This is a genomic window from Zobellella iuensis (assembly GCF_016746085.1).
Classification (GTDB): domain Bacteria; phylum Pseudomonadota; class Gammaproteobacteria; order Enterobacterales; family Aeromonadaceae; genus Oceanimonas; species Oceanimonas iuensis.
In genome coordinates, this window is record NZ_JAERTZ010000026.1 from 57153 (window position 1) to 113208 (window position 56056).

52 protein-coding genes, 2 tRNA genes and 1 pseudogene (2 of these 55 only partly in view) are annotated in these 56056 nt (G+C 63.9%); 20 read left to right on the top strand and 35 right to left on the bottom strand.

Annotated elements, in window-relative coordinates; all coding sequences use genetic code 11:
* A protein-coding gene (locus JKV55_RS14245; protein WP_202087077.1) for a hypothetical protein crosses the window boundary here: on the bottom strand, positions 1-204 show its 5' portion. The gene continues 111 nt to the left of window position 1, outside the view; 204 of the gene's 315 nt are visible here — the first part of the coding sequence; its start codon is at positions 202-204; the stop codon falls past the left edge of the window.
* Positions 201-1832, bottom strand: coding sequence for a Na/Pi cotransporter family protein (locus tag JKV55_RS14250; protein WP_202087079.1), 1632 nt, complete (start codon positions 1830-1832; stop codon positions 201-203). Before JKV55_RS14250 ends, JKV55_RS14245 begins: the two co-directional genes overlap by 4 nt.
* Positions 1833-1980: 148 nt before the next feature.
* On the opposite strand from JKV55_RS14250, the gene JKV55_RS14255 reads away from it, so the two are divergent.
* The gene (locus JKV55_RS14255) at positions 1981-2622 is read left to right on the top strand and encodes a phosphoribosyltransferase (RefSeq protein ID WP_202087081.1); all 642 of its coding nucleotides are present in this window, start codon (positions 1981-1983) and stop codon (positions 2620-2622) included.
* Between the two features lie 8 nt (positions 2623-2630).
* Here the strand turns inward: JKV55_RS14255 and JKV55_RS14260 are convergent, their stop codons facing one another.
* Positions 2631-3314, bottom strand: coding sequence for a type 1 glutamine amidotransferase domain-containing protein (locus JKV55_RS14260; RefSeq protein WP_202087083.1), 684 nt, complete (start codon positions 3312-3314; stop codon positions 2631-2633).
* Positions 3315-3514: 200 nt separating this feature from the next.
* Here JKV55_RS14260 and JKV55_RS14265 point away from each other — a divergent pair, with 200 nt between their 5' ends.
* A complete protein-coding gene (locus tag JKV55_RS14265; protein ID WP_202087085.1) occupies positions 3515-4777 on the top strand; it encodes a lytic murein transglycosylase in 1263 nt (420 codons plus the stop codon).
* Between the two features lie 33 nt (positions 4778-4810).
* Here the strand turns inward: JKV55_RS14265 and JKV55_RS14270 are convergent, their stop codons facing one another.
* Both JKV55_RS14270 and JKV55_RS14275 read right to left on the bottom strand, forming a co-directional pair.
* Positions 4811-6601, bottom strand: a complete 1791-nt coding sequence (locus JKV55_RS14270; RefSeq protein WP_202087087.1) for a methyl-accepting chemotaxis protein — start codon at positions 6599-6601, stop codon at positions 4811-4813.
* 225 nt (positions 6602-6826) lie between these two features.
* A complete protein-coding gene (locus JKV55_RS14275; RefSeq protein WP_202087089.1) occupies positions 6827-7438 on the bottom strand; it encodes a LysE family translocator in 612 nt (203 codons plus the stop codon).
* A gap of 108 nt (positions 7439-7546) precedes the next feature.
* Here JKV55_RS14275 and JKV55_RS14280 point away from each other — a divergent pair, with 108 nt between their 5' ends.
* Positions 7547-8560: a GlxA family transcriptional regulator gene (locus JKV55_RS14280; RefSeq protein WP_202087092.1), complete on the top strand. Its 1014-nt coding sequence runs from the start codon at positions 7547-7549 to the stop codon at positions 8558-8560.
* On the opposite strand, the gene JKV55_RS14285 is transcribed toward JKV55_RS14280, so the two are convergent.
* Positions 8469-8828 carry a cupin domain-containing protein gene (locus tag JKV55_RS14285; protein ID WP_202087094.1) on the bottom strand — a complete coding sequence of 120 codons (360 nt, stop codon included), beginning with the start codon at positions 8826-8828 and terminating at the stop codon, positions 8469-8471. The genes JKV55_RS14280 and JKV55_RS14285 overlap by 92 nt on opposite strands.
* Positions 8829-8927: 99 nt before the next feature.
* On the opposite strand from JKV55_RS14285, the gene JKV55_RS14290 reads away from it, so the two are divergent.
* Positions 8928-9131 carry a hypothetical protein gene (locus JKV55_RS14290; RefSeq protein WP_202087096.1) on the top strand — a complete coding sequence of 68 codons (204 nt, stop codon included), beginning with the start codon at positions 8928-8930 and terminating at the stop codon, positions 9129-9131.
* 410 nt (positions 9132-9541) lie between these two features.
* Here the strand turns inward: JKV55_RS14290 and JKV55_RS14295 are convergent, their stop codons facing one another.
* Complete coding sequence (locus JKV55_RS14295; protein ID WP_202087098.1) at positions 9542-10447, bottom strand: LysR substrate-binding domain-containing protein; 906 nt, start codon at positions 10445-10447, stop codon at positions 9542-9544.
* A 244-nt stretch (positions 10448-10691) separates the two neighbouring features.
* Between JKV55_RS14295 and trhO the strand changes: the two genes are divergently transcribed.
* Together trhO and JKV55_RS14305 are read left to right on the top strand one after the other, a co-directional pair.
* Positions 10692-11675: an oxygen-dependent tRNA uridine(34) hydroxylase TrhO gene (trhO, locus tag JKV55_RS14300; protein WP_202087100.1), complete on the top strand. Its 984-nt coding sequence runs from the start codon at positions 10692-10694 to the stop codon at positions 11673-11675.
* A gap of 333 nt (positions 11676-12008) precedes the next feature.
* Positions 12009-12893, top strand: coding sequence for an EamA family transporter (locus tag JKV55_RS14305; RefSeq protein WP_202087102.1), 885 nt, complete (start codon positions 12009-12011; stop codon positions 12891-12893).
* Positions 12894-13451: 558 nt separating this feature from the next.
* On the opposite strand, the gene JKV55_RS14310 is transcribed toward JKV55_RS14305, so the two are convergent.
* From JKV55_RS14310 to JKV55_RS14320, 3 genes are read right to left on the bottom strand one after another with little or no spacing between them, the layout of a single operon-like run.
* On the bottom strand, positions 13452-14318 hold the full coding sequence (locus tag JKV55_RS14310) for an oxygenase MpaB family protein (RefSeq protein ID WP_202087103.1): 867 nt from the start codon (positions 14316-14318) through the stop codon (positions 13452-13454).
* Between the two features lie 7 nt (positions 14319-14325).
* Complete coding sequence (gene rarD / locus JKV55_RS14315; RefSeq protein WP_202087105.1) at positions 14326-15216, bottom strand: EamA family transporter RarD; 891 nt, start codon at positions 15214-15216, stop codon at positions 14326-14328.
* Complete coding sequence (locus tag JKV55_RS14320; RefSeq protein ID WP_202087107.1) at positions 15213-15362, bottom strand: hypothetical protein; 150 nt, start codon at positions 15360-15362, stop codon at positions 15213-15215. The genes rarD and JKV55_RS14320 overlap by 4 nt, the downstream gene beginning before the upstream one ends.
* A 140-nt stretch (positions 15363-15502) precedes the next feature.
* On the opposite strand from JKV55_RS14320, the gene JKV55_RS14325 reads away from it, so the two are divergent.
* Positions 15503-16354: a hypothetical protein gene (locus JKV55_RS14325; RefSeq protein WP_202087108.1), complete on the top strand. Its 852-nt coding sequence runs from the start codon at positions 15503-15505 to the stop codon at positions 16352-16354.
* Between the two features lie 7 nt (positions 16355-16361).
* On the opposite strand, the gene JKV55_RS14330 is transcribed toward JKV55_RS14325, so the two are convergent.
* The 5 genes from JKV55_RS14330 to JKV55_RS14350 form a co-directional block, all read right to left on the bottom strand.
* The gene (locus JKV55_RS14330) at positions 16362-17072 is read right to left on the bottom strand and encodes a GNAT family N-acetyltransferase (RefSeq protein ID WP_202087109.1); all 711 of its coding nucleotides are present in this window, start codon (positions 17070-17072) and stop codon (positions 16362-16364) included.
* 3 nt (positions 17073-17075) lie between these two features.
* The gene (locus tag JKV55_RS14335) at positions 17076-17516 is read right to left on the bottom strand and encodes a DMT family transporter (RefSeq protein ID WP_202087110.1); all 441 of its coding nucleotides are present in this window, start codon (positions 17514-17516) and stop codon (positions 17076-17078) included.
* 2 nt (positions 17517-17518) lie between these two features.
* Positions 17519-18145, bottom strand: coding sequence for an NAD(P)H-dependent oxidoreductase (locus JKV55_RS14340; RefSeq protein WP_202087111.1), 627 nt, complete (start codon positions 18143-18145; stop codon positions 17519-17521).
* Positions 18146-18226: 81 nt separating this feature from the next.
* Entirely contained in the window at positions 18227-18838 is a 612-nt protein-coding gene (locus JKV55_RS14345; RefSeq protein ID WP_202087112.1) for a Crp/Fnr family transcriptional regulator, read from the bottom strand.
* 142 nt (positions 18839-18980) lie between these two features.
* Entirely contained in the window at positions 18981-19736 is a 756-nt protein-coding gene (locus JKV55_RS14350; protein ID WP_202087114.1) for a UTRA domain-containing protein, read from the bottom strand.
* A gap of 184 nt (positions 19737-19920) precedes the next feature.
* On the opposite strand from JKV55_RS14350, the gene JKV55_RS14355 reads away from it, so the two are divergent.
* The 7 genes from JKV55_RS14355 (at position 19921) to JKV55_RS14385 (ending at position 27478) form a co-directional block, all read left to right on the top strand.
* Entirely contained in the window at positions 19921-20967 is a 1047-nt protein-coding gene (locus JKV55_RS14355; RefSeq protein ID WP_202087118.1) for an ABC transporter substrate-binding protein, read from the top strand.
* Between the two features lie 2 nt (positions 20968-20969).
* A complete protein-coding gene (locus JKV55_RS14360; protein ID WP_202087120.1) occupies positions 20970-21773 on the top strand; it encodes an alkaline phosphatase family protein in 804 nt (267 codons plus the stop codon).
* A gap of 173 nt (positions 21774-21946) precedes the next feature.
* Positions 21947-22756, top strand: coding sequence for an ABC transporter permease (locus JKV55_RS14365; protein WP_202087896.1), 810 nt, complete (start codon positions 21947-21949; stop codon positions 22754-22756).
* Entirely contained in the window at positions 22749-23531 is a 783-nt protein-coding gene (locus tag JKV55_RS14370) for an ABC transporter permease (RefSeq protein WP_202087122.1), read from the top strand. The genes JKV55_RS14365 and JKV55_RS14370 overlap by 8 nt, the downstream gene beginning before the upstream one ends.
* Positions 23531-24547 (top strand): ABC transporter ATP-binding protein, encoded by a 1017-nt coding sequence (locus tag JKV55_RS14375; protein ID WP_202087124.1) that lies wholly within the window; start codon positions 23531-23533, stop codon positions 24545-24547. The genes JKV55_RS14370 and JKV55_RS14375 overlap by 1 nt, the downstream gene beginning before the upstream one ends.
* On the top strand, positions 24547-25200 hold the full coding sequence (locus JKV55_RS14380) for an HAD family hydrolase (RefSeq protein ID WP_202087126.1): 654 nt from the start codon (positions 24547-24549) through the stop codon (positions 25198-25200). The genes JKV55_RS14375 and JKV55_RS14380 overlap by 1 nt, the downstream gene beginning before the upstream one ends.
* Before the next feature lie 502 nt (positions 25201-25702).
* Positions 25703-27478, top strand: coding sequence for a bifunctional diguanylate cyclase/phosphodiesterase (locus JKV55_RS14385; protein ID WP_202087134.1), 1776 nt, complete (start codon positions 25703-25705; stop codon positions 27476-27478).
* 25 nt (positions 27479-27503) lie between these two features.
* Here JKV55_RS14385 and yiaY read toward each other — a convergent pair whose 3' ends face one another.
* Both yiaY and exaC read right to left on the bottom strand, forming a co-directional pair.
* Entirely contained in the window at positions 27504-28655 is a 1152-nt protein-coding gene (gene yiaY, locus JKV55_RS14390; RefSeq protein WP_202087137.1) for an L-threonine dehydrogenase, read from the bottom strand.
* A 122-nt stretch (positions 28656-28777) separates the two neighbouring features.
* Positions 28778-30295: an acetaldehyde dehydrogenase ExaC gene (gene exaC, locus JKV55_RS14395; RefSeq protein ID WP_202087138.1), complete on the bottom strand. Its 1518-nt coding sequence runs from the start codon at positions 30293-30295 to the stop codon at positions 28778-28780.
* 239 nt (positions 30296-30534) lie between these two features.
* Between exaC and JKV55_RS14400 the strand changes: the two genes are divergently transcribed.
* Positions 30535-32259 (top strand): sigma-54-dependent Fis family transcriptional regulator, encoded by a 1725-nt coding sequence (locus tag JKV55_RS14400; RefSeq protein ID WP_202087139.1) that lies wholly within the window; start codon positions 30535-30537, stop codon positions 32257-32259.
* Here the strand turns inward: JKV55_RS14400 and JKV55_RS20290 are convergent.
* The 3 genes and pseudogenes from JKV55_RS20290 to JKV55_RS14410 all read right to left on the bottom strand — a co-directional run bounded on the left by JKV55_RS20290 (position 32256) and on the right by JKV55_RS14410 (position 34174).
* Positions 32256-32630 (bottom strand): CZB domain-containing protein, encoded by a 375-nt coding sequence (locus JKV55_RS20290; RefSeq protein ID WP_439654914.1) that lies wholly within the window; start codon positions 32628-32630, stop codon positions 32256-32258. The genes JKV55_RS14400 and JKV55_RS20290 overlap by 4 nt on opposite strands.
* A gap of 33 nt (positions 32631-32663) precedes the next feature.
* Positions 32664-32969: pseudogene (locus JKV55_RS20295) on the bottom strand (methyl-accepting chemotaxis protein); the annotation flags it as partial.
* A 554-nt stretch (positions 32970-33523) separates the two neighbouring features.
* A complete protein-coding gene (locus tag JKV55_RS14410; RefSeq protein ID WP_369409656.1) occupies positions 33524-34174 on the bottom strand; it encodes a L,D-transpeptidase family protein in 651 nt (216 codons plus the stop codon).
* Between the two features lie 253 nt (positions 34175-34427).
* Between JKV55_RS14410 and JKV55_RS14415 the strand changes: the two genes are divergently transcribed.
* Positions 34428-34994, top strand: coding sequence for a hypothetical protein (locus JKV55_RS14415; protein WP_202087146.1), 567 nt, complete (start codon positions 34428-34430; stop codon positions 34992-34994).
* Between the two features lie 31 nt (positions 34995-35025).
* On the opposite strand, the gene JKV55_RS14420 is transcribed toward JKV55_RS14415, so the two are convergent.
* From JKV55_RS14420 to JKV55_RS14485, 14 genes are all read right to left on the bottom strand, one after another.
* Positions 35026-35112 (bottom strand) — tRNA-Leu (locus JKV55_RS14420).
* Between the two features lie 20 nt (positions 35113-35132).
* Positions 35133-35206 (bottom strand) — tRNA-Cys (locus JKV55_RS14425).
* 161 nt (positions 35207-35367) lie between these two features.
* A complete protein-coding gene (pgsA, locus tag JKV55_RS14430; protein WP_202087147.1) occupies positions 35368-35916 on the bottom strand; it encodes a CDP-diacylglycerol--glycerol-3-phosphate 3-phosphatidyltransferase in 549 nt (182 codons plus the stop codon).
* A gap of 49 nt (positions 35917-35965) precedes the next feature.
* Positions 35966-37795, bottom strand: a complete 1830-nt coding sequence (gene uvrC / locus JKV55_RS14435; protein WP_202087148.1) for an excinuclease ABC subunit UvrC — start codon at positions 37793-37795, stop codon at positions 35966-35968.
* A gap of 6 nt (positions 37796-37801) precedes the next feature.
* The gene (gene uvrY / locus JKV55_RS14440) at positions 37802-38443 is read right to left on the bottom strand and encodes a UvrY/SirA/GacA family response regulator transcription factor (RefSeq protein WP_202087149.1); all 642 of its coding nucleotides are present in this window, start codon (positions 38441-38443) and stop codon (positions 37802-37804) included.
* Positions 38444-38651: 208 nt separating this feature from the next.
* Entirely contained in the window at positions 38652-40547 is a 1896-nt protein-coding gene (locus tag JKV55_RS14445) for a SurA N-terminal domain-containing protein (protein ID WP_202087150.1), read from the bottom strand.
* Between the two features lie 116 nt (positions 40548-40663).
* The gene (hupB, locus tag JKV55_RS14450; protein ID WP_202087152.1) at positions 40664-40936 is read right to left on the bottom strand and encodes a nucleoid-associated protein HU-beta; all 273 of its coding nucleotides are present in this window, start codon (positions 40934-40936) and stop codon (positions 40664-40666) included.
* A 215-nt stretch (positions 40937-41151) separates the two neighbouring features.
* Entirely contained in the window at positions 41152-43503 is a 2352-nt protein-coding gene (gene lon / locus JKV55_RS14455) for an endopeptidase La (protein WP_202087158.1), read from the bottom strand.
* 137 nt (positions 43504-43640) lie between these two features.
* The gene (gene clpX / locus JKV55_RS14460) at positions 43641-44921 is read right to left on the bottom strand and encodes an ATP-dependent protease ATP-binding subunit ClpX (protein ID WP_202087161.1); all 1281 of its coding nucleotides are present in this window, start codon (positions 44919-44921) and stop codon (positions 43641-43643) included.
* Positions 44922-45001: 80 nt separating this feature from the next.
* Complete coding sequence (gene clpP, locus JKV55_RS14465; RefSeq protein WP_202087162.1) at positions 45002-45625, bottom strand: ATP-dependent Clp endopeptidase proteolytic subunit ClpP; 624 nt, start codon at positions 45623-45625, stop codon at positions 45002-45004.
* A gap of 87 nt (positions 45626-45712) precedes the next feature.
* Entirely contained in the window at positions 45713-47023 is a 1311-nt protein-coding gene (gene tig / locus JKV55_RS14470; protein ID WP_202087163.1) for a trigger factor, read from the bottom strand.
* A 352-nt stretch (positions 47024-47375) separates the two neighbouring features.
* Complete coding sequence (adhE, locus tag JKV55_RS14475; RefSeq protein ID WP_202087165.1) at positions 47376-50042, bottom strand: bifunctional acetaldehyde-CoA/alcohol dehydrogenase; 2667 nt, start codon at positions 50040-50042, stop codon at positions 47376-47378.
* 252 nt (positions 50043-50294) lie between these two features.
* Positions 50295-51992 carry an NAD-dependent malic enzyme gene (locus JKV55_RS14480; RefSeq protein ID WP_202087167.1) on the bottom strand — a complete coding sequence of 566 codons (1698 nt, stop codon included), beginning with the start codon at positions 51990-51992 and terminating at the stop codon, positions 50295-50297.
* 112 nt (positions 51993-52104) lie between these two features.
* The gene (locus JKV55_RS14485) at positions 52105-53190 is read right to left on the bottom strand and encodes a GGDEF domain-containing protein (RefSeq protein WP_202087168.1); all 1086 of its coding nucleotides are present in this window, start codon (positions 53188-53190) and stop codon (positions 52105-52107) included.
* A gap of 261 nt (positions 53191-53451) precedes the next feature.
* Between JKV55_RS14485 and JKV55_RS14490 the strand changes: the two genes are divergently transcribed.
* The 4 genes from JKV55_RS14490 to JKV55_RS14505 are packed head-to-tail and all read left to right on the top strand — an operon-like array spanning position 53452 to position 55838.
* A complete protein-coding gene (locus JKV55_RS14490; RefSeq protein WP_202087170.1) occupies positions 53452-53802 on the top strand; it encodes an ArsC family reductase in 351 nt (116 codons plus the stop codon).
* Between the two features lie 12 nt (positions 53803-53814).
* Positions 53815-54948, top strand: coding sequence for a succinyl-diaminopimelate desuccinylase (gene dapE, locus JKV55_RS14495; protein ID WP_202087178.1), 1134 nt, complete (start codon positions 53815-53817; stop codon positions 54946-54948).
* Complete coding sequence (locus JKV55_RS14500) at positions 54945-55619, top strand: M15 family metallopeptidase (RefSeq protein WP_202087180.1); 675 nt, start codon at positions 54945-54947, stop codon at positions 55617-55619. The genes dapE and JKV55_RS14500 overlap by 4 nt, the downstream gene beginning before the upstream one ends.
* A gap of 3 nt (positions 55620-55622) precedes the next feature.
* Positions 55623-55838, top strand: a complete 216-nt coding sequence (locus JKV55_RS14505) for a hypothetical protein (protein ID WP_202087182.1) — start codon at positions 55623-55625, stop codon at positions 55836-55838.
* 18 nt (positions 55839-55856) lie between these two features.
* Here JKV55_RS14505 and JKV55_RS14510 read toward each other — a convergent pair whose 3' ends face one another.
* A protein-coding gene (locus JKV55_RS14510) for a DNA polymerase II (RefSeq protein WP_202087184.1) crosses the window boundary here: on the bottom strand, positions 55857-56056 show its end. It continues 2149 nt past the right edge of the window; only the last 200 of its 2349 coding nucleotides appear in the window; the start codon falls outside the window, past its right edge; the stop codon is at positions 55857-55859.

Here is a 56056-nt window from a genome sequence, read left to right on the forward strand (position 1 = left end):
CCAGGACGCCTGCGGCCCCCACAGCATGACACCGGAACCGGATAAGAGCAAAACGAATCCCATCAGCTTGGCGCGGGTGGCGCGGCCGTTCACCGCCAGGCGGGCACCGCAATGGGGACAACGGAAATGCACATTGAGCCCCCGGTTTTCCCGCTCGGTGACCTGGGCGGGGCGGATCAGTTTTTCACAACAGGGACACTTCACGCATTTTCCTCATCTGGTAATAATTCCGGCCCGGCCTCGACCAGGCTGCCGGGAGCAATTTTGTCCGTACCGGCCAGGCCCTGCAAGTAAAACAGGCAGCGCTCCCCATGATAACTCAAGCGCTCGCAGCTGCGCGCCAGGGTCAGGCCGTCGAGGGTGGCTTCCATCGCCAGCTTGCGGGTGGCCGAAGACTGCAAAATGGACAACCGGATATCCTGGTTGTGCTCGCGCAGGGCCTGCAACGCCAGTTCGATATCGTCTTCGGGTTGCTGATCGGTCAGCGCCTGGGCGGCATTGAGCAACAAGCCGGCCAGTTCCCGGGCATGCTGGCTCAGCGGGATGATCGCCTGCACCTGGGGCTCCCAGCGGATCTTGAGCGCCTCGTGGGCGCACTGGCGCACATGGTCGAGCAGATGCAGGCTGGCGTTGAGCCGGTTGAGCACCTCCCCTTCCGCCTCCGGCAACCGGGCCAGGTAGCGGGCCACCACCTCGGTGGCGTCCCGGGCCTCGTCCAGATTGGCCACCACGAAACCGGCCTCCTCGTTGCGCAGCCGGGCTGCGGTGTTCTGCAACACCACCTGGGCGCACTGGCGCAGGGTAAGATGGGCCGCCTCCACCGCCAGGGAGGGCACCACCTGCATACTGGCGTCGAGGTGGCGGGTCAGGGCGGGGCGCGGCTCCGGCAGCAGCCGCTCGGCCAGGGCCGCCAACTGGGCGGTAAAGGGCAGGAACAGCGCCGCCCCCAGCAGGTTGAACAGGGTATGGAAGGCGGCCAGGGTCAGGGCCTGGTCGTCGCCCAGGCCATCGCCGGTGAGCCAGTCGGCCAGGTAAATCAGCAGCGGCAGGATAAAGAAGGCCAGGGTGCCGGCCCCGATATTGAACAGGATATGGATAAGGGCGGTACGCTTGGCGGCGATGGTGGCACCGATGGCCGCCAGGGCGGCGGTAAAGGTGGAGCCCAGGTTCTGGCCGATGACCATGGCCCCGGCCTGCTCCAGGGACAGGGTACCCGAGGCCAGGGCCGTCAGGGTGATGGCCAGGGCGGCGCTGGAAGACTGCATCAGCAGCGTCATCACCAGCCCCACCAGCAGCAGCATAAAACGCGCGCCCAGGGTGGCGGCGCCGAACCGGCTGAGGTCGATACGCTCCGCCAGCCCGCCCATACCGCTTTGCAACAGGTCCAGCCCCACGAACAGCACCCCGAAACCGGCCAGGGCGATGCCGGCCGAAGCCAGACGTCCCTTGCCCAGCAGCCGCAGCAGCACACCGACGCCGACCAGCGGCAACAGCAGGCTGCCGATGGACAGCTTGAGCCCGAGCAGGGACACCAGCCAGCCGGTGCTGGTGGTGCCCAGGTTGGCGCCGATCACCACGCCGATGGCCTGGCTCAGGGACAGCAGACCGGCCGACACGAAGCCGATGGTGGCCAGGGTGGTGGCGTGGGAAGACTGCACCAGGGCGGTGATGGCCGCCCCGCTCAGTACCGCCTTGACCCTGGAGCCGGTCAGCCGGCCCAGGGTGGTGCGCAGCCGGTCTCCGGCCAGGGCGGTCAGTCCCTCGGTCAGCAGTATCATGCCCAGCAGGAAGAGGCCGATGCCGCCGAGCAGGGTGCCGATGGTGGTGAACATGGGTCAACAATATCCCTGTGCTGATGATGCCTTGCGGCCCGACAAAACAGCGATGATAACAAAGCCTGGCCGGGCCATCTGCCGGGGCGGGCGGATTTTGCCGGATTTTTGCTAGGGTTAAGACAGGAGTCACCACAGGAGCACCGCCATGTCCCCCTTCCTCCACCGCCGCGCCGCCGGCCAGGCCCTGGCCAGGGCCTTGCAGCACTACCAGGGCCACCCGGGTTTACTGGTGCTGGGCTTGCCCCGGGGCGGGGTGCCGGTGGCCTATGAAGTCGCGAAGGCACTGGGCGCCCCGCTCGACGTACTGCTGGTGCGCAAGCTCGGCCACCCCCATCATGAAGAGCTGGCCATGGGCGCCATCGCCTCGGGCGATATCCTGGTGTGGAATCCGAAAATCCTCGGTGCCGGGGGCATCGACCAGGCCCAGATAGAGCGGGTGATCCGCCGGGAGCGGGCAGAGCTCGAGCGCCGGGAACAGGCCTACCGGGGCGCTACCCCGCCGCTGGCGCTGACCGGTGCCACCGTGCTGCTGGTGGACGACGGCCTGGCCACCGGGGCCACCATGGAGGCGGCGGTGCGGGCAGTCAAAAGCCAGCGGCCGGCACGGCTGGTGGTGGCGGTGCCGGTGAGCTCGCTCGAAGCCAGGGCCCGGATCCGGGCCCTGGCGGACGAGTTCGTCGCCCTGCTGGCCAGTGCGGAATTCGGCTCGGTCGGCCAGTATTATCTCGATTTCGGCCAGACCGAAGACCAGGAAGTGCGAGAACTGCTGGCCGCCGCGGCCGGATAACGCCGGATTTACCCTTCCAGCTCCAGCAGGACCAGCTCGGCGACCGGCCCGCCGGAGGCCGGGTTCTGCCCGGTGACCAGCCGCTGGTCGCTCACCGCCAGTGGCAACCAGGGTGCTTCCGCCTTCTGGTAGAGGGCGCCGCGTTTGACCAGCTCATCTTCGGTGAGAAAAGGCACGAACTGGTCCAGCTCGGCCAGCTTCTCTTCCTCGTTGGAAAAACCGGTCACCTCCTTGCCCTTGATCAGCAGGGAGCCATCGGCCAGCCGGATATTGAACAGGCCGGCGGCCCCGTGGCAGACGGACGCCACTATGCCGCCCCCTTCGTAGATACGCTGGCCGATCAGCTGCAGCGCCTCGTTGTCGGGAAAATCCCAGATAACGCCGTGGCCACCGGCATAATAAACCACCCCATAGTCATCCGGATCGACCTCGGCGGGGCTGAGGGTCGAGCCCAGCCGGTTCATAAAGGCCTTATTCTGGTACCATTGCCAGTCCAGCTCGTCGGCCATGGCCAGGCTGTGGGGATCTATGGGGGTGTAGCCGCCCCTGGGGCTGACATAGTCGACCCGGTAGCCGGCCTCTTCCATCTTGCTGACAAAATGCACCGCTTCGCCCAGCCACAGGCCGGTGGCCCGGTTCAGGTTGGGATACTTTTCCACGCTGGTCACCACCACCAGAATTTTCTGTTTCATCGCTCCTTCTCCCTGCCGTCGGCAATCTGTTACCAGTGCAAGCTTAGTCCCGGTGCCGCCAAATTGGTCATCCCTTGTTCACCCTTCCCCCTGCCGGGCCCGGAGCCGGACTCCTTGCTCCATGGATACCGCAAAGCCCTTTAATTTTTCCCAACTTGGGATATGCTGCGGGCAGTCAAGCCAACAGACGGGATAAGAATTTGAAGCAAGCTTACCTCAGTGCCCTGGTGATCGGCGCCGTGCTCAGCGGCTGTGCCGGCCAGGCCGAAACCTCCCAGCCGGCCCCGGCCCCCGCCGCCACCCAGCAACCGGCGGCCGCCACCCCCTTGCCCAGCGCGGCCGAGCAACAGAGCTTTGCCGCCTGGCGGCAGGATTTCCGCGGTCGCGCCCTGGCCGCCGGCATCCGCCCGGCGGTGTTCGACGCCGCCTTCAGGGACGTCAGGCTGAACCAGGAAGTGATGCGCCTGGACGGGCGCCAGGCCGAATTCACCAAGCAGATTTGGGAATACCTGGACACCGCCACCTCCGCCACCCGCGTCAGCAACGGTCGCCAGAAATGGCAGGAACTGGCCCCCACCCTCAGGGCCATCGAGGAGCGCTACGGGGTGGATGCCAAGGTCGTCATGGCCATCTGGGGCATGGAAACCAACTACGGCTCTTTCCGGGGTAATACCGGCATCATCGAAGGTCTCGCCACCCTGGCCTACGAGGGCCGTCGCCGCAGCTTTGCCGAAGAACAGCTGATCGCCGCGCTCAAGATACTGCAGTCGGGCGATACCAGCCCGGAGCGGATGCGCGGCTCCTGGGCCGGGGCCATGGGCCACACCCAGTTCATGCCCACCAGCTACCTGCAGTACGCCCAGGACTTTACCGGCGACGGCAAGCGGGACATCTGGGGCGAGGATCCCACCGATGCCCTGGCCTCCGCCGCCAACTACCTGGCCCGCTTCGGTTGGCAGCACGGCGCCCCCTGGGGGCTGGAAGTGAAGCTGCCGGCCGGCTTCGACTACGGTATCGCGGATCAGGACAACCGCCGGCCCGTGGCCTACTGGCGCGACCGGGGCGTGACCACCCTCGACGGCCGCCCCCTGCCGGATCACGGCGAGGCCGCCATACTGGTGCCCGCCGGCGCCCGCGGCCCGGCCTTCGTCGTCTTCAACAACTTCCGGGTGATCCGCCGCTACAACAACGCCACCTCCTATGCCATGGCGGTGGGCCACCTGGGCGACAAACTGGCCGGCGGCGGCGAGTTCCGCACCCCCTGGCCCCGGGGCGAGCGCGCCCTGAGCCGGGCCGAAAAGGAAGAATTGCAGCGCCGCCTGAGCGCCCGGGGGTTCGACACCAAGGGTACCGACGGCGTCATCGGGCCCAACACCATCAGCGCCATCCGTGCCTTCCAGCAGTCCATCGGCCAGGTGGCCGACGGCTATGCCAGCGAATCGCTGCTGAAGCGGCTGCGTTGAGGTTAAGGACAGGGCCGAAGGGCCCTGTTTTTTTCAGGCCGCCTTGTCCGCCAGCTGGCTGGCGTCGAAGCCCATGATCAGGGAGCCCCAGTGTTTACCCTTGATATACAAGGGAATGGAAAGATCATTGATGACTTCACCGGTGTTGCGGATATAGCTCTGCAACAGGAAAGGCTTTTCATGGTTGCAGCGCCGACGCTCCTGGCGGCTGTGGTTATAGAGCCGGCGGTGGCGGCAGTGGATATTGTCCCTGTCCTTGTCACCGGTCAGTGGCTGGGAGTTTTTACCGTGATGCACCGGGATATACCCTTTGGTGTCCACCCCCACCACATAAATAAACTCCGGATGTTCCTGGATAAAGCGGTCATAAAGCGCCTGCAGCTCGCCTTCCATCGCCGTGACATAGCCCGTCATAAACTGGGCCGGCTCCTGCCCCGGATTGACCGGCCGGTAGTTCTGGTCAAAAAGGTTGACGCCCTTGTCCTGGAGCCGCTCCAGCACGGTACTCACTTCGTCCGCCCACCTGGTCCCGAGTTGGGTCATGCGTTCGAAGCCCCCCTGCCCCACGATAAACTGCGACAGCAGCTCCAGGGTGGCTTCGGTGGAATGTTCCAGGGACGAGGAAAAATCCTGCGACTGGGTCATATTGTCTTTCATGGCAGAAGACAGTTCGGCGATGGACTCCACATGCTGGTGCGATTCCTTATTGGTATAAGAAAGTTCATCCAGGGCGGCGGAAATGGTGGTGAGCTGCTGGCTCATCTGTTCAAAGTCCTGCACCATGCCGCCGAACTGATCCCGGTTTCGGCTCATGAACGCATCCGTTTCCTGAACGTGCAGCCTGATGGTGTCGGCCCCTTCACGCGTGCTCTGTACCAGGCTGGTCATTTCACCGATGTTGCGGTGTATCTCCTGGGTGGCATCGCCCACCTTGCGGGCCAGGTTGCGCACTTCGTCCGCCACCACGGCAAAACCTCTCCCGGCCTCGCCGGCACGGGCCGCCTCTATGCTGGCATTCAAGGCCAGCAGGTTGGTTTGCTCTGAGAAATCCTGTACCAATCCCAGGATATTCTGAATGTTCCTGGAATTCTGGCTCAGTGTGTTGACGGTTTGGCTGAATTGCTGGGTCAGACTCTCCACCGCCTTGATCTTGTCCACGGCCAGGTGCAGCTCCTCGCTCGACTGGCGGACATCCGTCAGGTTGCGGGTGGTTTGCTGGCTGATATTGACCGTGTTGGCGGCGATTTCCTCTACGGCCAGGGTCGCCTGCCGGCTGGACTCGAAAATCTGCTGGGCAATACTTTCCTGCCCGGCAGAGGAATGGCCGGCATGAGCAATCATTTGCTGCAGGCGGGTGGCATTGATGGCCACGCTGATCGAATTCGACCGGGCTTCGCTGATCATGGCTTTCAGCTTGTCGGAAAAATCGTTATAGCTTCTGGCCATCAGGGAAATTTCATCGAAGGTATAGTCGGGCAGGGTTGCCGATATATCGCCGTTTTTATCCTTTACCGCCTGCAATGCCCGGGTAATATCCCTGATGGGCCTGACAAAGATTTCACGCATGAAAAACACGATAAAAACCCCGACCGCAAGGGTCAGCACCGTGCCCGCCACCATCAGCCACCAGAACTGCTGCAGGATTTGCTCCGCTCCGGCAGTATTCCCCTCCAGTCCGCGGACTTCATTGGTCAATTGATTTACATAGAACAGGGAAATGACTATCAGCAACAGCGGGGGCAGTAACAGCGCAATCACATTCCCCACGATTTTACGGGTAAGGGTATACCAAAACGTCTTTTCTATGGTTCGGTAGAGGCTCATCCTGATACTCTCATCATTGTTATTATTCCGTTAAACAGCTTAATGCCCATGCCGCACCATACGAATCGGAGCGTCGGCATGGGATCAAGCCACCCCCATGAGCGGCCATTGGGAATGGGTGGGTGAAAGACAGCAGGAAGTGTCATTTCAGCCGCAACATTCTAGGCAATATTTATGATCACGCCACCACTTCATGCGGAAACTTTGAGCCCCATCGCGTCCTCGCTAGCGGCTGAGCGGCAGCCAGCCCCCAATCAGCATAAAGAGGCCACCGCAGACTCTGTTGAACCCCTTTCCGCTGCGCTGCAGCCAGCCGGAAACCCGACCGGCAAAACCGGCGATAGACAGTTCGGTCAGGCATTCCACCAGGGCAAAAGTGGCCGCCATGATGACGAACTGCCACCAGAGGCTGGCCGCGGGGTCGATAAACTGGGGCAGGAAGGCGGCGAAAAACAGCATGACCTTGGGATTGGCCAGGGCCGAGAAAAAGCCCTGGCGGGCCATGGCCCAGCCATTCACCTCGCCCCCTGGCTGCCCCATGCCGCCACCCGGTGCCGGCGAACGCCACACCTGCACCCCCAGCCACACCAGATAGAGGCCGCCGACAAGCTTCATCACCAGCAGCAGCTCCCCGGCCAGGCTCAGCACCGAGGCGATGCCGAACATCGACAGCCCGATCACCCCCACGAACCCCAGGGCGCCGCCCCCTATGGTGGCCAGGGTTTTGCCCGACCCGTAGAGGGCGCCGTGGGTCAGCGCCAGCAGGCCGTTGGGGCCGGGGGTGAGGGAAAGGCCGATGCTGGCGGCCAGGTAGATAAGCCAGGTATCCAATGCCATGGTAGGACTCCGTTATGGGTTGCTAGGCACGATTATGCGGCTTTCCCCCCTTTCATTCTTCGTAAAAATAAGACATAAAAAGGGAATATTTGGACATATGGAGCCTCCATGCCGAGCCCCGACGTCGGTTTCTTGCTGCTGCCCCTGCCCGGCTTCGCCCTGCTGCCCTTCGGCGGCTTTCTCGACAAGCTGCGTTTTTCCGCCGACGACGAGGATCACAGCCGCCAGCGCTATTGCCGCTGGCGGATACTGGGACTGGAGCCGGAGGAAAGGGTGACCGCCAGCTGCGGGGTGGACATCACGACCCAGGTCACGGCCCGGGAGCTGAACTGGGCCCACTACCGCTACCTGGTGATCTTCGGCGGCCGCGAAGCGGGCCAGAGCCGGCGCCTGGCCCCGCGCTACCGGGCGCTGCTGCGCCTGGCCCGGGCCCACGGCCTTTACCTTGCCAGCATCGACAACGCCTGTTTCCTGCTGGCCGAAGCGGGCCTGCTGGCGGGGCACCGGGTGGCGGTGCACTGGCGCCACGCCCGGGAATTCGCCACCGCCTTTCCGCACATTTCCATGACCACGGAGCAGCTGTACCTGCTGGACGGCAAACGCATCAGCTGCGCCGGCGGCAGCGCCGCCATCGAACTGGCCACCGAGCTGCTCGCCCGCCACTGCGGCCGGGAACGGGCCCTGAAGGGGTTGGCGGACATGCTGGTGGACGAAACCCGCAGCCCGGGCCATCCGCTCAAATCCCGGGCAGCGGATCCCGGCACCGGTCGTCACCTGAGCCGCGCCCTGGCCCTGATGCGCCAGTACCTGGGCGCGGCCATGAGGGTGGAGGAGCTGGCCGAGCGGGTGGGTGTGGGCCGGCGCCAGCTGGACCGGCTGTTCATGGCCCGCTTCGGCCACCCGGCCCGGGCCCACTGGCAGGAGCTGCGCCTGCAGCACCTGGCCTGGCGGCTGCTGCACAGCCACCACGACCTGGCCCTGCTCGCCGAGGAAGTCGGCCTCCGGGATAGGGGCTATCTGGGCAAGGTGTTCAAGCGCCGCTTCGGCCTGACGCCGGTGCAGTATCGTCGGCAAAAAATACCGTCAGCCAGAGGGTATCCTGCTCCGGATGGGTCCAGTTGACCCTGTGCCGGCGGTGGGCGGCGATGGTCAGGTAGTCGCCGGGGCCCAGCTGCCGCCGCTCGTGGGGTTCCTCCAGCTCCAGCTCCGCCGCCCCCGCCACCAGCAGCACGAATTCGTGCTCGGGCTGATCGTACCAGAAGCCCGCGGGGGAGCTGTGGCCACGGGAGACGATGCGCTCGATGCGCACCCGGCCGTTGCCGGCCAGGGTCTGGATCAGCTCTTCGGGCAGCAGGGCGGGAATGGCGTCCTTCAGGTTGCTCTGGCTCATGGCCTATCCTTTCAAAGATCACAAAAATGGAACGAATATTCGACAACCAGGCCCGGCCATGGTTAACTGCCCCTGATTGTGAACCGGGGAACCACCGCCATGAAAGAAAAGGATCTGCTGTTTTTCCAACCGTTGTGGCGGCGTATCGCCGTCACCCTGTTCTGCGCCCTCTGGGCCGGCTGGGAATGGCTCAGCGGCCAGCACCTGTGGGGCATCATCATCACCGGCGTTACCCTCTACTGCTACTGGACCCTGTTCCATACCTTCGAGCCCGCCAAACCGGACGCGGAAAAGCGGGACTAGAGCACCATATAGTTTAAAACTTAGGCAACGCTTTTCCCCCTTTGTCGGAGGCTCCGATGGCTTCTGACGAGGTGTAGTCTGTCGGCCAAAGGGCACAGCTCCTCCGGCACGCCGTGGACCCATCCATGGGGGCTCCGCCGCGCCCTCCCTGGCGCGGAGGGCCGGCGGAGCAGTCCCCCTTGTCCTCCCTATCGCACCGCAGCTGCCTGCTGGCACTCCCCTCAGACGGCGCCGGAGCTTGAAAGAGGCAACAGGGATGGCCTCCGCCGACCGTCACCTGCCAGGGATGGCAGGTGCGAGCCTACAGGGACGTACTTGCGGCGTGTCGGCGGAGGTGGCCCTGTTGACTCTCTCCACGTTGCAACAGACAACAAATAGCTGATTGGTCGATTTTTAAACTGAGCGGTGCTCTAGCCATTTTCCAGCAGCCAGCAGCGGAAGGTCTCCGCCGCCGTCGACAACGGCTTGTGCCTGTTGTGCACCAGGTAGTCGGCCCGGCCGGTGGCGTAACAGAAAGGGCCGACCCGGCGGAGCAGGCCTGCCTCCAGCTGTTCCCGCGCCATGAAATCCCAGCCCAGCCCTACCCCCATGCCCTGCAGCACGCCGTTGAACGCCAGGGTCACCTGGTTGAAGCTCGGAACATTGGCCGGTGGCCGGTAGTCCACCCCGAAATGGCGGAACCAGTCCGCCCAGTCGATGCAGTTCCAGGCCGAGGAGTCGAGCTGGATCAACGGCAGCTCCCGCAGTCCGGCGACGTCGGCCGGCTCGTCCAGCACCAGCTCCCGGCTGCAGATGGGGTAAACCCGTTCCTCGAACAAGGGCTCCGCCCGCAGCGAGGGCCAGTTGCCGTCGCCGTAGAGAATGCCCAGATCGCACTCGTCCAGGCTGTATTCATTGATGTCGTTGGTGGAGTTGACGTGCACCGCCAGCCCGGGACACGCCTTGTTGAATTCCACCAGCCGCGGAAACAGCCAGTAGTGGGCCACCGCATGGGTGCACACCAGGGTCAGGCTGCTGGTGTTGTGTGCGGCCCGCAGCCGCTCGACGCTGCGCTGCAGCTGCTGCAACAGCGGCGTGAGTTCACCGAACAGCGCCATCCCGGCCCGGGTCAGGGTGATGCCCCTGGGCTGGCGTTCGAACAGGGCCAGCCCCAGGCTGCTTTCCAGTACCTTGATCTGCTTGCTCACCGCACTCTGGGTCAGGCACAGCTCGGCGGCGGCCCGGGTAAAGCTGCCGTGGCGGGCCACCGCCTCGAAAAACAGCAGGCTGTCGAGGGGCGGCAGGGTTTTAAAGGGACGGTACATCTTGGCCTCCATGGCACGGGCTCCTGCGCCCACCTTAGCACTGGGGCATTCCGCCAGGGAATGCACCCATGCATATTTCTCCTTAAATTCAATAGGCAGTTACGCTCGCCATGGCCGACCACAAGGCATAAGGGAGCCAGCGGCCGACGGCATACGGGTGCAGAGCACCGGATAAATTTGCTATGATCCCCGCCCTGTTGCGCCCCGGGCGCGAAATCACCGTTCAAGCAGCGCACGGCCGGCGCTGGAGGAAAGCATGTCTCAGTTTGTTGTGTGTGCCCTGTATAAATTCGTTACCCTGGAACGCCACGAGGCGTTGCGCGAGCCGCTGCTTGCCCTGCTGGAAGCCGAACAGATCCGCGGCACCCTGCTGCTGGCGGCCGAGGGCATCAACGGCACCGTGGCCGGCTCCCGCGCCGCCATCGACCGGCTCAAGGGCTGGTTCGACACCGATCCGCGCTTTGCCGGCATCGACTACAAGGAATCCCTGAGCGAAGAACAGCCCTTCTACCGCACCAAGGTCAAGCTGAAGAAGGAAATCGTGACCCTGGGTGTCGAGGGCATAGATCCCAAGCGGGTGGTGGGCACCTATGTGGAGCCCAAGGACTGGAACGCGCTGATTTCCGACCCGGAGGTGCTGTTGATCGACACCCGCAACGACTACGAGGTGGAGATCGGCACCTTCAGGGGCGCCGTCAATCCCCATACCGAGAGCTTTCGCGAGTTTCCCGACTACGTGAAAAACAACCTGGACCCGGCCCGGCACAAGAAGGTGGCCATGTTCTGCACCGGCGGCATCCGCTGCGAGAAGAGCACCGCCTACCTCAAGGAGCAGGGCTTCGACGAGGTCTATCACCTGCACGGCGGCATCCTCAAGTACCTGGAGGAAGTGCCGGAGCAAGACTCCCTGTGGCAGGGCGAGTGCTTCGTGTTCGACAACAGGGTGACGGTGGATCACCAGTTGCAGCCGGGCCATTACCAGCTGTGCTCCGCCTGCCGGGCACCGCTGGCCCCCGAAGACCTGCAAAGCCCCCACTATGAGCACGGCGTCAGTTGCCCCCATTGCCACGACCGGCAGACCCCGGAGCAGCGCCGCCGTTACGCCGAGCGCGAGCACCAGCTGCAACTGGCAAACGCACGGGGCGAGGCCCATATCGGCAGCGACGCGGTCAAGGCCGCCGAACGGCACCGGGCGGAAAAACTGGCCCGCAAGCAAGAGCAGCAGACCCGCAAGGGCTGAGTGCTGCGGTACTTTTCCTCAGGCGATAGACAACCGACGAGCTGGGCCAGACAGACAACCCCCGGCCCCAAACAGGCGGTCAAAGGGAACGGCTCTGCCGACCGTCATATGCCATGGATGGCATGTGCGAGCCGACATGGGGCGAGCTTGCCTCGCCGTGACGAGCCGTTTTCGTCTGACCGAACATCCAGTGAATGTTCGCAGCAGACGGAAAGGGCGAGTGTCATCTATTGCGGCGTGTCGGCAGAGCTGGCCCTTTGGCCGACTTGCCTGGAAGGTCAGGACATTGTCAATAAACAAAAGAATCAGAAATCACTAAATCAGAGCCCATTGATGTTGTGGATCCCCTTTACCCTGTTTGCCGCCCTGATGCAGGCCTGGCGCAATGCCTTCCAGAAACAGCTGAGCCAGGAGACCGGCGCCACCGCCGTGACCCTGGCGCGCTTTGTGCTGGCCGGACCCATCGCCGCCCTCTACCTGTGGCTGCTCTACCGCTGGCAGCCCCAGCAGCCGCTGCCCGATATCAGCCTCCCTTTCGCCACCTACATAGTGGCGGCGGCCCTTAGCCAGATCCTGGCCACCGCCCTGATGGTGCGGCTGTTCCAACTGCGCAACTACGCGGTGGGCGTGGGGCTGGCCAAGAGCGAGGCGATACTGGCGGCGGCCCTGGGGGTGTTCTTCTTCAGCGCCCCGCTCACGCCCCTGGGCTGGCTGGGAGTGCTGATCGGCGGTCTGGCGGTGTGGCTGTTGAGCGGCCTGCGCCGGGCTGTGGGCGGCCCCGTCCCGCCGGCCACCCTGCTGATGGGCCTGGGCAGCGGCCTGGCCTTCGCCCTCACCTCGCTGTGGGTGCGGGAAGCCAGCCTGGTGCTGGGTCTGCCCTTTCCCTTCGGCGCCGCCTGGGTACTGCTGCTGGTGATCTCCCTGCAGACCCTGGTGCTGCTGCTCTGGCTGGGGCTCAAGGATCCCGCCGGCCTCACCGCCCTCTGGCGCCGGCCGGGGCTGACCTTGCTGATCAGCCTCAGCAGTTGCCTGGGCTCCATCGGCTGGTTCAGCGCCATGAGCCTGGAAAGCGTGGCCCTGGTCAAGACCCTGGGCCAGATAGAGGTGCTGTTCACCCTGATGATCTCGGCCTGGTACTTCCGGGAGAAGCTGGGTCGCCAGGATCACTGGGGCCTGCTGCTTATCGTGCTGGCGGCCCTGTGCGTGATGTGGGCCTAGAGCACCATATAGTTTAAAACTTAGGCAACGCTTTACCCCTTTGTCGGAGGCGTCGATGGCTTCTGACGAGGTGCAGGCTGTCGGCCAAAGGGCACTCCTCCTCCGGCACGCCGTGAACCCGTCCCTGGGGGCTCCGCCGCGCCCTCCCTGGCGCGGAGGGCCGGCGGAGCAGTCCCCCTTGTCCTCCCTATCGCCCCCGCTGCCGCCTGTTGGCACCACCTTCAGACGGCGCCGGAACTTGGAAGAGGCAACAGGGATGGCCTCCGCCGACCGTCACCTGCCAGGGGGCGCGAAGCGCCTAGCACCGCCGCCAGCATCGCGAAGCGATGATACGGCGGTTTCCGCGACATCCGGCAGGTGCGAGCCTACAGGGGGCGAGCTTGCTCGCCGCGACGAGCTGTTTCGGCCTGACCGAACATCCAGTGAATGTTCGCAGCAGGCCGAAACAGCGAGTGTCATATTTTGCGGCGTGTCGGCGGAGGTGGCCCTGTTGACTCTTATCTACGTTGCAACAGACAACAAATAGCTGATTGGCCGATTTTTAAACTGATCGGTGCTCTAGCGGCCCATGCGCCGGCGTGCCCGGTGGGAGGCGCCGTTGCGTACCGCCCAACGCAGCACCAGGGCCAGGGCGTGCACGCCGAGGCGCACGCCGCGTCGCTCCAGCCCGCCCAACTGCCGGCCGCTCATCACCAGCGCCCAGGGCGGCAGCAGATCCATGCCCGCCTTCATCAAGAGCCCCACCAGGGGCCGGGCCGCCGGACTGGGCGCGGGTGCGGCCAGCAGCAGCCGGAAGATCTCCTTGGTGCGCTCATCGAACACCAGCTCAGGAAGCATCCGTTGCAGGTACTGGTCGATATCATGCCGGCTTTTGGGCACCCCGGCGGCCCCCAGCGCCTCGGCCACCCGGGCGGCCTCGGCGAAATAGCGGTCCTGCCCGGCCAGGCTCAGGCCGGGATTGCAGTAGCGCAGGTGGGCCGCCATAAAGCAGCTCACCTCCGCCACGTGCACCCAGGTGAGCAGGGCCGGATCGTCCGCCGCATAGGGCCGGCCGTCCGCCGCCACCCCCGTCACCCGGCGGTGGATGCCCTTCACCCGGGCAATCAGCCGCTCGGCGTCGGCCCGGGGCGCGAAGGTGGTGGCGGCGATAAACTGGCTGGTGCGGCGCAGCCGGCCCGGCATGTCCTCCCGGAAGCGGGAGTGTTCCCAGACCCCGGCCAGGGCCAGCGGATGCAGCATCTGCAGCATCAGGGCGCCGATACCGCCGCACAGCATGGCGGTAAAGTCGCCGTGCACCCGCCAGATCACCGACTCCGGGCCGAACAGGCCGGGATCCCCCCTGGGGTGCTCGTAATCAATGTCACCCAGCGCCAGCCCGGTCACTCCCATCACCTGGCGCTCGATGCGTTGTCGCAGCACTTCCATCCCGCCCCTACCTGAAAGGATAACGCTTGAAGGTCCACAATCGTTTGACCCCTTCCAGCACCAAAAGACCCACCGCCATCCAGATGGCGACATAGGTGGCCCACTGGCCGGGGGCGATGCGCTCGCCCAGCAGCAGGGACACCAGCACCAGCAACACCGGCTCCACATAGCCGAGCAGGCCGAACAGCACCAGGGGCAGGCGCCGGCTGGCCAGGATATAGCAGATCAGGGCCAGGGCGCTGACCAGCCCCAGGCCCAGCACCAGCCAGGGCAAGACGGGTCTTTCGGTGAAGGGCGCCAGGGGCGCCCCGGCGGCAAACAGGAAGCCGCAGGCCAGGGGCAGCAGCAACGCCATGTCGAGCCAGAGCCCGCCCAGGTTGTCGTTGCCCAGGAAGCGGCGCCAGACGAAATACAGCGGATAGCCAACGGCCACCACCAGGGTTTCCCAGGAGATGCCGCCGGCGCGCCACAGCTCGTTGGCCACCCCGGCGGCGGCGCAGGCCACCGCCAGCCATTGCAGCCGGCTCGGCCGTTCCTGGTAGAGGAAGCGGCCGACCAGCACCAGCGCCAGCGGCATCATAAAATAGCCGAGCGACACCGGCAGCCCCCGGCCGTTGAGCGGCGCCCACATAAACAGCCACAGCTGTACCCCTACCAGGGCGGACGACAGCGGCAGGCCCAGCCACAGCAGCGGCCGTCGCCTCAGCTGGCCGAGCAGGCCGGTCACCAGCCGCCAGTCCCCGCTCAGCAGCAGGAAGAGGCCCATGCAGGGCAGGGTCAGCAGCATGCGCCAGCCGAAAATCTGCTCGCCGTCGAGCGGCCACAGCAGGCTGGCGTAGTAATACAGCACCGCGAACAACAGCGACGAAAATACCGACAGCGCAACACCCCTGGTCACTCTGGTTTCCCCTGCTTCATTGTTATTATCGGATCGGCCGGCAGCTTAACAGCTTTGCGCACAAAGATTGAGCTGGCATTAAAAATAAAACCAGCGCCCGCCACCACCGGGCTCAAAGATAACAGCAGATACTGCTGCTCGCCCATACTCCTTTATGCTAACCAACCGCCGCCGCCCGGCCATGGGCGGCGGCGACGCCGGAATACCGGAAACCGACCCGCCCGGGCTTGTGCCCTTCCCGGCAAAACCGCTATAACAACAGCTCGCTGACCAACAAGGAAACACCATGCGCCTGCTCTCCCTCGCCCTGCTCACCTGCTGGCTGGCCGGTTGCGCCCTCGCCCAGGGCGAGCGGCTCGACCTCCTGCCCCTGGCCGATCTCTCGCCGCGGCTGGCGGAAAGCTCGGGCCTGGCCGCCTGGCAGGGCGGCCTGCTCAGCCACAACGACAGCGGCAACGCCGCCGAGCTGTTCAGGCTGGAAACCGATGGCACCATCACCCGGGTGTGGCCGGTGCCGGCCCCCAACCACGACTGGGAAGACATCGCGGTGCACGGCGGCCATATCTACCTCGCCGATATCGGCAACAACGGCGGTCGCCGCCGGGATCTGGCGGTATACCGGCTGCAACTGGCGGAAGATGCGCTGCAACTGCAAAAGCGCCTGCCGGTGGCCTACGCCGAGCAGAGCAACTTCCAGCCGCCCCGCCACCAGCACAACTTCGACGCCGAGGCCCTGGCCTGGGTGGAGGGCGAGCTGTGGCTGCTGACCAAGCGCTGGCTGGACGAAGAAAGCGCCCTCTACAAACTGTCGGCGGAAGGGAGCGAGGCGCCGCTGGTGGAGCGGCAGCGGCTGGCCACCGCCATGCTGGTGACCGGCGCCGAGTACGACGCCGCCAGCCGGACCCTGCTGCTGCTGGGCTACAGCCGCAACTGGCTGGACAGGCGCGCCTTTCTGTGGTTCTACCCGGTGCGGGAAGGCCGGGTAGAAGAGGCGCAAGGGCGGCGCTGGCAACTGAGCGAGGGCGGCCAGTTCGAGGGCGTCACCCTGGGCGAGGACGGCTTTATCTACCTGAGCCGGGAAGGCGGCGGCACCAACCTGTTCCGCAGCCGCCTCCCCCTGGCCGAGCTGCTGCCCTGAATCCCGCTCAGCCGCGCCTATAGCTGCTGAACGAAAAGCGGGGAACGAAGCCCAACCGCCGATAGAGCCCCTCCCCGGCGGCGGAAGCCTGCAGGGTCAGGTAACGGGCTCCCTGCTCCCGGGCCAGGGCCATCAGCTGCAACATCAGCTCATGGGCGATGCCCTGGCCCCGGTGCTCCGGCACCACCCCGACCTGGTGAATCCCCACCACCTCCCCGGTGTGGAACAACAGCGCCGTGGCCACCGGGCCGCCCTCCCGGCTTGCCAACAGCAAGCAGGCCCCGTCCGCCCCGAGCAGGCGACGGACGGTCGCCGTCGCCACCTCGTAGCCGAAGGCCCGGCCACACAGCGCCGCCCAGCACTCCGCCTGGGCAGGCGTCAGCACCCGGCTCAACCGCAAGCCGCCTTCCGGCCTACTTCCCTCGCCGTCCACGGCCAAATGCATGGCCCTTTGCTCCAGCACCAGGCCGAAGCCCTGGCTTGTCAGCGCCCGCTCCAGCGCCGAGCCGGCGGTCCAGACCGGCACCATGGCCCTCGGCGGCAGCCGGGCCAGTTCATGGCCCTTGAGCTCCGGTTGATGGTCCCAATCGAACCAGAAACGGTGCGGCCAGCCCCGGCTGGCCTGCAGGCCAGCCATGCCGCCGGGCTCGGAACCCATGGCCCGCCACAGGGCGGTCAGGTTGTCGATATTGGCCTTGTCCAACTGCGTATCATTCATGCTTTACTCCCGGTTTATCAGGATGACCCCCGCCACCAACGCCACCGCCCCGAGCAGCTTCAGCGGGGTGAGCGGCCGCACCGGCAGCTCGAACCAGCCGTAGTGGCTGACGAGCAGCGCCAACGCCAACTGGCCGGTCAGGGCGAAGGACATCATGGGTCCCACCCCCATGCGCGGGATCAGAAAATAGAACAGGCCCACCCCCAGGGCGCTCAGGACACCGCCGAACCAGAGGTGGCCCGGCACCGCCTGTAGGGTATCCGGCCCCGGCCAGCTTCGCGGCAGGGCCAGGCTGGCCAGCAGGGATACCCCGGCCGCCACCCCGAAGGCGATGGTGGAGCCCAGCAGCACATGGCGCAGCTGGACCCCGAGCTGGGCATTGAGGCCGGCCTGCACCGCGATGGCGGCGCCCGCCAGCAGGGCCAGTACCGGTAACAGGCTCATGGTCAGTACCGCCGCACCAGTTCGTCGTAGGCCAGGCGCACCTTCGCCAGCCCGGCCTGCGCGTCCTCAGGGTGGCGATAACCCAGGGTACAGATGGCGGTGGTGGCCAGCCCCTGCTCCGCCAGCCCCAGTTCCCGGTCGTAGCCGGCCGGATTTATGCCGGTCATGGGACAGCTGTCGATGCCCAGCAGGGCGGCGCCGGCGAGCAGGGTACCGAGGGCGATATAGGCCTGCTGGTGGGCCCATTCCCGCCGCGCCCCCGGGGACAGGGCGGCCAGGAAACTCAGGTAGTGATCGGACATGGCCGACAGCGCGGCGGCGTCGGCCCCGCGCACCTCGGCCAGCCGCGCCAGGTAGCGGGACACCAACCGCTCATCCGGCCCCACATCGGCGGCCAGCACCAGCAGGTGCGGCGCCTCCACCACCTTGTGCTGTCCCATGGAGTGGGCCAGCAGGCGCTGGCGCAGGGCCGGCGACTCCACCAGCAGCAGCCGGTAGGGCTGCAGGCCAAAGGCCGAGGCGCTGAGTCCGGTGGCCTCCAGCAGCTGGCGCAAAAGCGCCGGTGCCACCGGCTCCGGTGCGAACCGCTTGACCGAATAACGCCATTGCAGGGCGCTGATAATGTTCATTCGACTGACTCCCGACAGGCAGGCGAACCCCGATGGCCGCCCGGTGTCCGCCAGCATAGGGGGAGCCGGAGCCGGCTTCCTTTACATAGGTTGAGTGCCCTCGATTTTTTTGCGGATGCGGCTGAGCTGGGTGGGCGTGATGCCCAGGTGGGAGGCGATATGGTACAGAGGCAGGCGCCCGGCCAGGGCCGGAAAGTCGCGCAGAAAGCGCAGGTAGCGTTCAGCCGCCTCCTCCTGCACCAGTTCTATCTCGCGGGCGTCCTTGTCCAGCAGCCAGTGATGCTCCAGGTAGTGGATCTGGAACAGGGCGAGATCGTGGTGCCGGTGCAGCAAACGGCGGAAACTCGCGAATGAGATGTCGATAACCACCGCCGCTTCCAGCGCCTCCAGGGTCACCCGCGACGGCTCACCGCGCAGCAGGGCGGTCATGGCTCCGGGAAAGCGTCCTTCCTCGAAGAAGGCCTTGTTGTACTCGTTGCCTTTCTCGTCGAGCACGAAGGCCCGGAACAGGCCCCGGTAGACAAAGGAGAAGGAGGTCGGCGTTTCGCCGGCCCGGCACAGCAGCTCATGCCTGCGCAGCTCCCGGTAGTTGCAGGCGGTGTGCAGCGCCGCCCAGCTCTGGTCGCCGAGCGGGTGATAACGGTCCAGGGTCCGGCGCAAGGCGGCGAAGGCCTCTGTCTTCAAGGGGGTCAAACGGCATGCTCCTGGCGGGCCGGCCTGTTGGTCACGAGTAAGACAGTGTGCGGTGACCGCGGAGCAGAGGCAATCCCTGCTCCCTCTTTCAAGCCCTCCGGCACCGGATCGGCTATCCAGCCCGGGGCTAACCCGCCCGGAGCTATCCCGCCGAGCGCAGCGGCACACTCAGGGACGACGGACACTCGTCGCTGTCGATACGGATGCGCACCGCGTCGTGGCGCCAGATTTCCCGGTCGCAGTCGAGCGGCCGGCCGAACTGATCGTAGTTGATGCGGGTCACCGCCAGCACCGGGCTGCCCGGGGCCAGGTTGAGCACCCGGGCCGCCTCGCCCCGGACCGCGGTGGGACAGATGTCGAAACGGGAGCGGCCGTACTCCAGCCCGTATTCGCGCCGGTAGAGCTCGGTCAGGGACTGGCTCAGATCCTGGCGCTCTATGCCCGGAAACAGATGTGGCCGCAGGAAATGGGTCACATGGAGCACCACCCGGTCGTCGATGCGCCGGGCCCGGCGGATGCAAAACAGCGGGCTGAGCGGCGCCAGCTCCAGCTCGGCCACCAGCTCGGAAGACGCCACCACCACCTCGGCGCCCAGCACCCGGGTCTCGGCCCGGCGGCGCTGGGACTCCACCAGGGCGTGGAAGTGGGAGCGGCTGGCCGGGTTGTAGACCAGGCGCGGGCGCGACACGAACCAGCCGCGCCGCTCCTCCCGGTAGATGAGCCCCTCGGCCTCCAGCATGGACAGGGCGTCCTTGAGGGTGATGCGGGTGGTATCGAACAACGCGGCCAGCTCCCGCTCGGCGGGCAGCTTGGCCCCGGACGGGAGGGCGCCGGCCGCCATCTGGCGGCGCAGGGTCTCGGTGATATGGGCAATCTGGGTGTTGGGAAGCGGCTCCATGACGATGGCCTAGTCCAGCAGACAAGAGCGCCAGTATCGGCCCCCGCCATGACAGCCTTATGACAGAAAAACGGAGAAAACATCATCAAAACGGCACCGAATTGCCATGAAACTGTCGCTTCTCTGTCACATTGACCTCCTAGCATGAGTCCCGAACCTGACCTAGTCCAGAGGATTGGAACTCATGAAACATCTGTTTACCGCAAGTCTGCTTACCCTGGCCCTGAGCACCACCGCCCAGGCCACCGACATCAGCGAGCTGGAAGCCAAGGCCCGGGCCGAGGGCCGGCTCAACAGCGTGGGCATGCCCGACTCCTGGGCCAACTGGAAGGATACCTGGCGGGATCTGACCGAGCAGTACGGCATCCGCCACCAGGACACCGACATGAGCTCGGCCCAGGAGATCGCCAAGTTCGCCGCCGAGAAGGACAACGCCACCGCCGACATCGGCGACGTGGGCGCCGCCTTCGGCCCCATCGCGGTGCAGCAGGGCGTAACCCAGCCCTACAAACCCAGCACCTGGAGCGAGATCCCGGACTGGGCCAAGGACGAGGACGGCCACTGGATGCTGGGCTACACCGGCACCATCGCCTTTATCGTCAACAAGGAGCTGGTGACCAAGGCCCCCGCCTCCTGGGCCGAACTGCGCCAGGGCGATTACCGGGTGGCCCTGGGGGACGTGGGCGTGGCGGCCCAGGCCAACAGCGCCGTGCTGGCCGCCGCCTTCGCCCTGGGCGGGGACGAGTCCAACCTGGCGCCGGCCCTGAATCTGTTCGCCGAGCTGGCCAAACAGGGCCGGCTGTCGCCGGTGGACTTGAACATCGCCAACCTGGAAAAGGGCGAAATCGAGCTGGCGGTGATGTGGGACTTCAACGCCCTCAACTACCGTGACCAGATAGACCGCGACCGCTTCACCGTGGTGATCCCGAGCGACGGCTCGCTGATCTCCGGCTATGCCACCATCATCAACAAGTACGCCAAACACCCCAACGCCGCCAAGCTGGCGCGGGAATACATACTGAGCGACGCCGGCCAGATCAACCTGGCCCGGGGCTACGCCCGCCCCATCCGCACCAATGTAACCCTGCCCGAGGACGTGCAGGCCAAGCTGCTGCCCAACGCCATGTACGCCAAGGCCCGCCCCATCGCCGACTTCGACGCCTGGGAGCAGACCACCCGCACCCTGTCCCGGCTGTGGCAGTCCGAGGTGCTGCTGCACCAGAAGGGCTGAACATGAACAAGGTCATACTGGTCCTTGTCGACGGTCTGGCCCATGAGGTCGCCCAGCACAGCCTGGGCTACCTGCTGGCCATGAGCGAAGCCGGGCGGGCCACCGGCTACAAACTGCAGTGCGAGCTGCCGGCGGTGTCCCGCCCCCTGTACGAGACCATACTCACCGGCACCCGCCCCGTGGATCACGGCGTGGTGCACAACCAGGTGGTGCGGCCAAGCCGCGAGCAGAGCATCTTCACCCTGGCCCGCGCCGCCGGTCTGACCACGGCGGCCGCCGCCTACCACTGGCTGAGCGAGCTGTACAACCGCACGCCCTACCAGGCGGTGCGGGACCGCTTCACCCAGGACGAGCGCCTGGCCATCCAGTACGGGATCTTCTACCACAGGGACGACTACCCGGACTGCCACCTGCTGCTGGACGCGGAATGGCTGCGCCGGCGCTTCGATCCGCACTTTTTGCTGATCCACCCGATGAACGTGGACGACGCCGGCCACCAGCACGGCCTGGACTCCGCCCAGTACCGCAACAGCGCCCGCCGCCTCGACCTCTGGCTGGCGGACTACCTGCCGGGCTGGCTGGAAGAAGGCTACCAGGTGCTGGTGACCAGCGACCACGGCATGAACCGGGACCACAGCCACAGCGGCACCCTGCCCGAAGAGCGGGAAGTGCCGCTGTTCGTGCTGGGCACCGCCTTCAGCCACGACCGCCACGCCCGCCCCCGCCAGCTCGAGCTGTGCGGCACCCTCGCCAGCCTGCTGGGGCTTGCGCACGACAAGCCTGTCTGCGGAGAGTTATTGAAATGAATGAACAACCTCTACTCAGTGCTGACGACGGTGCAGACCGGCATCAGCTAAGCCGACCGTCGGCGCCAGGGATGGCGGCGTTCGAGCCTCCAGGGAGGGATTTACGGCGAGTCGGCGTGCTGAGCCGGTCGGCACCGACCTCGCCAGCCAAACCCGCTTCCTGGCACCGCTTTATGCCGCTCGCCCTGGGGCTGCCCTTCGCCCTGGCGTTCGGCCTGTTCCAGCTCGCGCCCATGGCCTGGGTGCTGATCCACAGCTTCCAGGCCGGCGGCGACTGGAGCCTGGCCAACTTCGGCCAGATCCTGGGCTCCCCCTATTACCGCCAGTCCTTCGCCAACAGCCTGGATCTGGCGCTCTGGTCCAGCCTGTTCGGGCTGGCCATCGCCCTGGCGGGCACGGCGGCCCTGCGGCAGGTGCCCGGCCGGCTGCAGGACGCCGTGGTGGCCTTCACCACCATGGCCAGCAACTTCTCCGGCGTGCCCCTGGCCTTCGCCTTTATCGTGCTGCTGGGCATGAACGGCGCCGCCACCCTGCTGCTGCAGGAGCTGGGCCTGGTCGAGGGGTTCCACCTCTACTCCCGGGCCGGACTTATCCTGCTCTACACCTACTTCCAGATCCCGCTGGCGGTGCTGCTGCTCTACCCGGCCTTCGACGCCATCAAGGCCGACTGGCGCGAGGCCGCCGCCCTGCTCGGCGCCGGCCCGCTGCACTACTGGCTCAGGGTGGCGCTGCCGGTGCTGAGCCCGGCCCTGCTCGGCACCTTTATCATACTGCTGGCCAACGCCCTCGGCGCCTACGCCAGCACCTATGCGCTGATGACCAGCAACTACAACCTGGTCACCATCCAGATAGCCGGCCTGGTGGCGGGGGACATCTTCCTCGAGCCAGAACTGGCGGCGGCCCTGTCGCTGCTGCTGATGGGGCTGTTGTTGCTGGTCACCGCCGTCAACCAATGGCTGATCGCCCGGAGTCGCTATGAATAAGATTCCCCTGTCCGCCCGGCTCACGGTCTGGACCCTGGTGGCGCTGCTCGCCACCCCCATCCTCATCACCCTGGTGTATTCCCTCTCCGCCCAGTGGGGCGCGCAGATCCTGCCCCGGGGCTTTACCCTGGACTGGTACCAGACGCTCTGGTCCGACGGCCGCTTCCTCGCCGCCTTCGGCCGCTCCCTGCTGGTGTGCGCCGCCGCCCTGGCATTGAGCCTGGCGTTGATCCTGCCCACCCTGTTCGTGGTGTTCTACCATTTTCCCCGGCTCAAGGGGCTGATGAACCTGCTGGTGCTGCTGCCCTTCGCGGTGCCGCCCGTGGTGTCCTCGGTGGGCCTGCTGCAGCTTTACGCCGGCGGCCCCCTGCCCCTGGTGGGCTCGCCCTGGATACTGGTGTTCTGCTATTTCGCCCTCGCCCTGCCCTTTATGTACCGGGCCCTGGCCAACAACCTGGAGGCGGTGAACCTGACGGATCTGATGGACGCCGCCCACCTGCTGGGGGCCGGCACCGCCCGCGCCTTTTTGCAGGTGGTGCTGCCCAACATCAGGAATGGCCTGCTCAGCGCCCTGTTCCTGGCCTTTTCCTTTTTGTTCGGTGAGTTCGTGTTCGCCAACATGCTGGTGGGCACCCGCTTCGAGACCCTACAGGTCTACCTGTACAGCCAACGCACCAACAGCGGCCACTTTACCAGCGCCATGGTGATGTCCTATTTCCTCTTTATCGGCGCCGCCACCTGGCTGGCCCTGCGCCTGCAATCCCGGAGAGCCTGATGTTTTATCTGGAAGTTGCCCACCTCGCCAAATCCTTCGGCGACACCCCCGTGTTCAGAGATATCAGCTTCGATATCCGCCAGGGCGAGTTCATCACCCTGCTCGGTCCCTCGGGCTGCGGCAAGTCCACCCTGCTGCGCAGCCTGGCGGGGCTGGTGCCTCCCGACACCGGCCAGATCCGGGTGGCGGGGGAAGACATCACCTGGCTCAAACCCCAGCGGCGGGGCATCGGCATGGTGTTCCAGAGCTACGCCCTCTTCCCCAACCTGACGGTGGCCGGCAATATCGCCTTCGGGCTGCGCATGCAGAAACTGGACAGGGGCGAGATCGCCCGCCGGGTGGAGGAAGCGGTGGAGCTGGTAGGCCTGACCGGCCGCGAGCACCACCATCCGGCCCGGCTTTCCGGCGGCCAGCGCCAGCGGGTGGCCCTGGCGCGGGCGCTGGTGGTACGTCCGCGCATCCTGCTGCTGGACGAGCCGCTCTCCGCCCTGGATGCCCCCATTCGCAAACGGCTGCGCGAGCAGATCCGCGCCATCCAGCAGCAGCTCGGGCTGACCACCGTCTTCGTCACCCACGATCAGGAAGAGGCGCTGACCCTGTCGGATCGCATCTTCGTGATGAACCAGGGCAGCATAGTGCAGGCCGACACCGCCGAGGCGGTCTATACCCGCCCGGCCAGCGACTTCGTGGCCGGCTTTATGGGCAGCTACAACCTGCTCTCGCCCGAGCAGGCCAGGGCCTTGCTCGGGCTCGAGATCGACGGCAAACTGGCCATCCGCCCCGAGTCCATCTACCTGCGTGAACCCGGGCGGGACTACGGCCCGGCCATGACGGCCCCGATACCGGCACGGATAGCGCAGCACCAGCTGCTCGGCAACGTGGTCCGCTACCGGGTACAGACGGTGGGCGGCGAACTCATGGTGGACCGGCTCAACCGCGGCGCCCGCACCCTGTTGCCGGCGGGCCGGCAGGTGGAGCTGCTGTTCGACACCGCAGAACTGAACGAGGTGGCCTGATGACCCTGGCGATTTTCGACCTGGACGAGACCCTGATTGCCGGCGATTCCGCCAGCCTGTGGCTGGAATTCCTGGTGCGGCGCAAGCTGGCGCCGGCGGCCATACTGGAGCAGGAGCGCGCCCTGATGAGCGCCTACTACCAGGGCCGGATGGACATGGACGCCTATATGGCGCTGACCCTGTCCCCCATCCGCCACTGGCAGCCGGCGGATCTGACCCCGCTGGTGGAGGAATTCATCGAGCAGGACATCACGCCCCTGGTCTACCCCGAGGCCCGGGACCGGCTGGCCTGGCACCGACGCCTGGGCCACGAGCTGCTGATCATCTCCGCCACCGGCGAGCACCTGGTCAAACCCATCGCCCGCGCCTTGAGCGTGAACCACGCCATCGGTATCCAACTGGAATGTTGCGAGGGCATCTACAACGGCCGCACCCGCGGGGTGTACAGCTACCATGAGGGCAAAATCACCCGGCTGCAGGAGTGGCTGGCCGAACAGCGACTGGCCCCCGCCCTGACCTACGGCTACAGCGACTCGCTCAACGATCTGCCGCTGCTGGAATACGTGGACAGGGCCACGGTGATCAACGGCGGCGACCACCTGGCCCGGCTCGCCGCCGAACGAGGCTGGACGAATCTGCACTGGCGGCTGTAAGCCTGCCTATTTAGTTAATCACCCGTTTCCGCTGTCTTTTGATGAGGTGTGAACCGTCAGACAAAGGGCACTACTCCGCCGACACGCTATGAATACCTCCATGTACGCTCTCTGTTTCATCCCTGAAACAGAAGGTCGGCCAAGCAGCACCCTTTGTCCTCCTTTACGCTAAGGCAGCGCCTTTAGGTATTACCATCACCCAGCGCAGCGGTCAGGGAGAGGCAACAGGGAGCGCCTCCGCCGACCGTGAAATGCCAGGGATGGCATTTCCGAGCCCCCATGGATGGGTTTATGGCGTGTCGGCGGAGGTGGCCCTGCTGCTTCTTCGCCTCGCGAGATCAGGCAACCGGATGCATGAGTTTGTCCCATCATGCGGGCGGACCGCCGATACTCCGCCTTGAAAACAATATCCAGTGGGAGCTAAACAGCACCCTTTTGTCATCCCATCTTCATATTGCCGCCATACACTGCCGCCCATTGTTACGGTATATGGTGCCCCCCCATGACGGTGTTGACCTGCTTGAGCGATTCCCTCGCCTCCCTGATAGCCCAGCGCGGGCTGCGACCCCTGTTCCAGCCCATCATGGATACCCGCCAGGGGCGGGTGCTCGGCCATGAGGCGCTGATCCGCGGCCCTGCCGGGCACCGGCTGGAGTTCCCGGGCGCCCTGTTCGGCGAGGCCAAGCAGACCGGGCTGCTGTCCGAGCTGGACCTGGCCTGCCGGGAAGCGGCCATGCAGGCCTATTGCCAGCGGCGGATGGACGGCCTGCTGTTCATCAACGTCAACCCCAATGCGTTGCTCGACAAACAACACCCCCGGGGCTGTACCCAACGCCTGGCCCGGGAGCTGGATCTTCCGGCGGAGCGCGTCGTGATCGAGCTGTCGGAGCAGTACCCCATCCAGGATACGGAAGGGCTCAAGGCCGCGGTCAATCGTTATCGGGAGCTGGGTTTCCGGATCGCCATCGATGATCTGGGTGCCGGCTACTCCGGACTCAAGCTCTGGTCCGAGGTGAAGCCCGACTATGTGAAAATAGACCGCTACTTTATCCAGGACATCCACCAGGATCCGATCAAGCGGGAATTCGTGCAGAGCATCATCACCCTGGCCCGGGGCATGCAGTCCCGGGTGATCGCCGAAGGCATAGAGCGCCGGGAAGAACTGCAACAGCTGCAGGGCATGGGCATCCATTACTGCCAGGGCTACCTGCTGGGCCGCCCCCAGGCGGAGCCGGTGCACCACCTCAGCGGCCAGGAAGCGGGAGCGGGACGGACCGGCCTGCTCAGCCGGCACAAGGAAACCGTGGCCATGCTGGCCCGCCCCGGGGTGACCGTGGAGGTAGGCGAGAAGATCCACCGGGTGTTCGACACCCTGCTGGCCGACGGCAGGTTGCTCTCGCTGCCGGTGCTGGACCAGGGCGTGCCGGTCGGGCTGGTGCGGCGGGAAAAGATCATGGAGCTGTTCTCCGCCGCCTTCGGCCGGGCCCTGTACGCCAACAAGTGCATCCGCCACCTCATGGACAGCCCGGTGGTGGTGGACTGGCAGAGCTCGCTGGAGCAGGCCAGCCAGCTGCTGACCGACGACGACGATGCCTCGGCCCAGCAGCATTTTATCGTTACCCGCCAGGGCCGCTACTACGGCCTGGCCTCGGTGCGCGGCCTGCTGCGCAACATTACCGAGCAGCGGCTGCTGCACGCCCGCTACGCCAACCCGCTCACCCTGCTGCCGGGCAATGTGCCCATCTACCGGGAAATCGATGATGCCCTGCAACAGCAGCGTGACTTTCATGTGGCTTATTTCGACCTGAACCACTTCAAGCCCTACAACGATGTCTACGGCTACGCCCAGGGCGACCGGGTGATCCTCTGGGTGGCCCGCCTGCTGCAGGAAGTGATCGTCGGTGCCGGCCAGTTCCTCGGCCATGTGGGAGGCGACGACTTCGTGGCGGTGTTCGATGAAGATTGTGACTGGCGCCCCCTGTGCGAGCGGATACTGCGCCGCTTCGACGAGGAGATCCCCCGCTTCTACCATGCCCGGGACCGGCTGCGCCAGGGCATCGAGGCCCATGCCCGTAACGGCGAGCTCCGCCACTATCCCCTGCTCGGTCTGGCCATCGGCGTGATCGCCCCGGACTCCCGGCGCTGCCACTCCCATTTCGATGTGGCGGCACTGGCCAGCGAGGCCAAGCACCAAGCCAAACAGCTGCCCCGCAGCCACTGCTTTTTCAGCACCAGGACGGCGCCGGCAGAGCACAGCCAAAAAAATACGGGCCCCTGATGGCAGGGGCCCGTCCGCAAGCGCCTCAGTAGGCGGCGCGGAAGATGGCGATCACTTCCTCATGGCTGGGTTGTATCGGGTTGGTCAGGCCGCAGGCGTCCTTCATGGCGTTGCCGGCCAGCACCGGGAAGTCCTCCTCCTTCACCCCGAGACCGGCCAGGCCGGCGGGAATGCCCACCTGCTCCGCCAGGGCCACTATGGCCTGGATGGCGCGGTCGGCACCTTCCTCATCGGTCAGGGTGTCCACGTCCTGGCCCAGGGCGGCGGCGATGTCCTTCAGCCGGGCGGCGGCGGCGCGGCTGTTGAAGCGCTGCACATGGGGCAGCAGTATGGCGTTGCAGACCCCGTGGGGCAGGTCGTAGAAGCCGCCCAGCTGGTGCGCCATGGCGTGCACATAGCCCAGCGAAGCATTGTTGAAGGCCATGCCCGCCAGCAACTGGGCGTAGGCCATCTGGTTGCGGGCCGCCATGTCGCTGCCGTCCGCCACCGCCCGGGCCAGGTTTTGGCTGATCAGGGTCACCGCCTTCAGCGCGCAGGCGTCGGTGATGGGGTTGGCGGCGGTGGACACATAGGCCTCCACCGCATGGGTGAGGGCATCCATGCCGGTGGCCGCGGTCAGCGACTTGGGCATCTTCTTCATCAGTTCGGGATCGTTGACCGACATGACGGGGGTGACGTGCTTGTCGACGATGGCCATCTTGATGTGGGTGTGCTCGTCGGTGATGATGCAGAAGCGGGTGATTTCCGAGGCGGTGCCGGCGGTGGTGTTGATGGCCACCAGCGGCAGTTGCGGCTTGGCGGACTTGTCCACCCCCTCGTAGTCGCGGATGTCGCCGCCGTTGCTGGCCACCAGGGCGATGGCCTTGGCGCAGTCGTGGGGCGAGCCGCCGCCGAGGGAGATCACCGAGTCGCAGCCCTTCTGCCGCAGCAGCTCGAGCCCCGCCTCCACGTTGCCGGTGGTGGGGTTGGCCTGTACCTGGTCGAAGATGCTGGCCTGGATATCCTGGGCCACCAGGGCCTGCTGCAGCTGGCCGGCATAGCCCAGCTCCACCAGCGGCTTGTCGGTGACGATCAGGGCGTGGCGGAATCCGGACTGGCTCAGTTTGGTGACCGCCTGTTCCACCGCACCGGCGCCGATCAGGTTGACGGAGGGCATATAAAAAGTAGCTGTAGTCATGATGCTTCCCTATGAGTTATTCCAGGTTGAGTGTGTGGCCGCCTCTCCCCTGCGACCGGATTAAAAACCGTGCTCTTGGAATGGGCACCGGCACCGCCGACCGACGGCGCCGGCGCTTGTTATCAGAAGAAACCGAGCGGGTTGCTGTCGTAGCTCACCAGCAGGTTCTTGGTCAGCTGGTAGTGATCCAGCATCATCTTGTGGGTTTCGCGGCCGATGCCGGACTTCTTGTAACCGCCGAAGGCGGCGTGGGCCGGATAGGCGTGGTAGCAGTTCATCCAGATGCGCCCAGCCTGGATGCCCCTGGCCATACGGTAGGCGCGGTTCACGTCCCGGGTCCAGACGCCGGCGCCCAGGCCGAACTCGGTGTCGTTGGCGATGGCCAGCGCTTCGGCCTCGTCCTTGAAGCGGGTCACCCCCACCGCCGGGCCGAAGATCTCCTCCTGGAACACCCGCATCTTGTTGTCGCCCTGGAAGATGGTGGGCTGGATATAGAAGCCGTTTTCCAGGCCGCTGATGCGGTTGGCCTGGCCGCCGAGCAGCATGCGCGCGCCTTCGTCCCGGCCGATCTGCATGTAGCTCAGGATCTTGTCGAACTGCTCTCTCGACGCCTGGGCGCCGACCTGGGTCTCGGTATCCAGCGGGTTGCCCTGCCTGATCTGGCGGCCGCGCACCAGCACCCGTTCCATAAAGTCGTCGAAGATGCTGTCCTGCACCAGGGCCCGGGACGGGCAGGTGCAGACCTCGCCCTGGTTGAAGAAGGTGAGCAGCATGCCCTCGATGCACTTGTCCACGAACTCCGGCTCGTAGCGCATCACGTCTTCGAAGAAGATGTTGGGCGACTTGCCGCCCAGCTCCACGGTGGAGGGGATCAGCCGCTCGGCCGCCGCCTTGAGGATATGGATGCCGACCGGGGTGGAGCCGGTAAAGGCCAGCTTGCTGATGCCCGGGTGGCGCAGTATGGCCTCGCCCGCTTCCCGGCCCAGGCCGTTGACCACGTTGATCACGCCGGGGGGCAGCAGGTCGCCGATCAGCTCCATCATCACCAGGATGGAGGCCGGGGTCTGCTCGGCGGGCTTGAGCACGGTGCAGCAGCCCGAGGCCAGCACCGGCGCCAGTTTCCAGGCCGCCATCAGCAATGGGAAGTTCCAGGGGATGATCTGCCCCACCACGCCCACCGGCTCGTGGAAGTGATAGGAGGCGGTGCTGGCGTCCAGCTCGGCGGCGGTGCCTTCCTGGGCGCGGATGGCGCCGGCGAAGTAGCGGAAGTGATCCACCACCAGCGGGATGTCGGCGGCCAGGGTTTCGCGCACCGCCTTGCCGTTGTCCCAGGTTTCCGCCACCGCCAGCAGCTCGCGGTTCTGCTCGATGCGATCGGCGATGCGCAGCATGATGTTGGCCCGCTCCGTCACCGACGTTTTGCTCCAGGTCGTGAAGGCCTGCTGGGCCGCCTGCACCGCCATATCGATGTCCTGGGCATCGGAGCGGGGCACCTCGCAGAACACGGCGCCGTTCACCGGCGAGACGTTGTCCATGTAGCGGCCGTTCACCGGCTCGCGCCACTGACCGCCGATAAAGTTCTGGTAGCGGGCCTTGAAGTTGACCACGGCTCCGGCTTGTCCTGGTTGCTGATAAATCATCACGGCTCTCCTTGCGGGTAATCTCGGTTGACGTTGACGCCAGTCGGCGTTTGCAAGAAGGTAAGTGCAAGGTCGGTGCCAGTTGTAGCAGATCAAGTAAACAAGGTTAAAAAGTCGTTACAATCAGGCCTTCGAAAGACTAACCTAAGGGAGTCCGCTCCCCGGTTGGCAAGCTGCCTTGTCCAGGGTCTGGACAGGGTGTTCAGTACAGGTGTTCAGTTTCTTAACAGGCAGGGACCATGACCATCAGCACAGTGCTTACGCAGCCCCAGGATCTGGCTTTACTCGAACGTTCATGGCAACGCAGCCGCGACTACGGCCTGCTCCGGGCCGGCCGCACCGATCCCCGTTGCCTGGCGCCCTCGGCCCTGAACCAGAAACAACAGCAGCACGAGTTGCTGCTGCGCTACCTGCGCCACAGCCTGCCGCTGTTCGAGCAATTGCAGCAGGGCCGCCACTGCCGGCTGATCTTCTCCGATGCCGAGGGCACCATCCTCTTTACCAGCGGCGATCCCCACTTCGGCAGCAGGGCCCAGAAGATGGCCCTGGCCAGCGGCGCCAGCTGGCATGAGCAGAGCATGGGCACCAACGCCATCGGCACCGCCCTGAGCGAGCAAAAGGAAGTCTGCATCCTGGGCAACCAGCATTTTCTGGCCGCCAACCAGGGCATCAGCTGCAGCGCCAGCCCGGTGCTGTCGCCGAGCGGCGAGCTGCTGGGGGTGATCGACATCTCCAGCGAGGCCGGCGAGCACTGCCAGGACATGCTGCTCACCGCCCGGTTGCTGGCCCTGTCGGTAGAGAACGCCCTGGTGATGAACCACAGCGACACCCACTGGATCCTGAGCCTGGCCCCGGATGCGGGCAGCCTGCAGCAACCCTGGTCCGGCATCATCGCCCTGCGGGAAGACGGCCAGTTGCTCGGCGCCAACCGCAGCGCCCGCCACTGGCTGCCGGAGCTGGACCTTCCCGCCATGCTGAGCGATCTGCGCCAGGGCGAACTCACCCCCGTCGGCTCGGGGCTGGCCCTGCTGAGCCGCCAGCCCGGGCGACGCCCGGCCTCCCGCCCCGCGCCGGCGGCGGGTGCCGGCCTGGAGGCCACCGCCCTTAAGCTGATGGCCCGCTGCATTCCGCTGCTGATCCAGGGCGAAACCGGCACCGGCAAGGATCACCTGGTGCGCCGCCTGCACCGGCAGAGCGACCGGGCCCGGGGGCCGCTGGTGGCGGTGAACTGCGGCGCCCTGCCCGCCGAGCTGCTCGAAGCCGAGCTGTTCGGCTACCTGCCCGGCGCCTTCACCGGCGGCAGCCGTCAGGGCCGCCCCGGCTATGTCCGCGCCGCCCAGGGCGGCATCCTGTTCCTGGACGAGATCGGCGAGCTGCCGCTGGCGGCCCAGACCCGGCTGCTGCGGGTATTGCAGGAAAAGGCGGTGACCCCGCTCGGCAGCCATGCCCCCGAGCCGGTGGACTTTCAGCTGGTGGCGGCCAGCCACCGGGATCTGGCCGCCATGGTGACGGAGGGCGGTTTTCGCCAGGATCTGTACTTTCGGATGAACGGCTTTTCGCTGCGCCTGCCGCCGCTGCGGGACTATAAACACGACGACTTCGTGCGGCTGGTGCAGCAGCTGCTGGCGGAGCTGGAGGAAGAGGTCACGCTGGACGAGGCCGCCCTGATGCGGCTCGGCGACTACAACTGGCCGGGCAATGTCCGCCAGCTGAAACAGGTGCTGGAAGTGGCGGCGGTGCTGGCCGACGGCGGCCGCATCACCCCGGCCCAGTTGCCCGAGTTGCCGAATTTCGAAGGGAATGCCAAGGCCGGCCCGGCCACGGGGGATTTAAAAGCCCATGGCGACAGATTGATAGCACAGACCCTGGACGAGTGCGGCGGCAACGTCAGCGCCGCCGCCCGCCGCCTGGGGTTGAGCCGCACCACCCTCTACGCCCGGCTCAAGGCGCTGAAGGGCAACTAAACCAGCACTTCCCGCTCCAGGGACGACAGGGCCCGCGCCACCTCCATGCTGGCGCTTTCCATCGCTTCCAGGCAGTCCAGCCCCTGTTGCTGGTTGCCGGCGGCAAAGGCCTGCAAGGCCCTGGCCCCCTCGCCGTGCACCCGCTTGTGGCTGGCCTCCAGGCTCTTGAACGCCTGCAGATGGCTGTACAGCCTGGCACCGCGCCCCTCGTAATACCATTTGCCCAGCCGGCACTCGGTATGGCTGCTCACGCCCTGGCCGAACTGGCGTTGCTCGATACGCTGATAGATATCGCTCTTCCATACCGCATGGTCCAGCTTCACCGCCTCCAGGAAGGCGGTGGCGGCGTTGCGCTGGATCACCAGCCGCATGCCCTCGGCGTGGGTCAGCACCTCGCGGGTGACTTCGTCGATCTGCTGGGCGGAGGCGGAAATCTCGTCGGTGCTCTCCAGCGACTGGCTGACCATGCTGTTGATGGCCTTGCTCTGTTCCAGCACCTGCTGCACCAGCTTGTTGATATTGCCGCTGGCCTCGTGGGCCTTGCCGGCCAGGGTGCGCACCTCGTCGGCCACCACCGCGAAACCCCGGCCCTGCTCGCCGGCCCGGGCCGCCTCGATGGCGGCGTTGAGCGCCAGCAGGTTGGTCTGCTCCGAGATTTCCTGGATCACCGACACGAAGTTGCTGATCTTGCCGGCGGTGTCGGTCAGCACCGCCGCGCTCTCGGCGCTGTGGCCCACCTCGCTGTTAATCGTCACCGAACGCTGCTTGAGCACATCGGTCGCCTGATAGGTGTGGGCAAAAACCCCTTCCATCTCGGTCAGCTTCTCCCGCTCATTCAGCAGGGCCTCGGCATTGGACACCATGCCCTCGCGAATGGCGGACAGCATGGCGGAGCCCTGCAGCACCACCTGTACCAGTCGATGGGCCAGCTGGTTTTCGGCCTTGAGTTCGCTCAGTTCGGCCTTGTAAGCCGACAGCTGGCTTTCCTTGGAAGACAGACGAGTTTCATAATCGGCAACCTGGGCCGCCAGTTGTTGCTCCAGTTGCTGTACCCGTTTTTTTACTTTGGTGCCGAACATGCTTAGCCTCTAAAAACCGCCGGATAGTCAGTCTATTAAGCACCACTTAGGTAGTAACCACAATATGAGTGAAGGGGAAACAGGGACTTTTTGGCGCTTATGTGAACCTGAGTGAAAAATGCCGGCAAAAACAGCAATAACCGCTGCGCAAGGCATACCGGGGCCGGCAGCAGCGGCCCCGGTGCTCAGATATCCTCTTTGGGAAAGCGGGCAAACTCACGGGAAATATCCGCGTACAGCTCCACCGCCCACAGCGGCAGATGGGAAGCGAAGCCGTCCAGGGGCCGGCGGCGCGGATCGTGCGGGGCGATGATCACCGACACCTGCTCGGTGCCGATGGCATTCACCAACACGAACAGCTCCTCGATGGCGATGTCGCCGACGGCCAGGCAACCGGTGGACTCGGCCTTGCCGTGGATAAAGATGCTGCCCCCCAGGTTGGAGCGGCCCTCCTTGCGGGCACGGACCAGATCGAAGGAATTGGGGTAGTTCAGCCCCATGGACAGGTGGAACTGGCTGTTGGGGTTGAGATGGGTGATGCGGTAGATGCCCTCGGGCACCTGCTTGTCCCCTTCCCTGAGTTTGGGGCCGGGGCCGCCGCTCGCCTTGCGGATGGGATAGCTGCGGATGAACTTGAAGTCGCCCTCGTTGCGGGCCCACAGCTCGAGTTCCTTTTCTTCCTTGGTGGCCAGCAGCACGATTTCCCTGGGCGGGTAGCTCACCTCGGCCCGCATGAAATGCGGCCGCATGCGGATTTCGGCCAGGGGACCGTAGGCGGCCAGCACGTTGTCGATGGTGCCGTGATAGGGCCCGGCGGCAGCCGGTGCAGGATTCACTAAAGCGGCCAAAAGCAGGGCTGAGACAGAAAATCCGTTTAAAAGACGCATAAGTGATGGATTGATCCGGTGTTGATACTATATATCAATGATAGCCTGAGCCGTGGCCGGTTGGAATCTGAAGCCACCAAAATAATCCCGAGCCCGGAACGGTCAGCCCCTGGCGCAGCGGTGCCGCCGGAGGGCGACAGGCCGTTGTGCCCCGCCGAGCCGGGCCCCACAATAAGGCTTTGGGCCCACCACCGAGAACGCCATGACCAAGGCCAGCCTCTTACTGCCGATACTGCTGCTCACCGGCTGCACCGCCATGGAGCTGCCTTTCACCCCGGGCAACCAACAGCAACGCGTTTCGTCCGGCACGCCGGGCATCGCCGTCAGCCGGACCCAACCGCCCCGACTCGAGAGCATCTCCTTCCTGTCGGAACGCGCCTTTGTCCCCACCCGGGCCCAGGGCTGCATCACCGAACTGATCCCACCGGCCGGGGAGGACGCCGAGGTGATCCGGTACCTGGGGGAAGATGTGCTCAACGCCGGCGGCGAGATTGCCGCCACCGGCAGCCAGTGGGGCATTATCCCGAGCCAATACCACATTCGCTTCCAGCTCAGCGCCCTGGCCCACCATAACGGTACCACCTACGGCTTCAACCGGATAAGCCTGGCCCAGGAGGACGCCTGGGGCCTGAATAACCACGACTTCGAACCCCTGCCCCCTTCGGGAGCCCGCACCCAGAAGGTATATAACGAACTGCAGGCCCTGTACCGGCGGCTGGATGAGTGCCTGGCGGAGCCAAGCTCCGCCAGGCATCGCAAGGATACATGATCAGATGATTTGGTAAGTGCTTGATTTTTAATGGTGCCCGGAGCCGGACTTGAACCGGCACGCTGTTACCAGCGAGGGATTTTAAATCCCTTGTGTCTACCGATTTCACCATCCGGGCGTAGACGTTTTGAGGAAAGATGGAGGCGCGTAGCGGAGTCGAACCGCTCTAAACGGATTTGCAATCCGCTGCATAACCGCTTTGCTAACGCGCCGAAAGAGGTCATTTAGATGAGTGAGCATTCTAATGGCCAGGCTCTGCCAGTCAACTTTAATCTGTCGCCTTTGGACTGTTCGCACATTTTTTATGCGTAAATATCTGTTTTGGTACGCCATCCACAGGGTCCATCAAGCTGACCGCGTCACGCCGACCGCGTCAAGCTGACCGCGTCAAATCGCCCCAGGCGGCTTTCAGGTAGTCGTAGGCCGAAAACAGGGTCAGGCCGGTGGCCACGTACAGCAGCAGGTAGCTGCCCCAGATCATGTAAATGCTCTGCTGCCAGATAAGGCCGATCAGGGCCAGCATCTGGATGGTGGTCTTCCATTTTCCGATCCAGCTTACCGCCACCTGTGAACGCTGGCCTATTTCCGCCATCCATTCGCGCAGAGCCGAGATAATGATCTCCCGCCCTATCATGATCATGGCGGGAATGGTCACCAGGGGGCTGCTGTAGTCCTCGACTATCAGTACCAGGGCGGCGGCCACCATCACCTTGTCGGCCACCGGATCGAGGAAGGCGCCGAAGGGCGTGCTCTGCTCCAGCTGGCGAGCCAGGAAACCATCGAACCAGTCGGTCACCGCCGCCAGGGTAAATACCGCCGCGGCCCAGAAGTAGGCCCAGTCGAACGGCAAATAGAAGAGTACGATAAATACCGGTATCAGCAGTATGCGGAAAAAAGTCAGGGAATTAGGGACGTTTATCATTGTTATTCAAGCCATGGGGATAATGCCGTTACATGGTGCATGATGAACTTCAGTGATGCAATGCATCATGTATTTTTTCTGCCAGCGCCAGGCTGATGCCCGGCACCTTGGCCAGTTCGTCCACGCTGGCCCGCTGCACCTCCTGGATGCCTCCCAGATACTTCAGCAGCGCCTGCCGCCGCTTGGCCCCGATGCCGGGAATGGACTCCAGGGTACTGGTGGTACGCGCCTTGCCGCGCTGGGCGCGGTGGCCGGTAATGGCGAAACGATGGGATTCATCGCGAATGTGCTGGATCAGGTGCAGCGCCGGCAGATCGGCGGGCAGGTGCCGTTCCTCATGGCTGCCGCCCATGATGAGCGTCTCCAGCCCCGGCTTGCGGGTCACGCCCTTGGCCACGCCCACCAGCAAGGGCTTGCGCGGGCTGTCGGCCAGCTCCCGGGCCAGCACGTCCTCGGCCCTCGCCAGTTGCCCCAGGCCGCCGTCGATAAACAAAACATCGGGCAGCTTGTCCGTATCGGCCTGGTGAAAACGCCGGCTCAGGGCCTGCTCCATGGCGGCGTAGTCATCGCCGGGGGTGATGCCGCCGATGTTGAAGCGGCGGTATTCACTCTTCAAGGGCCCTTCCTGGTTGAACACCACGCAGGAAGCCACGGTTTTCTCGCCCATGGTATGGGAGATGTCGAAACATTCCATGCGGGCAATGGGTCCGGTGGCCAGCACCTCTTCCAGTTGCAGCAGGCGTTGGCGCAGGGTGCTCTTGTGGGCCAGCCGGCTGGCCAGTGCCGTCTGGGCATTGGTCCGGGCCAGCTTGATGAAACGGGCCCGTTCGGCGCGCAGGCGGCTGCGCAGCTTTACCCGCCGGCCGTAATGCTGGCTCAGGGTCTCGCTTAACAGCTCCTCATCGGGCAGGCTGCGGTCGAGCAGGATCTCGGCGGGCGCTTCCCGGCCGCCGATGCCGGAGAGATAAAACTGCAGCACGAAGCTCTGCAGTATTTCTTGTGCATCCGTGTCCGGCGGCATCTTGGGGAAATAGCTGCGGCTGCCCAGCACCTTGCCCTGGCGGATGAACAGCACCTGCACGCAGGCCAGGCTGCGTTCCAGCGCCAGGCCGATCACGTCCAGATCGTCCAGCACGTTGCCGCTCACGAACTGCTGCTCCTGCACCCGGCGCAAAGCCTGCAACTGATCCCGGAAGCGGGCCGCGTCCTCGAAACGCAGCGCCTGGCTGGCCTGCTCCATGCTGTCCGCCAGATCGGCCAGCACCTGCTGGTTCTTGCCCTGCAGAAACAGCCGCGCCAGCTGCAGCTGGTGGGCGTACTCCTCGTCGCTCACCAGGCCGGCCACACAGGGGCCGGCGCAGCGCTTCAGCTGGTACATCAGGCAGGGCCGGGAGCGGTTGGCGTAAACGCTGTCTTCGCACTGGCGCACCGGAAACAGCTTCTGCATCAGGTGCAGGCTCTCGCGTACCGCCACGCCGCTGGGATAGGGGCCGAAATACTCGCCCTTGAGTTTGCGCTGGCCCCGGTGGAGGCCGATGCGCGGGTGGCGATGATCGGTGATGATGATGTAGGGATAGGACTTGTCATCCCGCAGCAGCACATTGTAACGGGGCAGATGCTGCTTGATCAGGTTGTGCTCGAGGATCAGCGCCTCGGTTTCGGTATGGGTCACAGTGACCTGCACATCCTGGATCTGGCGGACCAGGGCACGGGTCTTCTCGCCGCTGACATGGGTGCGAAAGTAGGAAGACAGCCGTTTCTTCAGGTTTTTGGCCTTGCCTACATAGATAACCTCCCCGGCGCCGTCATACATCAGATACACGCCGGGTTGTTCGGTCACCACCCTGAGGAAGGCCTTGGCATCAAAGCTCTGGCTCATCGGCCGTCAGATTTTTTCCGCATCCAGCATGCCGTAACGGATCGCCAGATGGGTCAGCTCCACGTCGCCGTTGATATTGAGCTTGCTGAACAGCCGATAACGGTAACTGTTGACCGTTTTCGGGCTCAAGTTGAGCTGCTCGGAAATATCGGTGACCCGCTGCCCCTTGGTGATCATCAGCATGATCTGCAGCTCCCGTTCGGACAGCTGCTTGAAGGGATTTTCCTCGTTGGAAAACTGGCTCAGCGCCATGCGCTGGGCAATTTCCGGCGAAATGTAACGCTGTCCGCTGTGGACCAGGCGAATGGCGTTGATCATTTCCTCCGGCCCCGCCCCCTTGGTCAGGTAGCCTGAGGCCCCCGCCTGCATCACCTTGGTGGGAAACGGATTTTCGGTGTGGATGGTCAGGACGATGATTTTCACATCCGGGCTGAAGCGCAAAATCTTGCGGGTGGCCTCGAGGCCGCCGATGCCCGGCATGTTCATGTCCATCAATACGACGTCCGGGTGCTGTTCACGACACCATTGCACGGCTTCCTCACCGCTCTTGGCCTCGCCTACCACCTTCATTCCTTTGACGTCTTCTAGAATGCGTCGGATCCCTGTGCGCACTAACTCATGGTCATCAACCAGGAATACGTTAATCAAAGTTGTTCTCCGACTGCGTTAACCTGCTCAGCATATAACACTTTACCCAAGGATGGCATCATAGCGGAGATGCTGGCGGAAAAAAACGCTCGCCAACAACCCGCACACTTTATTATCAAATCAAATACATATTGGCAACACAAGCGCGGCTTGCCAAGCCAGGATATTTCAAAAATGAGACAAAAGGCGCCGAAGCGCCTTTGGGTGATCAGAAGTTGTCGGTCTGGGCCGACAGCCGGCGATATTCGATCTTGCCCGCCGCCTTGAGCGCCTCGATCAGGCTCTGGTATTCCCGTTGTCCCAGCATCCCGCTCTGTCCCTCCCGGATCTGGGACAGTAGCTCTGAGGTGTCTTCCGGCGTGGTCACTCCGTTCAGCTTGAGCACCAGCTGATCGCCGCCGGCCAACGCCAGGCTGCGCAGGCTCGGTTGCTCGGCCGGGGCCGGCATGGCGAAGAGGGCATCCAGCAGGACCGGCTCTTCCTCGCTCTCGCGGGTCAGGCCATTCAGCTCGGTCACCGCCAGGCCATGCTGCGCCAGCCAGCCCTGCTGTTCACCGCGGGACCAGGCTTGCTGCAACTGGGTCGCGGCCTCGGTGGCCAGCTCCCTCGCCTTGGCGGCCAAGGCCAGCTCCCGGGCCTGTTCACGTACCTCGGCGAAGTCGCGTACCGCGGCGGGCCTGTGCTCGGTCACATGGATGACGACGGCTCTGTTGCTGCCCAGCTCGATCAGATCCGAGTTTACTCCCTGCTCACGCAAGCGCGCGGAAAAGGCCTGGGCCAACACCCGCGGATCATTGATCTCAGCCGGCGCGTCCTGGGTGGAGAAGTAGTCGGTCGATTTGACGTCCAGTCCCAGCTCCTGGGCTGCGATGTCGAGCGAGTCGGGAAACTCGAAGGCCAGCTCGGCCAGGCGTTGCTCCTGAGCGTAGAAGGCATTGGCCGCATCTTCCCGCGCCAGGCGCTCGACGATGCTGTCGCGAACCTCTGCCAATGCTCTGGTCTCGGCCGGGCGTCGCTCCAGCAGGGTAATCAGGTGCAGACCGAACTCGCTCTCCACCATCCCGGACACCTCACCCACCTCGTTCAGGGCGAAGGCCGCCTCATCAAAGGCCGGGTCCATGGTGCCCTGCTCCATCCATTCCAGGGCGCCGCCATCGGCGCCGGAGAAGACGTCGTCCGACTCGGTGCGAGCCAGTTCGGCAAACGCTTCTCCGGCGGCAAGGCGCTCGGCGATGGTCTGGATCTTCTGCTCGGCATCGGCGCCCTTGTTGACCATGATATGTGCTACCCGGCGCTGTTCAGCCCGGGTATAGGCGGCCAGGTTGGCCCTGTAGTAGTCCTCGACCGCCTGCTCGGCGACGCCGGCCACCGACGCCACACCCGCATCCAGCAGCACATAATTGATCTTGACCTGCTCGGGCCGCAAGAACTGCTGCGACTGTTGCTGATAGTAAGCTTCTATCTCTTCGTCGCTGGGTTCGGCACGAGTGCTGAAATCAGCCAGCGGCAGGCGCACATATTCTGCATCCCGTTGCTGGCGGCTCAGGCGATCCAGCCAGCCCGCTTCGGTTTCCAGGGTAAAGCTGGAACCGACCAGGGCATTGAGCAGCATCTGCCGGCTCAGATCCTGGCGCACGCTGTCGCGCAGCTGCTCGGGGCTGAGCCCGCTGCGGGCCAGCAGTTGCTGGTAGCGCTCGTTGCTGAAACGGCCGTCCTGCTGGAATTCAGGCAGGCTGCGAATGGCGTTGCGCACCTGTTCATCGCTGGCGCGCAGTTTCAGCTCCTGTACCTTCTGATCGAGCAGGCGCTGCTCCACCATCTGCTCCAGCACCGAGCGGCGGATCTGCTCCACGTAGGCGGGATCACCCAACAACTGGCTGAACTGGGGCCCCAGCTGGGCTTCCAGACGGGCACGCTCGTTGCGATAGGCGTTCTCCAGCGCCTGGGCACTGATTTCGTCACCGTTGACCACGGCCGCCACTTCCACCACCGGCCGGGTGACATAGCTGCCCACCCCGGCCAGGGCAAAGGACAGAATGATCAATCCCAGTATGATCTTGGAGGTGGTACCCTGGGCACCCGCCCTTAACTTGTCAAAAAACATAAGTTGTCGTTACTCCCGATAGACGGCGGCGCCGTCTTGTCCGAAAAAAAAGCGCACCCTGTGATGCGCCTTTCGGATCATGACCTGCCGGACCAAAAGTCCAATTAAGGGGTCGCTTAGTTGACGGCGTCTTTCAGCGCTTTACCGGCTTTGAACGCCGGGTTTTTGGCAGCGGCAATCTCAATGGCGGCGCCGGTTTGCGGGTTACGGCCGGTACGGGCGGCACGCTCACGCACGGCAAAGGTACCGAAACCGACCAGTGACACCTGATCCCCTTCCTTCAGTGACTCGGTGATCGCATCGACGAAGGCGTCCAGGGCGCGGCCGGCCGCTGCCTTGGTGATGTCGGCGCCGTCGGCAATTTTGTCGATCAGTTGAGATTTATTCACAGTCATTCCCCTTGTCGTTTTTTTACGTTGGTCAGATGACACAACCTTGACTTTGATATCGTTATTGGTTGACGGCAGACAACAGGGCGTCCACCGACTATTTCCGGACAGGCCACAACAGCTTCCACGCCGCCGGCCTCCAATAAAATCCACCCAAGGCTACTGCGAGTCATGGCCGCTGACAAGCCTGAAACCGTGACTTCTGGCTAAAAAGCTTAGGCGGAGGCGGTGGAAAAGCCTTCCGGCGGCTGTTCCAGCGCCAGTTCCAGCACTTCTTCTATCCAGCGCACCGGGTGAATGGCCAGATCCTGCTTCACGTTTTCCGGAATTTCTTCCAGATCCCGCTCGTTCTCCTTGGGGATAAGTACCCGCTTGATGCCGCCCCTGTGGGCCGCCAGCAGCTTCTCTTTGAGGCCACCTATGGGCAGCACTTCGCCGCGCAGGGTGATCTCGCCGGTCATGGCCACGTCGGCGCGCACCGGGTTGCCGGTCAGGCTGGACACCAGGGCGGTGCACATGGCGATACCGGCGCTGGGACCGTCCTTGGGCGTCGCCCCTTCCGGCACGTGCACGTGGATATCCCGCTTTTCATGGAAATCGGCGTTGATACGCCATTTCTCCGCCCGGGAGCGCACCACCGTCATCGCCGCCTGGATCGACTCCTGCATCACGTCACCGAGCGAGCCGGTATAGGTGAGCTTGCCCTTGCCGGGCACGTTGGCTACCTCGATGGTCAGCAGGTCACCGCCCACTTCGGTCCAGGCCAGGCCGGTCACCTGGCCCACCTGGTTATGCTCCTCGGCCTTGCCGTAGTCGAAGCGGTGCACACCCAGGTAGTTCTTCAGGTTGTCCTGATTGATCACCACCTGCTTGAGCTCCTTGTTGAGCAGTATCTCCTTGACCGCCTTGCGGCACAGTTTGGAGATTTCCCGCTCCAGGCTGCGCACCCCGGCCTCCCGGGTATAGTAGCGGATGATGCCGATGATGGCCGAGTCCTCCACCACCAACTCATCATCCTTCAGGCCATTGCGGCTGATCTGCTTGGACAGCAGATGGCGCTTGGCGATGTTGAGCTTTTCGTCCTCGGTATAGCCGGACAGGCGGATCACTTCCATCCGGTCCAGCAGCGGTCCCGGAATATGCATGGAGTTGGAGGTGGCCACGAACATCACGTCGGACAGGTCATAGTCCACTTCCAGGTAATGATCGTTGAAGCTGTGGTTCTGCTCCGGATCCAGTACCTCCAGCAGGGCGGAAGCGGGATCGCCGCGCATGTCGGAAGACATCTTGTCGATCTCGTCCAGCAGGAACAGCGGGTTGCGCACCCCCACCTTGGCCATTTTCTGGATAAGCTTGCCCGGCATGGAGCCGATATAGGTACGACGATGGCCGCGGATCTCGGCCTCGTCCCGCACTCCGCCGAGCGCCATGCGCACATACTTGCGGCCGGTGGCCTTGGCGATGGACTGGCCGAGGGAGGTCTTGCCCACCCCGGGCGGTCCCACCAGGCACAGGATGGGGCCTTTCAGCTTGTTGATCCGGCTCTGCACCGCCAGGTATTCGATGATGCGTTCCTTGACCTTTTCCAGGCCGTAATGATCCGCATCCAGGGTTTCCTCGGCCTTGGCCAGGTCTTTCTTCACCTTGGAACGCTTCTTCCAGGGCACCGAGATCATCCAGTCGATATAGCCGCGCACCACGGTGGCTTCCGCCGACATGGGGGACATCATCTTCAGCTTGGCCAGCTCGGCTTCGGTTTTCTGGCGGGCTTCCTCGGTCATGCCCGCGTCTTCAATCTTCTGCTGCAGCGCCTCGAATTCGTCGGGCACCTCGTCCAGCTCACCCAGCTCTTTCTGGATGGCCTTCATCTGCTCGTTGAGGTAGTACTCGCGCTGGCTCTTCTCCATCTGCTTCTTGACCCGGGCGCGAATGCGGCGCTCCACCTGCAGCAGATCGATTTCCGACTCCATCATCGCCATCAGGAACTCGAGCCGTTCGCCCACCTGGGCGATTTCCAGCACCTTCTGCTTGTCTTCCAGCTTGAGCGGCATATGGGCGGCCATGGTGTCAGCCAGGCGGGCCGCGTCCTCGATGGCGGACAGGGAAGTCAGCACCTCGGGCGGGATCTTCTTGTTGAGCTTGATATAGCCTTCAAACTGGGTGATGGCCGAGCGTACCAGCACTTCCTGCTCACGTTCGTCCAGCGCTTCGGTGGCCAGATACTGGGCATCGGCCACGAAATAGCCGTCCTGCTCACGCAGTTGCTCCAGCCGGGCGCGCTGGCCCCCCTCCACCAGCACCTTGACGGTGCCATCGGGTAACTTCAGCAGCTGCAGCACGTTGGCAATGGTGCCCACCTGATAGAGGTCGTTGGCCCCGGGATCATCGGTGGACGCATCTTTCTGCGCGATCAGCAGCACCTTCTTGTCCTGCTCCATGGCCGCTTCCAGGCAGCGAATGGATTTTTCCCGGCCCACGAACAGCGGGATCACCATATGGGGATACACAACCACGTCACGGAGAGGCAGGACGGGGGTTTCGATGCGTTCGGAACGCTCTAGGGTCATAGTGTCCTCTCGGCTTGAATGCAATTTATTAGCGCTTGGGCAGTATATGGGGGCGGGATCGCAAGATTCAATCGCCGCAGGCGGAAAAACAGAAAAAGGGGCCTAAGGCCCCTTTTAACCGCTCAAAAATACCCCAATCAGTCGCCGGAGGCGGCCTGGGCCTCGCCTTTCTGATAGATAAGGATAGGTGCGGACTCCCCCTTGATCACGGTTTCGTCGATCACCACCTTGGCCACGTCATCCATGGACGGCAGGTCATACATGGTGTCGAGCAATACCCCTTCCACGATGGAACGCAGGCCACGGGCACCGGTCTTGCGCTCCATGGCCTTGCGGGCGATGGCGCGCAGGGCGTCGTCACGGAACTCCAGCTCCACGTCCTCAAGCGAAAACAGGGCGCCATACTGCTTGGTGAGCGCGTTCTTGGGCTCGGACAGGATCTGCACCAGGGCGTCTTCGTCCAGCTCGGTGAGGGTGGCAACCACCGGCAGACGACCGATAAACTCGGGGATAAGGCCGTATTTGACCAGATCTTCCGGCTCCACCCGGGTGAAGATTTCACTCAGGGAGGCCTTGTCGTTCTTGGTCTTGACCTCGGCGCCGAAACCGATGCCGGTGCCCTTGTCCATGCGCTGCTCAATCACCTTGTCCAGGCCGGCGAAGGCGCCGCCGCAGATAAACAGTATCTTGGAAGTGTCCACCTGCAGGAATTCCTGCTGGGGATGCTTGCGCCCGCCCTGGGGCGGTACCGAGGCCACGGTGCCCTCGATAAGCTTCAGCAGTGCCTGCTGCACCCCTTCGCCGGACACGTCCCGGGTGATGGAGGGGTTATCGGACTTGCGGGAAATCTTGTCGATCTCGTCGATATAGACGATACCGCGCTGAGCCTTCTCCACGTCGTAGTCGCACTTCTGTAGCAGCTTCTGGATGATGTTTTCCACGTCCTCGCCCACATAACCGGCTTCGGTCAGGGTGGTGGCGTCGGCCATGGTGAAGGGCACGTCCAGCAGCCGGGCCAGGGTTTCGGCCAGCAGGGTCTTGCCCGAGCCGGTGGGGCCAATCAGCAGGATATTGGACTTGCCGAGTTCGACCCCGTCGGTGGAACCGGCGTTGCGCAGCCGCTTGTAATGGTTGTATACCGCCACCGCCAACACTTTCTTGGCATGGTCCTGACCGATGACATAGTCATCCAGATGGGAGCGGATCTCGTGGGGCGTGGGCAGGGCACTGCCTTCCCGCTTGGGCGAAATATCCTTGATTTCTTCCCGGATGATGTCTTCGCACAGCTCGACACACTCGTCACATATATAGACGGAAGGGCCGGCGATGAGCTTGCGTACTTCATGCTGGCTTTTACCGCAAAAAGAACAGTACAGCAGTTTGCCGCCATCCCCTTCGCCCCTGCGTTTGTCTGTCATTCAGTCACCTCGTATGCATACAGGCTGAGGAGCGCCTACTTACTCTTAACAAGAGTGTACAGCACCCCTCCCCGCTTTGCTCAATCCCGCTTGAACAACACCTGGTCGACCAGGCCGTATTCTTGGGCCTGGGCCGCCGACATAAAGTTGTCGCGGTCGGTATCGCGCTCGATCACCGCCAGCTCCTGGCCGGTGTGTTCGGCCAGCAACCGATTGAGCTTTTCTTTGATATAGAGAATTTCCTTGGCGTGGATCTGGATGTCCGACGCCTGGCCCTGGAAACCGCCCAGCGGCTGGTGGATCATCACCCGGCTGTTGGGCAGGGCAAAGCGCTTGCCCGCGGCACCGCCGGCCAGCAGGAAGGCCCCCATGGAGCAGGCCTGGCCCATGCACACCGTGCTGATGTCCGGCTTGATGAACTGCATGGTATCATAGATGGACATACCCGCAGTCACCGAACCACCCGGCGAGTTGATATAGAGGTAGATGTCCTTCTCCGGGTTTTCCGACTCCAGAAACAGCAACTGGGCACAGATCAGGTTGGCCATGTGATCTTCGACCTGGCCGGTCAGGAAGATCACCCGCTCTTTCAGCAAGCGGGAATAGATATCGTAGGAACGTTCCCCCTTGGCGGTCTGCTCCACCACCATGGGGATCAGGGCAGCCAGGGGCCCGTCCATCATCGGATTATGGTTGTTTGACATAAGATATTGTCCCCAAAACAAAATGGCCCAAGTGCACTCACACTGGGGCCATTATACGCAAGAGCTTAATGCTTAAGTCAAATGTTCTTAAGCGCCAACGCCCGGCTTGTTCATCAGCTCGTCGAAGCTGACCTCTTTGTCGGTCACCTTGGCCTGGGCCAGCACGAACTCGATAGCCTGATCTTCGATGGCCAGGTTACGCACGTTTTCCAGCAGTTGCTGGTTTTCGTTGTAGTAGGCGATCACTTCGGCCGGATCCTCGTAGGCGGAGGCCATGGAAGCGATGATCTCCTGGACCTTGGCGTCGTCGGCCTTGATCTCGTTGGTCTTGATCACTTCACCCAGCAGCAGGCCCACGCGCACACGACGCTCGGCCTGTTCCTTGAACAGCTCGGCCGGCAGTTGCGGGGCGTTCTTGGGATCCAGACCGCCGAAACGCTGCAGCGCCTGCTTGCGCAGGGTGTCGATTTCGCTGTCGATCAGGGACTTGGGCACGTCCACCGGATTCTGCTCCAGCAGACCGTCGATCACCTGCTCCTTGACGGAGGCCTTCAGGGCCTGGGTCAGCTCGCGCTCCATGTTCTTGCGTACTTCGGCTTTCAGGCCGTCGACGGAGCCGTCAGCAATGCCGAAACGCTGTACGAATTCTTCGGTCAGCTCGGGCAGTTGCTGCGCTTCCACCTTGGTCACGGCGATGGCGAACTGGGCCGGCTTGCCCTTCAGGTGCTCGGCGTGGTATTCCTCGGGGAAGGTCACTTCCAGGGTGAAGTCGTCACCGACCTTCTTGCCCAGCAGGCCGTCTTCGAAGCCGGGGATCATGCGGCCGGAGCCCAGTACCAGTACGAAATCTTCGGCGGCGCCGCCTTCGAACTCTTCACCATCCACGGAGCCCACGAAGTTCATGGTCACGCGGTCGCCGTCGGCGGCGTCACGCTCAACGGCTACCCAGTCGGCGTGCTGTTTGCGCAGGGTGTCGATCATCTTGTCCAGATCGGCGTCGCTCACCTCGGCTTGAGGCTTTTCAACGGTCACCGCGTCCAGGCCTTTCACTTCCACTTCCGGATACACTTCGAAAATGGCGGTGAAGGTGAAGTCTTCACCGGCTTTCAGGGCGGAAGGCTCCATGGTCGGCATGCCGGCCGGGTTCAGCTTTTCGCTGATCACCGCTTCGAAGAAGTTGCGCTGCATCAATTCGCCGGCCACATCGGCTTCCACGGAAGGACCGAACATTTTCTTGACGATGGACAGCGGGGCCTTGCCAGGACGGAAACCGTCGATACGGCGGGTTTTGGCCAGTTGACGCAGGCGGCTGTTCACTTCGCCTTCTACCTTGTCAGCCGGTACCGTGATGGTCAGACGGCGCTCCAGGCCTTGGGTCGTCTCTACAGAAACTTGCATTCTTCTACCTCAATTTTCTTCAGCACCCTGGTGCTGACCCTGTGATTGGTTTGAAACAGCCCGGGCTGCTTCCTTGAATCCTGGTGAAGACGAGTCGTCTTCGCGGCAAATTAGACGCGGCATTATAGCGGGGCAACAATGCAGCGTCGAGCGCCACTGGGGCTCAGGTTAAGCAATATGGGGATGATATCGCGCTTTTCAATAAAAATTTCAGGCGAGCCACGGCCATTCCCGGGCATAGCCCTCACCTATCTGTTGATCTATGTTTTTGATCTATCCCTATCCGGTACACCATCGTTGTTAAGCAAACAAAAAACGCCGGCTGGGCCGGCGTTTTTTTAGCGAGGCTGGGTCAGCTCGCCTTGGTCTTCAGTTTTTTCACATTGCTCTTGCTGACTTGCGGCTCCCGCTCCACTCCTTCCTGGTAGGCCAGGCCGTAGAAGCTGTCGTGCAACAGTTGCTTGAGTTCGGTGATCAGCGGGTAGCGCGGGTTGGCGCCGGTGCACTGATCGTCGAAGGCGGTGATGGCCAGCTCGTCGAGTTTGGCGAGGAAGTCGGCCTCGTTGACCCCGGCGTCGCGGATGGAGGCCGGCACGCCCAGCTCGGCCTTCAGGCCGTCCAGCCAGGCCACCAGTTTCTCCACCTTGGCACTGCCGCTGTCGGCAGGCGATGCCAGGCCCAGGTGCACCGCCACCTCGCCGTAGCGGCACTTGGCCTGGGGCCGGTCGTACTGGCTAAAGGCGGTCTGCTTGGTCGGGTTGTCATTGGCGTTGTAGCGAATGACGTTGCTGATCAGCAGGGCGTTGGCCAAGCCATGGGGCAGGTGGAACTCGGCGCCGATCTTGTGGGCCATGGAGTGGCAGACCCCGAGGAAAGACTGGGCGAAGGCCACGCCGGCCAGGGTGGCACCGTTGTGCACCTTTTCCCGCGCTTGCGGGTCCTGGGCTCCCTTGTGATAGGCCGCCGGCAGGTAGTTCTTCAGCAGGGTCAGGGCCTGCAGCGCCTGGCCATCGGCATACTCGTTGGCCAGCACCGACACATAGGCCTCCAGGGCGTGGGTGACCGCATCCAGGCCGCCGAAGGCGGTCAGGGACTTGGGCAGGTTCATCACCAGATCCGCATCGATGATGGCCATGTCCGGAGTCAGCTCGTAGTCCGCCAACGGGTACTTAATGCCGGTCTGGTCGTCGGTGACCACCGCGAAGGGGGTCACTTCCGAGCCGGTGCCCGAGGTGGTGGGGATGCACACCATGGCGGCCTTGGCACCCATTTTCGGGAAACGGTAGATGCGCTTGCGGATATCCATAAAGCGCATGGACAGCTCTTCGAAGTGGGTGTTGGGATGCTCGTACATCACCCACATGATCTTGGCCGCGTCCATGGGGGAACCGCCCCCCAGGGCGACGATGACGTCGGGCTGGAAGTGCAGCATGCGTTCGGCCCCCTTGCGTACCGTGGTCAGGGTCGGATCCGCTTCCACTTCATGAAAGACTTCCACTTCCATGCCCTGGGCTTTGAGTTGGCGGCTGACCTTGTCGGCGTAACCGCCGTTGAACAGGAAGGCGTCGGTCACCACCATGGCCCGGCGCTTGCCGCTCAGATCGGTCAACGCCTCGGCCAGGCAGCCACGACGGAAATAGATGGACTTGGGAAGCTTGTGCCACAGCATGTTTTCCGCCCTCTTGGCCACGACTTTACGGTTGATCAGGTGTTTGGGTCCCACGTTTTCGGAGATGGAGTTGCCGCCCCAGGAGCCGCAGCCCAGGGTCAGGGACGGGGCCAGCTTGAAGTTGTACAGGTCGCCGATGCCGCCGTGGGAAGCCGGGGTATTGACCAGGATGCGAGCGGTCTTCATGCGGTCACCGAACTGGCGGATACGCTCGGCGTTGAGATCCTGATCGGTATAGAGGGTGGAGGTATGGCCTATACCTCCCAGGATCACCATCTGCTCCGCCATGTCCAGGGCCTGGGCGAAATCGCGGGCGCAGAACATGCCGAGGGTCGGTGACAGCTTCTCGTGGGCGAAGGGCTCATCGTGGCCGATGGCCAGTCCTTCACCGATCAGGATGCGGGTATCGGCCGGCACCTCGACCTCCGCCATGGCCGCGATGGCCTGGGCCGGCTGGCCGACAATATCGGCATTGAGGGCACCGTTCTTGAGGATCACCGCCCGCACCTTATCGGCATCGCCACTCGGCAGCACATAGCCACCGTGGCTCTGGAAGCGGGCCTTGACCTTGTCATAGACCTCGTCCAGCACGATCACCGCCTGCTCGGAGGCACAGACTACGCCGTTGTCGAAAGTCTTGGACATCACGATGGACGCCACCGCCCGCTTGATGTCGGCGGACTCGTCGATCACCACAGGGGTATTGCCCGCGCCCACGCCGATGGCCGGTTTGCCGGAGGAATAGGCGGCCTTCACCATGCCGGGCCCGCCGGTGGCCAGGATCAGGTTGATGTCCGGGTGCTGCATCAGGTGGTTGGAGAGGGCCACGGAAGGGGTGTCGATCCAGCCGATGATGTCGCGCGGTGCCCCCGCCTCGACCGCGGCCTGCAGTACCAGGCGGGCGGCTTCGCAGGTGGCACCCTTGGCCCGCGGGTGGGGCGAAAAGATGATGCCGTTGCGGGTCTTGAGCGCGATCAGCGCCTTGAAGATGGCGGTGGAAGTCGGGTTGGTGGTGGGCACTATGCCGCAGATCAGGCCCACCGGCTCGGCGATGGTGATGGTGCCGAAATCGCTGTCTTCCTCCAGCACGCCGCAGGTGCGCTCGTCCTTGTACTTGTTGTAGATGTACTCGGAGGCGAAATGGTTCTTGATCACCTTGTCTTCCACCAGGCCCATGCCGGTCTCGGCCACCGCCTGCTGGGCCAGCGGGATACGGGCGTTGTTGGCGGCCAGGGCCGCGGCGCGGAAGATCTTGTCCACCTGCTCCTGGCTGAAGCCGGCATAGAGGTGCTGGGCTGCCTTGACGCGGGCCACCAGGGTGTCCAGCTCTTGCAGGGTTGAAACGGCCATAGGGATACTCCTCACTCGAAAATAAAAAACCTTGGCTAAAACCTGAGCCTCGAGGGCTTAACCAAAGATTTGATACCAGTGTAGGAGATACCCTTTAGTGGGTATTGATCCGGATCAGTATTTCACTCAGATACGTAATTAAATTACAAAAAAGGAAGAAACAGGGCGAGTTAAACGATTTAGCAGCAATTGAAAGTCATAAAAAAACAAGGCATGCCGAAGCATGCCTTGTGTCACCACACCCGCGCTACCTTAGAAGGAAACCCGGCGGTATTTGCGGTAGACCGGCTGCCAGAAGTTGGCCTCTATCGCCGCATCCAGGGCCGCATCGGAGATCTGCAAGGCCTGGCCCTGCAACTGGGCGGTCTTGGCCACCATCCTGGCGATTTGCTTGCTGACCTGCTGGATCTCTTCCAGCGGCGGCAACAGGGCCCCTTCGCCGTTCTGGGCCAGGGGGGAACAGGCGGCCAGGGCCCGGCTGGAGGACATCAGCATGGCATCGGTGACCCGCTTGGCGCCGCAAGCCAGCACGCCCAGGCCGATGCCGGGGAAGATATAGGAGTTGTTGCACTGGGCGATTTCATACAGCTTGCCCTTGTACTCCACCGGCGCGAAGGGGCTGCCGGTGGCCACCAGGGCCTGGCCGTCGGTCCAGTTGATGATGTCTTCCGGCGTCGCCTCCACCCGGGAGGTGGGGTTGGACAGGGGAAACACGATGGGCCGCTCGCAGTGGGCATGCATGGTCCTGATCACCTCCTCGGTGAACAGCCCCGGCTGACCGGATACCCCGATCAGGATATCGGGTTTGGCGTTCTGCATCACTTCCAGCAGGGAGATGTTCTCACCCGCCACCTGCCAGTCCTGGATGTGCTCGAGGGACTGGGCCAGGGGACGCTGGAAGTCCACCAGGTTGGGCATGTTATCGGTAATGAGTCCGAAGCGGTCCACCATGAACACCCGCTCCCGCGCCTTGGCGTCGCTCAGGCCCTCGGCCTTCATCTGCGCCACTATCTGCTCGGCGATGCCGCAGCCGGCGGAGCCGGAGCCGAGGAAGGCCACCTTCTTCTCGGACAGCTTGCTGCCGCTGGCCTGGCAGGCGGCGATAAGCGACCCCAGGGTCACGGCGGCGGTGCCCTGGATATCGTCGTTAAAGCAGCACAGCTCGTCCTTGTAACGGTTGAGCAGGGGCATGGCGTTCTTCTGGGCGAAATCCTCGAACTGCAGCAGCACATTGGGCCAGCGGCGCTTCACCGCCTTGATGAAGGCATCCACGAACTGCTCGTATTCCTCGCCGGTGACCCGCGGGTTGCGCCAGCCCATGTACATGGGGTCTTTCAGCAACTGGGGATTGTTGGTGCCCGCATCCAGCACCACCGGCAGGGTGTAAGCCGGCGAGATGCCGCCACAGGCGGTATACAGGGACAGCTTGCCGATGGGAATGCCCATGCCGCCGATGCCCTGGTCGCCCAGGCCCAGGATGCGTTCACCGTCGGTCACCACTATGACCTTGACGTTGCGCTTGGTGGCATTCTGCAGGATGTCGTCGATACGATCCCGATCCGGATAGGAGATAAACAGCCCCCGGGCCCGGCGATAGATATTGGAGAACTCCTCACAGGCCTGGCCTACCGTCGGGGTGTAGATGATCGGCATCATCTTGCTCAGGTGGTCGTGCACCAGCCGATAAAACAGCGTCTCGTTGGTATCCTGGATATTGCGCAGGTAGATGTGTTTGTCGAGGTCGTTCTGGAAGGAAGTGTATTGCTTGTAGGCCCGGGAAGCCTGCTCTTCGATGCTTTCGATATTGTGGGGCAGCAGGCCGTCCAGGTTGAAGGAAATCCGCTCTTCCTTGTTAAAGGCGCTGCCTTTGTTCAGCAGCGGGGTTTCCAGCAGGGCCGGGCCTGCGTAGGGTACATATAAGGCTCGTTTTTCTTGATGCTCTTGGGGCATAAGACATCTCGCTTTGTTTTAATCCCTGGGTGGGTCTTATTGGGGTTATGGGGGCTAGGGGCGCAGTATAAGCCAAGCCCCCCTTGCAAACCACCATCAACACAGGTTGAGACTATCTCTGCGCCATCACACAGTTGCGACCCCGGCTTTTGGCGCCATACAAGGCTTCATCGGCCTGGCGCAGCAGCTCCTGGATGATGCTGTCCTGGTTGCCTTCCACCACACCGGCACTGACGGTGACCGAGACTTCACTGTCTTCCAGCGGATTTTCCACCGGCTGGGATTCCACCGCCAGCCGCAGCGTCTCGGCCTGGCGCGCGCCCTGCTCGAGCGGGGTATCGGGCAGCAGCACGATAAACTCCTCGCCGCCGTAGCGCGCCACTATGGCCTCGGGACCGAAGATGTCCATGATGGTGTTGGCCACGCTCACCAATACCTCGTCCCCCATCAGGTGGCCCTGATCGTCGTTGATGCGCTTGAAGCGATCCAGATCCAGCAGGATCAGGGTATAGGGCCGGTCGGGGCTGCTGTGGTGGCGCACCTGCTCCAGCTGGCGCACGAACAGCCGCCGGTTCATCAGCCGGGTCAGGGGATCCCGGGTCGACTCCCGGTACAGGTCCAGCAACATGCGCAGTTGCCCCGCCTGTACCCAGATCATCGCCAGGCTGAAGGCCAGCAGCAGCCATATTCTGTCCACCAGGTCGCCATTGGTCAGGCTGCGGGAGTCGAGCCAGTAGTCGGTGGCCAGTACCGCCAGGGTGATGACCGCCGCCACCCGCAGGCCGGACTTGATCGGCAGCGGCAACACCCCCAGCAACGCCAGCAGGAAATAGGGAAAGGCGATATAACCCACGGGGATAGCCACCCCATCGCGGAAACTCCACAGACTCACCAGGTTGAAGGCCAGCAAGATGCCCAGCAGGGAATAGATGGACAGTATCATCCAGCGACGGTTGAGCTTGCACAGGTAGCTTAAGGGCAATAAAGGCGTGAGCATGACACCGGTAATCAACCGGACTTTCCACAACAGCCTGAAGTGCTCCGGATCCAGCACCCACCAGTCGACGGCTATCCAGCCGGCGATGCCGATGATGAGCAGGGCAACCAGCCAGCGAAAACGAATGGCGACAAAACCGATGCGGGTGAGCTTAAAATCCCGGGAGTGGTAGCTATCACTCCAGTATTCCTTGAGTTCCAACCCATTCCCCTTTTTCTTTATAGTTGATACGGCGAACTGAATGAATAAGGCGCCTCGGACGGTGCCGGATCCGGCACCGGTGCGGCTGCGACAGAAAATGCAAAAACGCTAACACTACCCAAAGCCCGCAGGATGCGCCAGCGTATTTTGGCACTGTAGGGAAATCATTGGCCTGACAGGGTTTCGCGGTTTCCCGAGCGCCGGTTGCAGGCCCGGGGCTTAAGTGCCAAAATCCCGGCCAAGCAATCACAGGACATCTTCATGACCATCAAACTCTACGGCATCAAGAACTGCGACACCGTCAAGAAGGCCCGCCAGTGGCTGGAACAGCAGGGCATCGATTATCGCTTCGTGGACCACAGGGCCGACGGCCTGAGCCCGGCCGAGCTCGCTCACTGGCTCGAGCGCCTGGGCTGGGAGCAACTGGTCAATAAACGCGGCACCACTTACCGCGCCCTGCCGGAGGCCGACAAGGCCGCCCTGGGCCCGGACACCGCCGCCGCCCTGCTGTTGGCCCATCCGGCCATGATCAAACGCCCCTTGCTGGAGCTCGATGGCCAGTTGCACCTGGGCTTTAATGCCGAGCTTTACTCGCGCTTATTCAACACCTAATAAAGGACAACGATGACTGACTCTGCCGTGCTGGCCCTGACCAAGGATCTGATCAACCGCCCCTCGGTCACCCCCGAAGACGAAGGCTGCCAGGAGCTGATGGGCGCGCGCCTTGCCGCCCTGGGCTTCACACTGGAAACCATGGTGTTCGAAGACACCACCAACCTCTGGGCCCGCAAGGGCACCGAAGGCCCGCTGTTCTGCTTTGCCGGCCATACCGACGTGGTGCCGCCGGGTCCGCTCGACAAATGGCACACCCCCCCCTTCGAGGCCACCGAGATCGACGGCTACCTGCATGGCCGGGGCGCGGCCGACATGAAGGGCTCGCTCGCCGCCATGGTGGTGGCCACCGAGCGCTTCGTCGCCAAGCATCCGGATCACCAGGGCTCCATCGCCTTCCTGATCACCAGCGACGAGGAAGGCCCCTTTATCAACGGTACCACCCGGGTGGTGGACACCCTGGAAGCCCGCAACGAGAAGATCACCTGGTGCCTGGTGGGCGAGCCCTCCTCCACCGCCGAGGTGGGCGACGTGGTCAAGAACGGCCGCCGCGGCTCCCTTACCGGCGATCTCCTGGTCAAGGGTGTGCAGGGCCATGTGGCCTATCCGCACCTGGCGGACAACCCGGTGCACAAGGCCGCGCCGGCCCTGGCCGAGCTGGCCAACACCACCTGGGACAGGGGCAACGAGTTCTTCCCGCCCACCAGCTTCCAGATCGCCAACATCCAGGCCGGCACCGGTGCCTCCAACGTCATTCCCGGTGAAATGCAGGTGCAGTTCAACTTCCGCTTCAGCACCGAGCTGGACCAGGACAAGATCCAGGCCAGGGTACACAGCGTGCTCGACGCCCACGGCCTGGACTACGAGCTCCGCTGGCTGCTCAACGGCAAGCCCTTCCTCACCGACCAGGGCGATCTGCTGGCGGCCACGGTAGCGGCGGTGCAGGCGGTGCGCCACCAGGAGCCGGCCCTGCTCACCACCGGCGGCACCTCGGACGGGCGCTTCATCGCCCAGACCGGCGCCCAGGTGATCGAGCTCGGCCCGGTCAACGCCACCATCCACAAGCTCAACGAGTGCGTGAAAATCGCCGATCTGGAGCAGCTCACCGACATGTACGAAGGCATACTGGAGCGCCTGCTGGCATGACCCCCGAGGCCCTGCTCGGCCTGACCGAGGACCACCTGGTGGCGCTGAAGGAGCCGGGCCACCGGCTGCAGCCGCAGGCGGCGGCGGCCTTCGCCGCCCTGCAGGCGGCGGCGGCCGGGGCAGGCTTCGCCCTGACCCCGGCCTCGAGCTTTCGCGGTTTCGACCGCCAGCTGGCTATCTGGAACGGCAAGTTCGAGGGCAGCCGCCCGCTGCTGGATGCGGACAGCCGGCCGCTGGACGCCCTCGCCCTGCCGGAGCCGGAGCGCATCCTGGCCATCTTGCGCTGGAGCGCCCTGCCCGGCACCAGCCGCCACCACTGGGGCACGGATCTGGACGTCTACGATCCGACCCTGCTGCCGCCGGGACAAAGGCTGCGGCTGGAGCCCTGGGAATACCAGGAAGGGGGCTATTTTTATCCGCTCAGCCAGTGGCTGGCGGCCAACATGGGCCACTTCGGCTTCTACCTGCCCTTCGGCCGGGACGGCGGCGGCGTGGCGATGGAGCCCTGGCACCTGAGCTACCGGCCCCTGGCCGGGATCTGCGCCGCCGCCCTGACCCCGGCCCTGGTGGCCGAAGCCATCCGCGCCCGCCCGGTTGCCGGCAAAACGCATATCCTTAACCTGTTGGACGAGATTTTCGCCCGCTTTATCCGCCCCGCCACCGAGGAGTAAACCATGAGCATCTGGCTCTGGATCGCCCTGCCCCTGCTGTTTATCGTCGGCATTTTCGTCAGCGCTCTCAAGGACACCAAGCAGGTGGAGAAGATGGTGAAGAAAAACCGCGATCAAATGAAATTGAAGACCTGGGACGAAGAAGAAGAACGCAAGAAGGACGACGACTGGGGCGCCCCCCCGGGCAGCTACCACCCGGACGACAAGGATAAAAAATAGGGATTGGGGATTGCCGCGTTAAAACAACCCCAGCTGCTGCCCGCTCAGGGCATCGAAACTCAGGCCCGCGAAGGGCAGTATGGCGTCGGCCACCGGCTTGAGCTGGCGGTCGACATAATGCTGGTAGTCGATGGCCGACTGGCGGTATTCCTCGGGCTCGGGCCCGTTCAGCGTGATCAGGTAACGGATCACCCCCCTGTGCTGGTAGCGCAGGGGCA

Coding starts and splice junctions, on each gene's coding strand:
- JKV55_RS14250 (WP_202087079.1), bottom strand. CDS start 1,832: ATGTTCACCACCATCGGCACCCTGCTCGGCGGCATCGGCCTCTTCCTG.
- JKV55_RS14255 (WP_202087081.1), top strand. CDS start 1,981: ATGTCCCCCTTCCTCCACCGCCGCGCCGCCGGCCAGGCCCTGGCCAGG.
- JKV55_RS14260 (WP_202087083.1), bottom strand. CDS start 3,314: ATGAAACAGAAAATTCTGGTGGTGGTGACCAGCGTGGAAAAGTATCCC.
- JKV55_RS14270 (WP_202087087.1), bottom strand. CDS start 6,601: ATGAGCCTCTACCGAACCATAGAAAAGACGTTTTGGTATACCCTTACC.
- JKV55_RS14275 (WP_202087089.1), bottom strand. CDS start 7,438: ATGGCATTGGATACCTGGCTTATCTACCTGGCCGCCAGCATCGGCCTT.
- JKV55_RS14280 (WP_202087092.1), top strand. CDS start 7,547: ATGCCGAGCCCCGACGTCGGTTTCTTGCTGCTGCCCCTGCCCGGCTTC.
- JKV55_RS14285 (WP_202087094.1), bottom strand. CDS start 8,828: ATGAGCCAGAGCAACCTGAAGGACGCCATTCCCGCCCTGCTGCCCGAA.
- JKV55_RS14290 (WP_202087096.1), top strand. CDS start 8,928: ATGAAAGAAAAGGATCTGCTGTTTTTCCAACCGTTGTGGCGGCGTATC.
- JKV55_RS14295 (WP_202087098.1), bottom strand. CDS start 10,447: ATGGAGGCCAAGATGTACCGTCCCTTTAAAACCCTGCCGCCCCTCGAC.
- trhO (WP_202087100.1), top strand. CDS start 10,692: ATGTCTCAGTTTGTTGTGTGTGCCCTGTATAAATTCGTTACCCTGGAA.
- JKV55_RS14305 (WP_202087102.1), top strand. CDS start 12,009: ATGTTGTGGATCCCCTTTACCCTGTTTGCCGCCCTGATGCAGGCCTGG.
- JKV55_RS14310 (WP_202087103.1), bottom strand. CDS start 14,318: ATGGAAGTGCTGCGACAACGCATCGAGCGCCAGGTGATGGGAGTGACC.
- JKV55_RS14320 (WP_202087107.1), bottom strand. CDS start 15,362: ATGGGCGAGCAGCAGTATCTGCTGTTATCTTTGAGCCCGGTGGTGGCG.
- JKV55_RS14325 (WP_202087108.1), top strand. CDS start 15,503: ATGCGCCTGCTCTCCCTCGCCCTGCTCACCTGCTGGCTGGCCGGTTGC.
- JKV55_RS14330 (WP_202087109.1), bottom strand. CDS start 17,072: ATGAATGATACGCAGTTGGACAAGGCCAATATCGACAACCTGACCGCC.
- JKV55_RS14335 (WP_202087110.1), bottom strand. CDS start 17,516: ATGAGCCTGTTACCGGTACTGGCCCTGCTGGCGGGCGCCGCCATCGCG.
- JKV55_RS14340 (WP_202087111.1), bottom strand. CDS start 18,145: ATGAACATTATCAGCGCCCTGCAATGGCGTTATTCGGTCAAGCGGTTC.
- JKV55_RS14350 (WP_202087114.1), bottom strand. CDS start 19,736: ATGGAGCCGCTTCCCAACACCCAGATTGCCCATATCACCGAGACCCTG.
- JKV55_RS14355 (WP_202087118.1), top strand. CDS start 19,921: ATGAAACATCTGTTTACCGCAAGTCTGCTTACCCTGGCCCTGAGCACC.
- JKV55_RS14360 (WP_202087120.1), top strand. CDS start 20,970: ATGAACAAGGTCATACTGGTCCTTGTCGACGGTCTGGCCCATGAGGTC.
- JKV55_RS14365 (WP_202087896.1), top strand. CDS start 21,947: ATGCCGCTCGCCCTGGGGCTGCCCTTCGCCCTGGCGTTCGGCCTGTTC.
- JKV55_RS14370 (WP_202087122.1), top strand. CDS start 22,749: ATGAATAAGATTCCCCTGTCCGCCCGGCTCACGGTCTGGACCCTGGTG.
- JKV55_RS14375 (WP_202087124.1), top strand. CDS start 23,531: ATGTTTTATCTGGAAGTTGCCCACCTCGCCAAATCCTTCGGCGACACC.
- JKV55_RS14380 (WP_202087126.1), top strand. CDS start 24,547: ATGACCCTGGCGATTTTCGACCTGGACGAGACCCTGATTGCCGGCGAT.
- JKV55_RS14385 (WP_202087134.1), top strand. CDS start 25,703: ATGACGGTGTTGACCTGCTTGAGCGATTCCCTCGCCTCCCTGATAGCC.
- yiaY (WP_202087137.1), bottom strand. CDS start 28,655: ATGACTACAGCTACTTTTTATATGCCCTCCGTCAACCTGATCGGCGCC.
- exaC (WP_202087138.1), bottom strand. CDS start 30,295: ATGATTTATCAGCAACCAGGACAAGCCGGAGCCGTGGTCAACTTCAAG.
- JKV55_RS14400 (WP_202087139.1), top strand. CDS start 30,535: ATGACCATCAGCACAGTGCTTACGCAGCCCCAGGATCTGGCTTTACTC.
- JKV55_RS20290 (WP_439654914.1), bottom strand. CDS start 32,630: ATGCGGCTGGTGATCCAGCGCAACGCCGCCACCGCCTTCCTGGAGGCG.
- JKV55_RS14415 (WP_202087146.1), top strand. CDS start 34,428: ATGACCAAGGCCAGCCTCTTACTGCCGATACTGCTGCTCACCGGCTGC.
- pgsA (WP_202087147.1), bottom strand. CDS start 35,916: ATGATAAACGTCCCTAATTCCCTGACTTTTTTCCGCATACTGCTGATA.
- uvrC (WP_202087148.1), bottom strand. CDS start 37,795: ATGAGCCAGAGCTTTGATGCCAAGGCCTTCCTCAGGGTGGTGACCGAA.
- JKV55_RS14445 (WP_202087150.1), bottom strand. CDS start 40,547: ATGTTTTTTGACAAGTTAAGGGCGGGTGCCCAGGGTACCACCTCCAAG.
- lon (WP_202087158.1), bottom strand. CDS start 43,503: ATGACCCTAGAGCGTTCCGAACGCATCGAAACCCCCGTCCTGCCTCTC.
- clpX (WP_202087161.1), bottom strand. CDS start 44,921: ATGACAGACAAACGCAGGGGCGAAGGGGATGGCGGCAAACTGCTGTAC.
- clpP (WP_202087162.1), bottom strand. CDS start 45,625: ATGTCAAACAACCATAATCCGATGATGGACGGGCCCCTGGCTGCCCTG.
- tig (WP_202087163.1), bottom strand. CDS start 47,023: ATGCAAGTTTCTGTAGAGACGACCCAAGGCCTGGAGCGCCGTCTGACC.
- adhE (WP_202087165.1), bottom strand. CDS start 50,042: ATGGCCGTTTCAACCCTGCAAGAGCTGGACACCCTGGTGGCCCGCGTC.
- JKV55_RS14480 (WP_202087167.1), bottom strand. CDS start 51,992: ATGCCCCAAGAGCATCAAGAAAAACGAGCCTTATATGTACCCTACGCA.
- JKV55_RS14490 (WP_202087170.1), top strand. CDS start 53,452: ATGACCATCAAACTCTACGGCATCAAGAACTGCGACACCGTCAAGAAG.
- dapE (WP_202087178.1), top strand. CDS start 53,815: ATGACTGACTCTGCCGTGCTGGCCCTGACCAAGGATCTGATCAACCGC.
- JKV55_RS14500 (WP_202087180.1), top strand. CDS start 54,945: ATGACCCCCGAGGCCCTGCTCGGCCTGACCGAGGACCACCTGGTGGCG.
- JKV55_RS14505 (WP_202087182.1), top strand. CDS start 55,623: ATGAGCATCTGGCTCTGGATCGCCCTGCCCCTGCTGTTTATCGTCGGC.